General features: G+C 65.5%; 51 protein-coding genes and 1 pseudogene (2 of these 52 only partly in view). 19 read left to right on the top strand and 33 right to left on the bottom strand.

Annotated features, from left to right (window positions below; genetic code table 11):
* Positions 1–791: the 5' portion of an energy transducer TonB family protein gene (locus B5D62_RS15845; RefSeq protein ID WP_085934886.1), read on the bottom strand. It extends 127 nt beyond the left edge of the window; only the first 791 of its 918 coding nucleotides appear in the window; the start codon lies at positions 789–791; its stop codon lies beyond the left edge, outside the window.
* A gap of 136 nt (positions 792–927) precedes the next feature.
* Positions 928–1,596, bottom strand: a complete 669-nt coding sequence (locus tag B5D62_RS15840) for a glutathione S-transferase family protein (protein WP_085934885.1) — start codon at positions 1,594–1,596, stop codon at positions 928–930.
* 97 nt (positions 1,597–1,693) lie between these two features.
* On the opposite strand from B5D62_RS15840, the gene B5D62_RS15835 reads away from it, so the two are divergent.
* Together B5D62_RS15835 and B5D62_RS15830 are read left to right on the top strand one after the other, a co-directional pair.
* On the top strand, positions 1,694–3,073 hold the full coding sequence (locus B5D62_RS15835) for a leucyl aminopeptidase family protein (RefSeq protein WP_139373917.1): 1,380 nt from the start codon (positions 1,694–1,696) through the stop codon (positions 3,071–3,073).
* Between the two features lie 79 nt (positions 3,074–3,152).
* Complete coding sequence (locus B5D62_RS15830) at positions 3,153–3,671, top strand: cupin domain-containing protein (RefSeq protein ID WP_085934883.1); 519 nt, start codon at positions 3,153–3,155, stop codon at positions 3,669–3,671.
* 65 nt (positions 3,672–3,736) lie between these two features.
* Here B5D62_RS15830 and B5D62_RS15825 read toward each other — a convergent pair whose 3' ends face one another.
* Genes B5D62_RS15825 through B5D62_RS15805 form a run of 5 tightly spaced genes read right to left on the bottom strand, consistent with a single transcriptional unit; the run spans position 3,737 to position 10,320 of the window.
* On the bottom strand, positions 3,737–4,675 hold the full coding sequence (locus B5D62_RS15825; protein ID WP_085934882.1) for a 2-hydroxyacid dehydrogenase: 939 nt from the start codon (positions 4,673–4,675) through the stop codon (positions 3,737–3,739).
* 20 nt (positions 4,676–4,695) lie between these two features.
* Entirely contained in the window at positions 4,696–6,306 is a 1,611-nt protein-coding gene (locus B5D62_RS15820; protein WP_085934881.1) for an ABC transporter ATP-binding protein, read from the bottom strand.
* Positions 6,303–7,367: an ABC transporter permease gene (locus tag B5D62_RS15815; RefSeq protein WP_231714842.1), complete on the bottom strand. Its 1,065-nt coding sequence runs from the start codon at positions 7,365–7,367 to the stop codon at positions 6,303–6,305. The genes B5D62_RS15820 and B5D62_RS15815 overlap by 4 nt, the downstream gene beginning before the upstream one ends.
* Positions 7,333–8,433 carry a microcin C ABC transporter permease YejB gene (locus tag B5D62_RS15810; protein ID WP_085934879.1) on the bottom strand — a complete coding sequence of 367 codons (1,101 nt, stop codon included), beginning with the start codon at positions 8,431–8,433 and terminating at the stop codon, positions 7,333–7,335. Before B5D62_RS15810 ends, B5D62_RS15815 begins: the two co-directional genes overlap by 35 nt.
* A 39-nt stretch (positions 8,434–8,472) precedes the next feature.
* Complete coding sequence (locus B5D62_RS15805) at positions 8,473–10,320, bottom strand: extracellular solute-binding protein (RefSeq protein WP_085934878.1); 1,848 nt, start codon at positions 10,318–10,320, stop codon at positions 8,473–8,475.
* A 161-nt stretch (positions 10,321–10,481) separates the two neighbouring features.
* Between B5D62_RS15805 and B5D62_RS34000 the strand changes: the two are divergent.
* The 7 genes and pseudogenes from B5D62_RS34000 to B5D62_RS15770 all read left to right on the top strand — a co-directional run.
* Positions 10,482–11,387: pseudogene (locus B5D62_RS34000) on the top strand (glycine reductase); the annotation flags it as partial.
* 110 nt (positions 11,388–11,497) lie between these two features.
* The gene (locus B5D62_RS15795) at positions 11,498–12,691 is read left to right on the top strand and encodes a CaiB/BaiF CoA transferase family protein (RefSeq protein WP_085934877.1); all 1,194 of its coding nucleotides are present in this window, start codon (positions 11,498–11,500) and stop codon (positions 12,689–12,691) included.
* 157 nt (positions 12,692–12,848) lie between these two features.
* On the top strand, positions 12,849–13,730 hold the full coding sequence (locus tag B5D62_RS15790; protein WP_085934876.1) for a protein-L-isoaspartate O-methyltransferase family protein: 882 nt from the start codon (positions 12,849–12,851) through the stop codon (positions 13,728–13,730).
* Between the two features lie 90 nt (positions 13,731–13,820).
* Positions 13,821–16,475, top strand: coding sequence for a hypothetical protein (locus B5D62_RS15785; protein ID WP_085934875.1), 2,655 nt, complete (start codon positions 13,821–13,823; stop codon positions 16,473–16,475).
* Between the two features lie 152 nt (positions 16,476–16,627).
* A complete protein-coding gene (locus B5D62_RS15780; RefSeq protein ID WP_139373915.1) occupies positions 16,628–17,548 on the top strand; it encodes an alpha/beta hydrolase in 921 nt (306 codons plus the stop codon).
* Positions 17,545–18,096 (top strand): HD domain-containing protein, encoded by a 552-nt coding sequence (locus B5D62_RS15775; protein WP_085934873.1) that lies wholly within the window; start codon positions 17,545–17,547, stop codon positions 18,094–18,096. The genes B5D62_RS15780 and B5D62_RS15775 overlap by 4 nt, the downstream gene beginning before the upstream one ends.
* Positions 18,093–19,016 (top strand): threonine/serine dehydratase, encoded by a 924-nt coding sequence (locus B5D62_RS15770; RefSeq protein WP_085934872.1) that lies wholly within the window; start codon positions 18,093–18,095, stop codon positions 19,014–19,016. The genes B5D62_RS15775 and B5D62_RS15770 overlap by 4 nt, the downstream gene beginning before the upstream one ends.
* 10 nt (positions 19,017–19,026) lie before the next feature.
* On the opposite strand, the gene B5D62_RS15765 is transcribed toward B5D62_RS15770, so the two are convergent.
* The 10 genes from B5D62_RS15765 to B5D62_RS15720 are packed head-to-tail and all read right to left on the bottom strand — an operon-like array spanning position 19,027 to position 29,569.
* On the bottom strand, positions 19,027–20,304 hold the full coding sequence (locus tag B5D62_RS15765; protein WP_085934871.1) for a cytochrome c: 1,278 nt from the start codon (positions 20,302–20,304) through the stop codon (positions 19,027–19,029).
* 47 nt (positions 20,305–20,351) lie between these two features.
* Positions 20,352–21,296 (bottom strand): ABC transporter ATP-binding protein, encoded by a 945-nt coding sequence (locus B5D62_RS15760; RefSeq protein WP_085934870.1) that lies wholly within the window; start codon positions 21,294–21,296, stop codon positions 20,352–20,354.
* Positions 21,293–22,285, bottom strand: a complete 993-nt coding sequence (locus tag B5D62_RS15755; RefSeq protein WP_419188790.1) for an ABC transporter ATP-binding protein — start codon at positions 22,283–22,285, stop codon at positions 21,293–21,295. Before B5D62_RS15755 ends, B5D62_RS15760 begins: the two co-directional genes overlap by 4 nt.
* Positions 22,278–23,117 carry an ABC transporter permease gene (locus tag B5D62_RS15750; RefSeq protein ID WP_085934868.1) on the bottom strand — a complete coding sequence of 280 codons (840 nt, stop codon included), beginning with the start codon at positions 23,115–23,117 and terminating at the stop codon, positions 22,278–22,280. Before B5D62_RS15750 ends, B5D62_RS15755 begins: the two co-directional genes overlap by 8 nt.
* Positions 23,117–24,130: an ABC transporter permease gene (locus B5D62_RS15745; RefSeq protein WP_085934867.1), complete on the bottom strand. Its 1,014-nt coding sequence runs from the start codon at positions 24,128–24,130 to the stop codon at positions 23,117–23,119. The genes B5D62_RS15750 and B5D62_RS15745 overlap by 1 nt, the downstream gene beginning before the upstream one ends.
* Positions 24,115–25,719 carry an ABC transporter substrate-binding protein gene (locus B5D62_RS15740; RefSeq protein WP_139373913.1) on the bottom strand — a complete coding sequence of 535 codons (1,605 nt, stop codon included), beginning with the start codon at positions 25,717–25,719 and terminating at the stop codon, positions 24,115–24,117. Before B5D62_RS15740 ends, B5D62_RS15745 begins: the two co-directional genes overlap by 16 nt.
* A gap of 60 nt (positions 25,720–25,779) precedes the next feature.
* The gene (locus B5D62_RS15735; protein ID WP_085934866.1) at positions 25,780–26,208 is read right to left on the bottom strand and encodes a PaaI family thioesterase; all 429 of its coding nucleotides are present in this window, start codon (positions 26,206–26,208) and stop codon (positions 25,780–25,782) included.
* Positions 26,205–27,218, bottom strand: a complete 1,014-nt coding sequence (locus tag B5D62_RS15730) for a zinc-binding dehydrogenase (protein WP_085934865.1) — start codon at positions 27,216–27,218, stop codon at positions 26,205–26,207. The genes B5D62_RS15735 and B5D62_RS15730 overlap by 4 nt, the downstream gene beginning before the upstream one ends.
* Positions 27,215–28,714, bottom strand: coding sequence for a class I adenylate-forming enzyme family protein (locus tag B5D62_RS15725; protein WP_085934864.1), 1,500 nt, complete (start codon positions 28,712–28,714; stop codon positions 27,215–27,217). Before B5D62_RS15725 ends, B5D62_RS15730 begins: the two co-directional genes overlap by 4 nt.
* Before the next feature lie 12 nt (positions 28,715–28,726).
* On the bottom strand, positions 28,727–29,569 hold the full coding sequence (locus B5D62_RS15720; RefSeq protein WP_085934863.1) for a VOC family protein: 843 nt from the start codon (positions 29,567–29,569) through the stop codon (positions 28,727–28,729).
* A gap of 242 nt (positions 29,570–29,811) precedes the next feature.
* On the opposite strand from B5D62_RS15720, the gene B5D62_RS15715 reads away from it, so the two are divergent.
* The 8 genes from B5D62_RS15715 (at position 29,812) to B5D62_RS15680 (ending at position 40,079) form a co-directional block, all read left to right on the top strand.
* The gene (locus B5D62_RS15715) at positions 29,812–31,413 is read left to right on the top strand and encodes an ABC transporter substrate-binding protein (RefSeq protein WP_085935138.1); all 1,602 of its coding nucleotides are present in this window, start codon (positions 29,812–29,814) and stop codon (positions 31,411–31,413) included.
* 57 nt (positions 31,414–31,470) lie between these two features.
* On the top strand, positions 31,471–32,460 hold the full coding sequence (locus tag B5D62_RS15710; protein WP_085934862.1) for an ABC transporter permease: 990 nt from the start codon (positions 31,471–31,473) through the stop codon (positions 32,458–32,460).
* Positions 32,457–33,356, top strand: a complete 900-nt coding sequence (locus B5D62_RS33995) for an ABC transporter permease (RefSeq protein WP_085934861.1) — start codon at positions 32,457–32,459, stop codon at positions 33,354–33,356. The genes B5D62_RS15710 and B5D62_RS33995 overlap by 4 nt, the downstream gene beginning before the upstream one ends.
* Positions 33,353–34,378 (top strand): ABC transporter ATP-binding protein, encoded by a 1,026-nt coding sequence (locus tag B5D62_RS33990; RefSeq protein WP_085934860.1) that lies wholly within the window; start codon positions 33,353–33,355, stop codon positions 34,376–34,378. The genes B5D62_RS33995 and B5D62_RS33990 overlap by 4 nt, the downstream gene beginning before the upstream one ends.
* Positions 34,375–35,313, top strand: coding sequence for an ABC transporter ATP-binding protein (locus B5D62_RS15695; RefSeq protein WP_085934859.1), 939 nt, complete (start codon positions 34,375–34,377; stop codon positions 35,311–35,313). Before B5D62_RS33990 ends, B5D62_RS15695 begins: the two co-directional genes overlap by 4 nt.
* A complete protein-coding gene (locus B5D62_RS15690; RefSeq protein ID WP_085934858.1) occupies positions 35,291–37,447 on the top strand; it encodes a hydantoinase/oxoprolinase family protein in 2,157 nt (718 codons plus the stop codon). Before B5D62_RS15695 ends, B5D62_RS15690 begins: the two co-directional genes overlap by 23 nt.
* Positions 37,444–39,192 carry a hydantoinase B/oxoprolinase family protein gene (locus B5D62_RS15685; RefSeq protein ID WP_085934857.1) on the top strand — a complete coding sequence of 583 codons (1,749 nt, stop codon included), beginning with the start codon at positions 37,444–37,446 and terminating at the stop codon, positions 39,190–39,192. The genes B5D62_RS15690 and B5D62_RS15685 overlap by 4 nt, the downstream gene beginning before the upstream one ends.
* Before the next feature lie 236 nt (positions 39,193–39,428).
* Positions 39,429–40,079, top strand: coding sequence for a 2OG-Fe(II) oxygenase family protein (locus B5D62_RS15680; RefSeq protein ID WP_085934856.1), 651 nt, complete (start codon positions 39,429–39,431; stop codon positions 40,077–40,079).
* 2 nt (positions 40,080–40,081) lie between these two features.
* On the opposite strand, the gene B5D62_RS15675 is transcribed toward B5D62_RS15680, so the two are convergent.
* Entirely contained in the window at positions 40,082–41,107 is a 1,026-nt protein-coding gene (locus B5D62_RS15675) for a zinc-dependent alcohol dehydrogenase (RefSeq protein WP_085934855.1), read from the bottom strand.
* Positions 41,108–41,502: 395 nt separating this feature from the next.
* Between B5D62_RS15675 and B5D62_RS15670 the strand changes: the two genes are divergently transcribed.
* On the top strand, positions 41,503–42,468 hold the full coding sequence (locus tag B5D62_RS15670; RefSeq protein ID WP_170920964.1) for an OmpA family protein: 966 nt from the start codon (positions 41,503–41,505) through the stop codon (positions 42,466–42,468).
* Between the two features lie 195 nt (positions 42,469–42,663).
* Here the strand turns inward: B5D62_RS15670 and B5D62_RS15665 are convergent, their stop codons facing one another.
* The 4 genes from B5D62_RS15665 to B5D62_RS15650 all read right to left on the bottom strand — a co-directional run bounded on the left by B5D62_RS15665 (position 42,664) and on the right by B5D62_RS15650 (position 48,356).
* Positions 42,664–43,164 (bottom strand): YbhB/YbcL family Raf kinase inhibitor-like protein, encoded by a 501-nt coding sequence (locus B5D62_RS15665; RefSeq protein ID WP_085934853.1) that lies wholly within the window; start codon positions 43,162–43,164, stop codon positions 42,664–42,666.
* A 109-nt stretch (positions 43,165–43,273) separates the two neighbouring features.
* On the bottom strand, positions 43,274–44,245 hold the full coding sequence (locus tag B5D62_RS15660) for a cyclase family protein (RefSeq protein ID WP_085934852.1): 972 nt from the start codon (positions 44,243–44,245) through the stop codon (positions 43,274–43,276).
* Positions 44,246–44,516: 271 nt separating this feature from the next.
* Positions 44,517–46,379 carry an acyl-CoA synthetase gene (locus B5D62_RS15655; protein WP_170920963.1) on the bottom strand — a complete coding sequence of 621 codons (1,863 nt, stop codon included), beginning with the start codon at positions 46,377–46,379 and terminating at the stop codon, positions 44,517–44,519.
* Between the two features lie 528 nt (positions 46,380–46,907).
* Complete coding sequence (locus tag B5D62_RS15650; RefSeq protein ID WP_085934850.1) at positions 46,908–48,356, bottom strand: GH1 family beta-glucosidase; 1,449 nt, start codon at positions 48,354–48,356, stop codon at positions 46,908–46,910.
* Positions 48,357–48,454: 98 nt separating this feature from the next.
* Between B5D62_RS15650 and prpF the strand changes: the two genes are divergently transcribed.
* Positions 48,455–49,612, top strand: a complete 1,158-nt coding sequence (gene prpF / locus B5D62_RS15645) for a 2-methylaconitate cis-trans isomerase PrpF (protein WP_085934849.1) — start codon at positions 48,455–48,457, stop codon at positions 49,610–49,612.
* 11 nt (positions 49,613–49,623) lie between these two features.
* On the opposite strand, the gene B5D62_RS15640 is transcribed toward prpF, so the two are convergent.
* The 11 genes from B5D62_RS15640 to ald form a co-directional block, all read right to left on the bottom strand.
* The gene (locus tag B5D62_RS15640; protein ID WP_218191090.1) at positions 49,624–50,037 is read right to left on the bottom strand and encodes a nuclear transport factor 2 family protein; all 414 of its coding nucleotides are present in this window, start codon (positions 50,035–50,037) and stop codon (positions 49,624–49,626) included.
* 74 nt (positions 50,038–50,111) lie between these two features.
* On the bottom strand, positions 50,112–50,990 hold the full coding sequence (locus B5D62_RS15635) for a TrbL/VirB6 family protein (protein ID WP_085934848.1): 879 nt from the start codon (positions 50,988–50,990) through the stop codon (positions 50,112–50,114).
* Positions 50,987–51,382 (bottom strand): phage holin family protein, encoded by a 396-nt coding sequence (locus B5D62_RS15630; RefSeq protein WP_085934847.1) that lies wholly within the window; start codon positions 51,380–51,382, stop codon positions 50,987–50,989. The genes B5D62_RS15635 and B5D62_RS15630 overlap by 4 nt, the downstream gene beginning before the upstream one ends.
* A complete protein-coding gene (locus B5D62_RS15625; protein WP_139373912.1) occupies positions 51,379–51,819 on the bottom strand; it encodes a hypothetical protein in 441 nt (146 codons plus the stop codon). The genes B5D62_RS15630 and B5D62_RS15625 overlap by 4 nt, the downstream gene beginning before the upstream one ends.
* A 53-nt stretch (positions 51,820–51,872) precedes the next feature.
* On the bottom strand, positions 51,873–52,460 hold the full coding sequence (locus tag B5D62_RS15620) for an alpha-ketoglutarate-dependent dioxygenase AlkB (RefSeq protein WP_085935136.1): 588 nt from the start codon (positions 52,458–52,460) through the stop codon (positions 51,873–51,875).
* A gap of 30 nt (positions 52,461–52,490) precedes the next feature.
* Positions 52,491–53,051, bottom strand: a complete 561-nt coding sequence (locus B5D62_RS15615; RefSeq protein ID WP_085934845.1) for a hypothetical protein — start codon at positions 53,049–53,051, stop codon at positions 52,491–52,493.
* Positions 53,052–53,121: 70 nt separating this feature from the next.
* Positions 53,122–54,099: a Bug family tripartite tricarboxylate transporter substrate binding protein gene (locus tag B5D62_RS15610; RefSeq protein ID WP_085934844.1), complete on the bottom strand. Its 978-nt coding sequence runs from the start codon at positions 54,097–54,099 to the stop codon at positions 53,122–53,124.
* A complete protein-coding gene (locus tag B5D62_RS15605; RefSeq protein ID WP_170920962.1) occupies positions 54,096–55,019 on the bottom strand; it encodes an ABC transporter substrate-binding protein in 924 nt (307 codons plus the stop codon). The genes B5D62_RS15610 and B5D62_RS15605 overlap by 4 nt, the downstream gene beginning before the upstream one ends.
* Before the next feature lie 103 nt (positions 55,020–55,122).
* Positions 55,123–56,358, bottom strand: a complete 1,236-nt coding sequence (locus tag B5D62_RS15600; RefSeq protein ID WP_085934842.1) for an ABC transporter substrate-binding protein — start codon at positions 56,356–56,358, stop codon at positions 55,123–55,125.
* 54 nt (positions 56,359–56,412) lie between these two features.
* Complete coding sequence (locus B5D62_RS15595; protein WP_085934841.1) at positions 56,413–57,120, bottom strand: ribonuclease H-like domain-containing protein; 708 nt, start codon at positions 57,118–57,120, stop codon at positions 56,413–56,415.
* On the bottom strand, positions 57,117–57,299 hold the final stretch of the coding sequence (ald, locus tag B5D62_RS15590) for an alanine dehydrogenase (protein WP_085934840.1). It continues 930 nt past the right edge of the window; only the last 183 of its 1,113 coding nucleotides appear in the window; its start codon lies off the right edge, out of view; it ends in the stop codon at positions 57,117–57,119. The genes B5D62_RS15595 and ald overlap by 4 nt, the downstream gene beginning before the upstream one ends.

Genomic DNA, 57,299 nt, shown 5'->3' with positions numbered 1-57,299 from the left:
CCGCTCGACTGCGCGATCCGGGCGTCGAGCAACCGTCCGTCGCGCGCGATCACGATCCGGATCACCGTCATCGCCTCCGTGATGTCGGCGCGGGCGTAGTAACGATAGCCCGTCAGCTTGTTTGCGACCTGCCACAGGTAATTGTCGGAAACGCGGGCACGGTTATAGACGTCCGCTGGATTGACGAACGGCGAGCTGGTTGGTGGTTCGGCATGCGCCATGGGGGGTGCGCGTCGTTCCGGCGCCGACGTGAGCGGCGAGGGACGCCACTCGGGACGCGACGGCTGCCGCGGCGCCGGCTTCGGCGCTGGCGTCGGCGGCGGGACCGGTACCGCGTGCGCTTCCGGCTTCGGCGGCGGGACGGTCGGCGTGGGCGTTGTATAGGCGGTCACGGCCGGAGGAGTCGGAGCCGCCGGCGGAGTGGGCACGGACTGTTCAGGCTGTGGCGGAAGCACCGGTGTCGGTCGACCGGGTGTCGGATGGTTGGATGTCGGTGGGACCTGCGTCGCCTTGTCGGCTGTAATGGCCGCGGGGGGACGAAGCCCCTCCGGCGGAACTTCGGTCGGCTTCGGTGGCTTGGGAGGAGCGGGCTGGGGCTCGGGCGGTTTCGGCTTGGGCTGCTCGAGCGTGATCTCGATCGCTTCTTCTTCCGGTGGCGGAATTGGTGGGCGGTGGGCCGACATCCACCACAGTGCCAGGGCCACCACGACGTGCAACAGCGCGGCCAGCGCAAGGGCCGGAGGCGACAAGCGCTCGGAGCGATCCGCGGAAAGGCTGACGTCGTGGGTCACGGCACTGGCGTTCTAGGATGCGATGTGGCGCGTCACCAGCCTATCGGCAACCGTCGGCGGTCGCCGTACCTCCGGGCGCGGCGCCGCAGGTGGCGCGGCGCTTGCGCCATATCCGGCCGCTTGACCGAGACGCGTCCTAGGCCAGTTCGTATTTTGCGATCAGCCACGGTTCATGCTTGGCGGCATCGATCCAGGCCTTCATTGCCGGATGGGCGAGGACCGCGGTGCAATAGGCCGTGGCGTCGGAGTCAAGTTTCACACCGTAGGTGCGCAGGCGCGTTACGACCGGCGCATACATCGCGTCGGCGGCGCTGATGGTGCCGAACAGAAAGCCCTCGTCCTTCTGGGCAGCGCCGGCGAACCGCTTCCGGCAGTCACGCCACAGGCTGGCGATGCGCTCGATTTCCGTCCGTACGGCCGGCGTCATGCCGGTGCCGGGATAGGAGGCACGAATGTTCATCGGCATATTGTTGCGAAGCTCGGGAAAGCCCGCATGCATTTCCGCCGAGATCGAGCGCGCATGGGCGCGGGCAGCGACCGCAGCCGGCCAGAGCCCGGCTTCGGGCTTCAGGTCGTTGAGATATTCGGCGATCGCCAGCGAATCCCAAACCGCGAGTCCGCGGTGCAGCAGGACCGGCACGCGGCCCGCCGGCGAATACTTGCGGATCGTCGGCTGCGTTTCGGGCAGGTCGAGCGGCACCACGATCTCCTCGAAGTCGATCCCTGCGATGCGGGCCATGAGCCAGCCGCGCAGCGACCAAGACGAGTAGTTCTTGTTGCCGATCACCAATGTGAAGTCGGCCATACCCCCTCCTTACGCACGTCGTTACTCAGGTCGCTTGCCAGTCCCTGAGTTTGACCGGCAATCTTGGCCGTTACACTACAGTTTGGTGAGCATGGCTATGTCGTTGCCTTTCGTCGACCGCTCTTCTTCTTCGTTGCCCGTGCAGTTTGTGACCCCGGCGCGCTGGCTGGACTGGCTCAAGGAGCAGAACGGGTCGTGCCAGGGATGGCTCGAGTCGCTGGGCCTTGCCGGGGCGGCTGGCGATTTTGCCGTCCTGCCGGGACGGGATGGAAAAGCGGCTGGAGCCGTACTGGTGCTTTCGGCCGAGCCGACGCTGTGGGATTTCGGCGCGCTATCGACCAAGTTGCCGCCCGGAAGCTGGAAACTGACCGATACGGCACCCGTCTCGCCGACCGATGCCGCCATTGCCATCGGCCTCGGCGCCTGGCGGTTCGAGCGCTATCGCAGCAAGAAGGCCAAGCCCGGTCCCAAGATCGTCTGGCCGGAGAAGGCCGACAAGGCGCGTGCCACGGCCATCATCGACGCTATTTGCCTGGCGCGCGACCTGATCACGACTCCGTCATCCGACATGGGGCCGGCGGAGCTGGCGGCTGCCGCACAAAAGCTCGCCCAGGCCCACAAGGCGAAGGTCAAGGTCATCGTCGGCGATGATCTTCTGAAGAAGAACTATCCCATGGTGCACGCGGTCGGCCGTGCCAGCGCGCGCGCGCCGCGCCTGATCGACATGACCTGGGGACGCGACAGCGATCCGAAAGTGACGCTGGTCGGCAAAGGCGTGTGCTTCGATTCGGGCGGTCTCGACCTCAAGCCATCGACCGGAATGCTGATGATGAAGAAGGATATGGGCGGCGCGGCGACCATGCTGGCGGTGGCGTCGATGATCATGGCGCTGAAGCTGCGCGTGCGGCTGCGATTGCTGATCCCCGCGGTCGAGAACAGCGTGTCGGGCAATGCCTTCCGCCCACTCGACGTCGTCCCGACCCGCAAGGGCATCTCCGTCGAGATCGGCAATACCGACGCCGAGGGCCGGTTGATCCTGTGCGATGCCTTGTTCGAGGGCGCATCGGAGAAGCCCACGATGATGATCGATTGCGCGACCCTTACCGGAGCCGCCCGTGTCGCGCTGGGCACCGATCTGCCGGCGCTGTTCTGCAACGACGATGCTCTGGCCGATCAGCTCGTGGCGGCCGGCAAGGACGTCACCGATCCGATGTGGCGACTGCCTCTGTTCAAGGGCTATCGTCGTCTGCTCGACAGCAAGGTCGCGGACATCAACAATGCGCCCGGCGTGGCCTTTGGCGGCGCCATCACGGCGGCGCTTTATCTGCAGGAATTCGTGCCCGATGACGTCCCGTGGGCGCATTTCGACATGATGGCCTGGAACAATACTGCTCGGCCGGGCCGGCCCGAGGGCGGCGAAGCCCAGGCCGCGCGGGCGATTTTCGCTGCGATTGAGAAGCGGGTTGCCAAGAAGTGAGACCGCTCCGGCCGATGAGCGACATTGTTCGCCCGCGGCCGGGCATTCTAAGATCGATTAACAGTCACTGGAGGATCACATGACCTATACGCTGGAACAGTTGGGCAGCGACATCCGCAACGCCCTGAAGTCGGATCCCGGCCTTGGCGGCAAGCAGGCCGTGTGCAAGCTCGTCTCCAAGGCGCTGGTGGACCACGACTTCGTCGCCAAGCACCTGACAGCCGACCAGTGCAAGCCGCGCAAGGTGTTGTACGAGGATCCGGAGCTGGGCTTCTGCATCTGTGGTCATGTCTATGAGAAGCCGGCGCATGGCGAACCGCATGACCACGGCTCGAGCTGGGCGATCTATGGCCTTGCCGTTGGCGATACCGAGATGACCGACTGGCGCATCGTCAAGAAGGGCGACGGCACCAACCCGACCCTGGTCGAACCGGAGAAGAGCTATGTTCTGAGGCCGGGCGACGCTCACTTCTACGATGTCGGCGTCGTGCATTCACCGAAGCGCGACACGCTGACCAAGCTCATCCGCATCGAGGGCGCCAACCTCGATCACGTCAAGCGCTCGAACATCAAGGCCGCGTCGAAGGTCGCAGCCTGACCGTGACCGCCGGCGCGCCGCTCGCAGCGGCGCGTCCGACCGGCTTCCGGTGAAGCCGACGATTCTCAGTATCCGGTTTTTGGATCGACGCGGTTGATCAGCGGCTGCCCCGAGTGCAGCCGCTTGATGTTTTCGATCACGCCGGGTGAGGCCGTGCGGGGGTTGGTGGCGCCCGCGATATGCGGCGTCACATGGACCTTGGAATGGGTCCAGTAAGGATGATCCGCCGGCAGCGGCTCGGTATTGAACACGTCGAGCGCGGCGCCGCTGACGTGGCCGGACTCCAGCGCCGCCAGCAGGTCCGCATCCACCACGTGGCCGCCGCGCGCCATGTTGATGAAGTAGGCGCCCTTGGGCAAAGCCGCAAAAGCCGCGGCATCGAGGAGGTTTCGGGTGTCGCGCGTGAGCGGCAGCACGTCGATCAGGATATCGGTGCGGCCGAGGAAACTCCGGAAGCCATCGGCTCCGTGGAACGTCTCGATGCCGTCGATCGACTTGGCGGTGCGGCTCCAGCCGGCGGTCGGGAAGCCCAGCATCGCGAACTTCCTGGCGGTGTCCTGACCGATCGTGCCGAGGCCCATGACGCCAATGCGGCGATGGATGGTGTCGATGAAGTCTTCGGGCTTCCACACCTTGGCGCGCTGCGACGCCTCGTATTTGTCGATGTCACGATGGTGGCGCAGGGCCCAGAAGATGGCGTACTCGCTCATCTGGCCCACCAGCCCGTCATCCATGATGCGGGTGATGGGAACGCCCGCCGGCAGTTTGTCGTCGGCCAGGAGATGGTCGACGCCCATGCCGAGCGAGACGATCATCTTGAGGTTCTTGAAGGTGGCCAGCAGTCCGGGCTGCGGCTTCCAGGCCAGCGCCACTTCGATCTCGTCGATATTGCCCAGCCCACCCTTGAGCGTGCGGAAATCGAGCGGGCCCAATCCGGCCTCGAGCACCTTCTTCCACGCCACGCCGTCGGTATCGCGGCTGATATAGGCAATGGCTCCCGCCATGAAGTCCCCCTTGTGAACGCTTACGCGACTGTCTCGAGATTGAAGGCCGCCGCAATCAACGCCTTGGTATAGGGAGTCTGCGGCGTCGTGAATACCTGTTCGGCAGAACCCCGCTCGACCACTTGGCCTTGCCGCAACACCACGACTTCGTCGGCGAGTGCACGCACCACTTTCAGGTCATGGCTGATGAACAGATAGGCCAGCTTGTGGCGCGCCTGCAGGTCGCGCAGCAGGTCGACGATCTGCGCCTGCACGCTCATATCGAGCGCTGAGGTGGGCTCGTCGAGCACGATGAATCGGGGCTTGAGGACCAGAGCGCGAGCAATGGCGATGCGCTGCCTCTGGCCGCCGGAGAACTCGTGCGGATAGCGGTCGCGGACGCGAGGATCCAGCCCGACCTCGCGCAAGGCCTCGTCGATCAGGCGCACCCGCTCGGCCTCGGTGCCGATGCCGTGGACCTCCAGCCCTTCGCCCACGATCTCGGCCACCGTCATGCGGGGGCTGAGCGAGCTGAACGGATCCTGGAAGACGATCTGCATCTGCCGCCGCAGCGGCCGGATCTCGCGCTGGCTGAGCGCCTGCAGGTCCTGCCCGTCGAAGCGGATGCCGCCCTCGCTCCTCTCCAGTCGCAGGAGGGCAAGACCGATGGTCGTCTTGCCCGAGCCCGATTCGCCGACGAGCCCGATCGTATGGCCCGCCTTGAGCGTCAGGGTCACGCCGTCGACCGCCTTCACATAGCCGATCGTCCGGCGCAGCAAACCGCGCTTGATCGGGAAGTGAACCTTGAGGTCGTCGAGCTGCACGATCTCCCGGGCGGCGGGATCGACCGCCACAGGCTTGCCCTTGGGCTCGGCGGACAGGAGATGCCGGGTATAGGCATGCTGCGGCCGGTCGAAGACGTCGCCGACGGCCCCTTGCTCCACGATCTCGCCCTGCGTCATCACGCAGACGCGGTCCGCCACCTTGCGCACGATTCCGAGATCGTGGGTGATGAACAACAGGGCCATGCCGTACTTGGCCTGCAGGCTCTTCAGGAGCTTGAGGATCTGCGCCTGGATCGTGACGTCCAGCGCCGTGGTCGGCTCGTCGGCGATCAGGAGGTCGGGTTCGTTGGCGAGCGCCATGGCGATCATCACGCGCTGGCGCTGGCCGCCGGAGAGCTGGTGCGGATAGGCGTCGAGGCGTCGGGCGGCATCGGGGATGCCGACCTGCTCCAGCAGCTCGAGCGTGCGCTTGCGCGCCGCCATGCGCGATAATCCTTTATGCAGGATCAGGACTTCATTCACCTGTCGCTCGATCGTGTGCAGCGGATTGAGCGAGGTCATCGGTTCCTGGAAGATCATCGAGACCCGATTGCCGCGAACCTGCAGCAAGTCGCGTGCCGGCGCCCCGATCATCTCCTGGCCCCGGAATCGGATCGAGCCGCGTGGATGACGCGCAGTCGGATAGGGAAGGAGCTGCAGCACCGACAGGGCGGTCACCGATTTGCCCGATCCGGACTCGCCAACCAGCGCCACGGTCTCGCCGCGGCGGATGTCGAAGCTCACGCCCTTCACGGCGGCCACGGCGCCGGGACCGGAGCCGAAGATCACGGCCAGGTCGCGGACCTCGAGCAGGGCGGGTTCGCTCATGCCAGCGCCTTGCGCGGATTGAAGGCGTCGCGCACCGCTTCGCCGATGAAGACCAGAAGCGACAGCATCAGGGCGATGATCGAAAAGGCCGTGAAGGCGAGCCACGGCGCCGTCAGGTTGTTCTTGCCTTGCAGCACCAGCTCACCCAGCGACGGCGAGCCCGGCGGCAGGCCGAATCCGAGGAAGTCGAGCGAGGTCAGTGTGGTCACGGAGCCGGCCAGGATGAAGGGCAGGTAGGTGAGGCTCGCGGTCATGGCGTTGGGCAGGATGTGCCGGATCATGATGCGCAGGTCCAGCATTCCGAGCGCCCGGGCGGCGCGCACATAGTCGAAATTGCGGCCGCGCAGGAACTCCGCCCGCACATAGCCCACCAGCGCCATCCAGCTGAACAGCAGCATGATGCCGAGCAGGATCCAGAAGCCCGGCTGGACCAGGCTGGCCAGGATGATCAGCAGATAGAGCGTCGGCATGCTCGACCAGATCTCGAGGAATCTCTGGAAAGACAGATCGACCCAACCGCCGAAATAGCCCTGCACCGCGCCAGCCGCGATCCCCACGATCGAGCTCAGGATCGTGAGGGCTAGGCCGAACAGCACGGAGATGCGGAAGCCATAGATCACCCGGGCCAGCACATCCCGTGCCTGATCGTCGGTGCCGAGGGGATGCGCCAGCGACGGCGGCAGCAGCGAGCCGCGGGCTTCGCCGGTCACGGTGGTGTCGTAGCGGTAGGGGATCAGCGGCCACAGCATCCAGCCCTTGGCCTCGATCAGATGCTGCAGCTCGGTATCGGTGTAGACGGCGTTGGTCGGCAGGTCGCCGCCGAAGGTCGTCTCGGGGTAGTCGTGGAACACCGGCGAATAGAAGTGGCCGTCATAGCGGATGAGGATCGGTCGGTCGTTGGCCAGGAACTCGGCGAACAGCGACAGGAAGAACATCGTGGCGAACACGGCCAGCGAGATCATGCCGCGGCGGTTGCCGCGGAACTGGGCCAGGCGTCGACGATTGGCGGGTCTCACCGGCGGATCCTCAGGCAGCCCGCGCCGCGAAGTCGATTCGCGGATCGACGACCGTATAGATGAGGTCGCCGACGATGTTCATGACCAGCCCGAGCAGGCCGAAGAAATAGAGCGTTCCGAAGATCACCGGATAGTCGCGATTGATCGCCGCCTCGAAGCCCAGCAGTCCGAGGCCGTCGAGCGAGAAGATCACTTCTGTCAGCAGCGCGCCGGTGAACAAGGCGCCGACGAAGGCCGCCGGGAAACCCGCGATCACGATCAGCATGGCGTTGCGGAAGACATGGCCGTAGAGCACCCGGCTCTCGACCAGGCCCTTGGCACGCGCGGTCATCACATATTGCTTGCCGATCTCCTCGACGAACGAATTCTTGGTCAGGAATGTCAGTCCGGCGAAACCGCCGACGACCATCGACGCGATGGGCAGCACCATGTGCCAGAGATAGTCGGTCATCTTCCCCAGCAGGCCGAGGCTGTGCCAGTCGTCCGAAACCAGCCCGCGCAAGGGAAACCATTGGAAATAGCGGCCGCCGGCGAACAGCACGACCAACAGTATCGCGAACAGGAAGCCGGGGATGGCATTGAGGGCGATCAGCGCGGTCGAGCTCGAAATGTCGAACCGGCTGCCATCGCGCACCGCCTTGGCGATGCCGAGCGGGATCGAGACCAGATAAACCAGCAGCGTGGTCCACAGGCCGAGCGACAGCGAGACCGGCATCTTGTCGAGCACCAGGTCGACGACGCGCTGGTTGCGGAAGAAGCTGTCGCCGAAATCGAAGACGGCGTAGTTCTTCATCATCAGCCAGAAGCGCTCGTAGATCGGCTTGTCGAAGCCGTACATCTTCTCGATGCGCTTGATCAGTTCGGGCGGCAGGCCGCGGGCGCCGCGATAGGTGCTGTTGCCGGCATCGGTTTGACCGCGCTGCATCAGCTCGCCGCCGGACGTACTGCCGGAAAAGCGCTCTGTCGCGCCGACGGCGGTGCCCTGGATCTGGGCGATCATCTGCTCCACCGGTCCGCCCGGCGCCGTCTGGATGATGAAGAAATTGAGCACCATGATGCCGAACAGGGTCGGCACGATCAGGATCAGGCGCCGCAGGATGTAGCCGAGCATCAGGAGCGGGTCTTCTTCATTGGACCCCGGGCCGTGCGATCACTTCTTCTCTCCGCGCGTCAGCGCCCGATCCTTGGCTTCGTCGACCCACCAGGTATCGAAGGCCAGCGGTTCGTACTTGGCCGTCTTCGACGGCCGGCCGAAGCGGTTCCAGTACGCCACCAGCGCCTTGCCCGAATAGAATTGCGGGATGGCGAACATGTGCCAGGACAGGACACGGTCGAGCGCGCGTGTGCGCGTGACTAGGCTCTCGCGGTCCGGCGCGGCAATGATGAGCTCGACCAGTTGGTCGATCGCCGGATCCTTGATGCCGATGGTGTTGCGCCCGCCCGGAATATCGGCGGCCTTGGATCCCCAGAAGTCGCGCTGCTCGTTGCCGGGCGACAGCGATTCGGCCCACAGGTCGATCACCATGTCGAAATCGTAGTTGTCGGTACGCCGCTGATATTGCGAGGTGTCGACGGTCCGGATCGTCATGTCGATGCCCAGCCGCTCGAGGTTCTGCTTCACCGGCAAGGCCATCTTCTCGAACGCCGCGTCGTTCAGCAGGATCTCGAAGGCCAGCTTGCGACCGTTCTTGTCGGTCATCTTGCCGTCCTTGATCTCCCAGCCGGCTTCCTTCAGCAGCGGGATGGCCTTGCGCACCTGCTCGCGGATATTGCCTGAGCCGTCGGTCTTGGGTGGATTGTATTCGGCAGTGAAGACCTCGTCGGGAATCTTGCCGCGCAGGGGCTCCAGGATCTTGAGTTCTTCCGGCGAGGGCAGGCCCTTGGCCTCGAGCTCGCAATTGCCGAAGTAGGAACGCGTGCGCTGATAGAAGCCGTAGCTCAGATTCTTGTTCTGCCATTCGAAGTCGTACATCAGGCCAATGGCCTCGCGTACATTCCGATGCTTGAAGATGTCACGGCGCGTATTGAAGACGAAGCCCTGCATCGGCGCCGGATTCTCATGCGCAATCTCGGCCCGCTGGATGCGGCCATCGGCGATGGCCGGCAGATCCTTGTAGCCGATCATCCAGTTGCGGCCCGAATTCTCGCGCCGGATATCGGTGTCTCCGCCCTTGAAGGCTTCGAAGATGATGGTGTTGTCGCGATAGTAGTCGTAGCGGATGGTCTCGAAGTTGTTCCGTCCGCGGTTGAACCACAGGTCCCTGGCCCACCAGGTGGGGACGCGGCGATAGGTGATCGAGCGTCCCACATCGACCGAATCGACCTTGTACGGTCCGCTGCCGAGCGCCGGCTCCAGCGACACTTTCTCGAAATCCTTCCCCTTCCACCACGTCGAGGGCAGGATCGGCAGCTGCCCGAGGATCAGCGGCAGCTCGCGGTTCTTGTCGTTGCGGAACGTGAACAGCACCTTGGCATCACCGGTCTTCTCGGCCTTGATGACATCGGCGTAATAGGCGGCGTAGGTCGGCCGGCCCTTGCTCTTCAGGATGTCGAAGCTGAACACGACATCCTCCGGCGTGATGGCCGTGCCATCGTGCCACTTGGCCTGGGCGCGCAAGGTGAAGGCGACCCAGGACCGGTCCTCGGGCCACTCGATGGTTTCGGCAATCAAGCCGTAGGCGGTAAAGGCCTCCTCCGGACTGTGCCAGCACAGCGTCTCCCACAGCGAGCCCAGTCCGGCTGCCGGGACGCCCTTGAGTGTGAACGGATGCAGGGAGTCGTAGGTGCCCAGCGTGCCGAACTTGACCGCGCCCGTCTTCGGCGCAGCGGGATTGAGGAAGTCCAGTGGCCCGGGATCGGCGCCATATTTGGGTTCGCCGTGCATGGCGATGCCATGGCCGACGTGAATCTTGGACGACGTCTGGGCCCGCAGGATCGCCGGTGCCCCCACCCAGAGAGCCGCGCCCCCCGCCAGTACCTTGCGCCGTCCGATGGCCATGCCCTGCACTCCAGTTCGTGCGTTTCGCAACCTATATAACGCGGCCGAGTTGGGCCGCACTATGGCTGCCAGATTAAGCATGGTTCAGGTCGGTCGGGTTGCGGGACCTCTCTGCGGAAGGCGCGTTTGACTTCGGAAAGCGGTCGCCGCAGGCTGGAGAAATGGTCGATACGATTGATTTTGCGCCGGAATTCGATGCGCCGATCGAGTATATGCGGCGCACGCGCGAGTACTATCTCGCGCTGGGCTACGACAATCCCTATCGCTGGGCGCACTATGTCGATGCGCCGTTCCAGCCGCTCAGGAAGCCGCTGAAGGACAGCGTCCTCGCGCTCATCAGTACAGCCGCACCCTATCAGCCCGACAAGGGCGACCAGGGACCAGGAGCCGCCTACAACGCGGCGGCGAAGTTCTACACCGTCTATTCCGGTGACACGGCGGTCGATCACGACACGCGCATCAGCCATATCGGCTACGATCGCAAGCACACCACGGCGACGGACAGCAATACCTGGTTTCCTCTGTCGCTGATGCGCGAGTTTGCGCAGCAGGGCCGGTTCAAGCTGGCGCCGCGGTTCCATGGCGCACCCACCAATCGTAGCCATCGGGTGACGCTCGAGACCGATGCACCGGAGATCCTGGCGCGCTGCCGTCAGGATCAGGTCGATGCCGCCCTGCTCGTGCCTACGTGACCCGTCTGCCATCAGACCGTGAGTCTGACCGCTCGATATCTGGAACGAAACGGCATCCCCACCGTGATCATGGGGGCGGCGAAGGACATCGTCGAATGGGCCGGCGTGCCGCGCTTCCTGTTCAGCGATTTCCCGCTTGGCAATTCCTGTGGCAAGCCGCACGAGCCCGACACCCAGCGCTTCACCCTCGATCTGGCGTTGAAGGTCCTGGAGAGTGCCGTCGGCCCGCGTACGACGGTGCAGTCGCCACTGCGCTGGAACGACGACGGCGATTGGAAGCAGGACTACAACAACATAGAGCGCATGCCGGCCGAAGAGGTCGCGAGGCGTCGCGCCGAGTTCGACAAGGTGAAGCAGGTGGCGCTCGCCCAGCGCAAGCAGGCAGGGGGGGGTGATGTCCTTGCTGGGAGCGCGCCACTCCAGGGACGCGTCTCTCCTCTGTTTCAACAATCCATGAGCGCATCTGGAGTCGCGCCCTCCGAGCCATGAGCAAACCTTTTACCGGCATCAAGGTCCTCGATTTCACCCGCGTCCTGGCGGGCCCGTACGGTTCCTATCAGCTCGCGCTGCTGGGGGCCGACGTCGTCAAGGTGGAGTCGCGCGAGGGCGACGACATGCGCTACGGCACCCGCGCCAACGAGTGGGAGAAGCGCGGCCTTGCGGCGCCCTGGATCGCGGTCAACGCCGGCAAGCGGTCGATCACGCTCGATCTCAAGAAGCCCAAGGCGATCGAGATCGTGAAGCGCCTGGCCGCCCAGGCCGATGTGGTGATGGAAAATTTCCGGCCCGGCGTCATGGACAAGCTCGGCATCGGCTACGAGACGCTGAAGGCGATCAATCCCCGCCTCATCTATTGCGCCGTCTCAGGCTTCGGCCAGGTCGGGCCGGCGGCCAAGACCGCGGCCTTCGACGGCATGATCCAGGCCATGTCGGGCCTGATGTCGATCACGGGATTCCCCCAAAACGGCCCGACCCGTGTCGGCTTCGCCGGCGCCGATGTCATGTCGGGAGCGACGGCCGCCCTGGGCGTCGCCTCGGCCCTCTATCAACGTACCCATACCGGCAAGGGCCAGCTCGTCGACGTGGCCATGATCGATGCCGTGATGGCGTATCTGGCCCAGCAATTTACCGAGCACATGATCACCGGCCGGGTGCACGAGCAGAGTGCCAACCTGTCGGTGACCCGCAAGCCTACCGGCAACCTGTTCAAGACCCGGGACGGCTGGATCGTGCTGGCCGTGATGACCGACCCGCAGTTCCAGCGCCTGATGAAGGTGCTGGGACGCGACGACGCGCTGGCTGACCCGCGCTTCGTCGACTGGCCGACCCGGATCCAGAACAACAAGGCGCTGCACGAGATCGTCGAGGAGGCCCTGAAGAAGGAGACCTCGGCCGTCTGGTCCGAGCGGTTCGAGAAGGCCGACGTCCCCGCCGGCCGGGTTCTCAGTATTCCCGAGACCGCCCAGCTCGACCTGTTTCAGCACCGGACGGTGCTCCAGACGGTCGAAACCGAGCATGGTCCCATCAAGGTGGTCGGGTCGGGCTTCCGGCTGGAGCATGGTGGCGGGTCGGTCGAGCGTCCGCCGGCAACGCTGGGCCAGCATACCGATGAGGTCCTGGGCGAGGCCGGGTACTCACCGGCGGAGATCGCGGCCATCCGGCAGGCGCAGGTCGTCTGACGCTCCCGATCGGGCCGCCGCAGTCTCATCGAGCGACTATCGCGGGACAGTCTGACGCGTAGGAACCGCACTGGCAAATCTGCCACAATTCCCGTATCTAGTCGCCGTGCGGCTGCCCCTTTCCCCTCGTCGCGGGGCCCGCGCCAAGGAGGACATCTTGAAGAGACGCGACTTCGTCTCCGGTACGGCGGCCCTGGCCGCTTCCAGCGTCGCAGCGGGCTGGGTTTCGCCAGCGTCGGCTGCCACCATCAAACCCTACAGCTGGGATCTCAATCCCCCGACCGATACCCGCGAGCATTTCATCGAATGGGGCAAGGCTCGCGGCGAGGATCCGTTCTTCCTCGGCCAGCGCTGGGACCGCTTCCAGGCGCTGCTCAAGAACAAAGACATCTGGAGTGCGGCGACGATCCGCGCCTTCCTGCTGACCCCGCGCGAGGAATTCGCCTCGGTCAATCCGGCGATCCACAAGCGCGCCTACGAGCACAACTTCCTCGATATCGGGTATGGCGTGACCATGTCCGGCCCGCATCTGCAAGGCCGCATGACCAACGTCCTCGAGATCCAGCGTACGGACAAGGTGCTGGAGATCGGCACCGGCTCGGGCGTGCAATCGGCCTATGTCGCCAACCTGACCGAGAACGCCTACACGATCGAGATCATCAAGCCGCTCGCCGAGCGCACCCGCGCGCTCTACGACAAGCTGATCGACAAGGGCTACACCGAGTACCAGCACATCAAGAGCAAGAACGCCGACGGCTACTATGGCTGGGAAGAGGCGGCGCCCTTCGACAAGATCATCGTGACCTGCGGTATCGATCACGTGCCGCCGCCGCTCCTGCAGCAGCTGAAGTCCGGCGGTCTCATGGTCATCCCGGTTGGCCCCCCGGGCGCCCAGCGGGTGCTCAAGGTGGCCAAGATCCAGGGCGCCGACGGGTCGATCACGACGACGCGTGAGGACATCTACGGCGGCAAGATCGTGCCGTTCGTGCCCTTCACCAAGCTCGAAGGCGACAAGATCGTCGGCACGCACAACCGCTAAACCCATTGCTGGGGGCGCGCGACCTCGGTCGCGCGTCTTTTTCATCGTCATCGCGCATCGCCGTAGCGCGCCCCAGCAGGAGCCCAGGACTTGACCGTCTCCGTCGATCTCGACAATCGGCCGCCTCTCTCTTTCTATCTCTCCGTCGGACTGGTGGCCGGCAGCATCATCGCGCTGCAAATCGGCATCATGCGCGTCTTCTCGGTCGGCAGCTGGGCCCATTTCGGCTCGCTGGTCGTGAGCCTGGCCATGTTCGGCTTCGGCCTGACCTCGGCCGTGATGTGCGTGGGCAAGGGCTGGTTCGAGCGGCGCTGGCTGGGCGCGGTCAAGGTCGCGCTGCTGGCGTTCGGTCCGTTGATGGTGGCCTGCAACCTCGCTGCCCAGCAGGTGCCGTTCAACGCCATCTTCCTGTTGTCCGATCCGATGCAGAAGTGGCGTCTGCTGGCCAACTTCGTTCTCTACTTCCTGCCGTTCCTGGCCGGCGCGCTCTATCTCGGTGTCGTCTTCCTGAAGGCGAAGAAGACGTTCAATCGCGTCTACTTCGCCGACATGGCGGGCTCGGGCCTGTGCGGTCTATCCGTGCTGCTGGCCATGTACGTCTTCAATCCCGAGAACCTGATCATGGCGCCGCTGCTGCTGTGGCTGGCCGGCGGCCTGCTGTGGTTCGTGTCGATGCGCGATCGTGGCGGCCTCGTCGCCATCGTGGTCGTGGCCGTGCTGTCGGCCGGCGCTCACTATCTGCTGCCGGATGCGCTTGGCATCCCCAAGCTCGCCGTGTCGGACTACAAGGGCGTCGCCTATGCCCGCAAGTTCCCGGACAACCAGCGGACCTACGAGCGCGCCTCGCCGTTCGGCTACATGGAGGTCTATTCGAGCTCGTACCTGCATTTCGCGCCGGGTCTCTCTGACAACGCCGCCTTCAACCTGAAGACGATGCCGGAGAACGCCTATCTCGGTCTGTATATCGATTCGGACGGACCGTCGGGCATTATCAAGGACCTGACGCAGGACGAGGTCGCCTATTTCCGCTACCTGCCGATGTACTATCCCTATGTGCTGAAGCAGAAGCCCGACACGTTCGTGGTCCAGTTCGGCGGCGGCATCTCGACGGCGGTGGCGCTGAAGGAAGGGTCCGAGCACGTGACGGTGGCTGAGGGTAATCCGGCCATCCTGACGGCATTCCGCGAGGACAAGGGACTGCGCGCCTTCACCGGCGATATCCTCAACAATCCGAAAGTGACGGTCGTCGATTACGACGGCCGCCTCTACCTCGCGCACACCAAGAACCACTACGACGTCATCGACCTCTCGCTGGCCGATTCGGCGGGCTTGTCGAGCCCGGGCGGCTTCGCGATCGTGGAGAAGTACTCCTACACCCGCGAGGCGATGGCCGCCTATATGCGGGCCTTGAAGCCCGGCGGCATCCTGTCGGTCACGCTCTGGAACAAGGAAGAACCGCCCAAGTCGGTGCTCAAGCTCTACGCGACCATGGTAGCGGCGGCGCGTGAGATCGAAGGCCAGGACGTCGCCAAGAACTTCTACGTCGCGGCCGCCTATCTCTCGACCTCGACGGTGCTCTACAAGCGCGGCGGGTTCACGCCGGAGGATATCGCCAAGCTCAACGAGCACACCAAGGCGATGTCGTTCGACGAGATCTACTATCCGGGTATCCAGATCGATACGGCCGGGCTTTCCCAGATCCTGCAGGATTACCGCGACCAGTTCTTCTATGCCGGACCGCCGGCCGATCCGACGGCGCCGTCGGACAAGGCGGCCAGCGACGAGCCGCACGACAAGCCGCCGCCGGAACTCGCCAACGCGTCCGGTGCCAAGGATGACGGCGCGCCGCCGCCGCCTCTGGTTCCGGCCACCACGATGGGCCGTCTCGCCTGGTACTTCCTGGTGAATGGCGGCTGGGACAAGGTGGCGGACCAGTATGTGTTCGACACGCGCATCCTCACCAATCACCAGCCGTACTTCGCCGCCTATATCAAGGTGAAGGATCTGCTGAATTTCCTCGACCGCCTGGAGCTGGTGCAGGACGAGTGGGGTTATCTGCTGCTGTGGGCGACGCTTGGCATTGCCGCAATCTTCGCCTTCACCCTCGTGCTCTTTCCCGTGATCTTCGGCTGGCGCACGATCTTCAGCCGTTATCCCGGCAAGTTCGGCACCATGGTGTATTTCCTCTGCCTGGGGCTAGGCTACATCACCGTCGAAGTGGGCATGATCTCCCATTTCGTGCTGGCTCTCTCCAACGCCACCGTTTCCGCCTCGGTGCTGATCACCGGCATGCTGGTGTTCTCCGGCCTCGGCAGCTTCGCCTCGGAGCGCTTCTTCGAGCGGGCGCGCAGCTTCATGCCGCGCGTGTTCCTGGCGATCTTCGCGATCCTGGCGCTCTACGCCTTTGCCATCGACTACGCGCTCGACTGGGTCGGCACGCTGCCCTATCTGCTGCGCATCGCGCTTTGCCTGCTGTTGCTTCTGCCGCCGGCCTTCCTGATGGGTTTCCCCATGCCCACGGCGATGACCGCGCTGGGGCGCCTGGGCAAGGATCATATGTTCCTGTGGGCCTGGGGCGTGAACGGCTGCTTCTCCGTCATCGGCGCGGCCCTCGTGCCGATCGTGGCGACGAGTTTCGGTCTGCCGGCCGTGGTGCTGGTGGGGGCGATTGCCTATCTCGTCGCCTTGCCCGCGTTCTTCTCCGTGCTGAAGCCGCTCAGTGAGAAGCGGCTTGCGGTCGCGTGAAGCGCCGGGCGCTGCTGCTAGGGTTTCTGCTCTTGCCCACGGCAGCGCGCGCGCGAACGACCAAGCAAGCCTCCAAGAAGCAATCGGCGCGTCCGGCACCTAAGCCGGCGCCCCCGGCGCCCGCCGTTCGGTCGAGCGCCGGGCTGCAGCCCTTGAAAGAGGCGAAGACCCAGCTGGTCGATTTCAATGCCTCGCCGTTTCCCTATCGCGGCTTCATCCCGGGCACCAACAAGCCGTTCCTCGATGTGCGCGACGGCAAGCGCCGCGGCCACACAACCCTGCGCGGCGATATCTGCTGGGAAGACACGACCTACTCGGATCGTCGCTCGCTGCTGTATCTTCCGGCCGGCTTCAACCCGGAACTGCCGTCGCTGATCGTGATGTTCCTGCATGGCCAGGGGGCCACGCTCGAGCGCGATGTGATGCAGCGCCAGGGAGTGCCGCGCCAGGTTTCGGAATCCGGAAAGAACGTGGCGCTGGTGGCGCCTCAGCTCGCGGTCGACGCTGCCGATTCGAGCGCCGGCAATTTCTGGCGGCCTGGCCATTTTGCCGCCTACATCGACGAAGCGGCCGAGCGACTGATGCGGCTCTACGGCGACAAGCGGGCCGGCCCCCGGTTCAACGCGGCGCCGGTCGTGATCATCTCCTATAGTGGCGGCTATCTGTCGACAGCCTACGCGCTTGAGCGCGGAGGCGCGGTCTACCGCGTGAAGGGCGTGATCCTGATGGACTCGCTTTACGGCGACGAGGACAAGTTCGCAGGCTGGGCCGCAGCGCGGCGCCAGCTCGGCTTCTTGTTGAGTGCCTACACCGACTCGACGCGCGACGACAATGCAGCGCTGCAGAATATGCTCGCCAAGCGCCGTATTCGGTATGTCAGCGCACTGCCGCCCAGCCTGGCGCCCGGCACGATGGCGTTCGTCTCTTGCGGCGGCGCCGATCTTCATGGCGATTTTGTTACACGCGCCTGGACGGCTGATCCTGTGAAGCAGGCGCTGTCGATGATTCCGGGCTACGAGCAGACCATTCCATCGAAGCCCGAGCCGCCGGCTCGTGCTAAGAAGAGGGTATGAGCGATACTCTGCGCCAGGAGCTCCTGGAGATTTTCGTCGGCCGTGCGACACGGCGTTACGGCCTGAGCGACGTCAATCAACTACAGCACGCGCTGCAGGCGGCCGCGCTGGCCGAAGCCGATGGCGCTTCGCCGGCGACCGTGCTGGCTTCGCTGCTGCACGATGTCGGCCACATGATCCATCAGCTGGGAGAGGATCCCGCCGCGCGCGGCGTCGATGACGTGCACGAGGAACTGGGGGCCAAGTGGCTGGCCCAGCGCTTCGGCCCAGAGGTGAGTGAGCCCGTCCGCCTGCATGTCGCGGCGAAGCGGTACCTTTGCACCGTCGAGGCGGATTACTTTTCCAAGCTCGCCCCTGATTCGGTGCGCAGTCTGGAGCTGCAGGGCGGGTTGATGTCACCAGACGAGGTCGATGATTTCCGGGCTCTTCCGCATCATGCCGAAGCAGTCCGGCTGCGCCGTTACGACGAGGGCGCCAAGGATCCGCAAGCTTCGACCGCGGATTTCGATCACTTCCTGCGTCATGTCGAGGCCTGCCGCCTGCAATGATCTCTCGCCGCGATATCGAGGCGGCCTGGGTCCGCATCCGGCCCCATGTGCGCCGTACGCCAGCGCTCGAACTGACCGCAGGCACCTTCGGCCTCGCCGAGCCGCTGGCTCTGAAGCTGGAATCGCTACAGGTGAGCGGGTCCTTCAAGGGACGCGGCGCCTTTCACAAACTTCTGGTCTCGAAGGTGCCGGAGGCCGGCGTGATCGCGGCGTCGGGTGGCAACCATGGCGCCGCCGTTGCCTACGCTGCACGAGCGCTTGGCCATCGCGCTGAAATCTTCGTGCCGACGATCTCGGCACCAACCAAGGTGGCGCGGCTGAAGAGCTATGGCGCGGTCGTGCATCAGGTGGGCGCGGTCTATGCGGAAGCGCGTGCCGCGTCGGAGAAGCGCGCCGCCGAAACGGGTGCTTTGGCCGTCCACGCCTACGAGGATCCGGAGGTTTTCGCCGGCGCTGGCAGCGTGGCGCTCGAATTTGCCGAGCAGGCGCCGTTCGACACTCTGCTCGTGGCGGTTGGAGGCGGCGGGTTGATTGCGGGCTGTGCCGCTGCCGTCGGCGATAAGGTGAAGGTCGTCGCGGTGGAGACCGAAGGCACGCCGACAATGTACGAGGCGCGGCGCGCCGGTCAGCCGGTCGAGGTGAAGATCTCCGGGATCGCGGCCGATGCGCTCGGAGCGAGCCGCATCGGCGCACCCAATTTCGAGATCGCGCAGAAACTCGTCGCCGATTCGATCCTGGTCACGGACGATGCAGTTCGCGCCGCCCAACGCGCGCTGTGGGACGAGCTGCGGATCATTGCGGAGCCAGCGGGTGCGACCGGCCTCGCAGCTCTCCTGTCCGGTGCCTACCGGCCCGTGGCCGGCGAACGGCTGGCGACGCTCGTTTGTGGCGCGAACACGGAGCCCGGCTCGGTACTCTAGCCGGTGCCCGCTAGGGCATCGGCACGTCGCGCATCTTCGGCACCATCACCTGCATCTCACCCCACGGCTCGAGGGTCGTGCGCGTCTTGCGCAGGTACTGGGCAATCGTGCCGATCTCGACATCGTTGAGCGTGTCGCGGAAGCCCGGCATCGTCGGGCCGGGAACGCCTTCTGCGCGATGGATGCCGTCCAGGATGATATGTAGGAGGTTGTTCGGTACTGGCATCCACAGCGCCGAGCTGAGCCCGATGGGCGAGCGCGCTGCCTCCGGTGTGGCGCCAGGTTGCTCGTGGCACCGGCCACAGGCCGCGATATACGCCCTCGACCCGATGCGCTCGGCCTCGTCGCGCGGCTCGGGCGAGGCGAGCGCCTTGACAATGCCCCGCTCATGGTTGGGCCGAGTCGTCATCAGCTCACTCATGTAGAGGGCGATGGCATCGATATCGGAGTCGGGCAGGGCGCGCAGGCTGCGGACGACCTTCTGCATCGCCATGAGCGCTGTGCCATGCGTCTCGCTCTGGCCATCCCGCAGGTAATGGGCGAGTTCCGATCGGCGCCACGGCGCGGGCGACGGCGTGATGTCGAGCGGCGTTGCCCACAACATCCCGAAGAGAGCACCGGCGTAAGGGTGGCCGCGCTCCTCGGCGCCGAGCAAGTTGCGCGGTGTATGGCAGTCGGCGCAATGCGTGAGGCCTTCGACCAGATAGGCGCCGCGATTCCATTCGGCGTCGTGTGTCGGGTCAGGTCTGTAGGGGCCGGGCTCGAGATAGATCGCTTTCCAGGCCGCCTGCAGGGCGCGAACATCCAATGGGAACGGGATGGTGTTCGGACGCGCTGGCGCCTTCACGGGCGGCAGAGTCATCAGATAGGCATAGAGCGCGCCGACATCCGCGTCGCTGAGCTTGGTTAAGTGGACGAACGGGAAGACCGGGAACAGGTGCTTGCCATCGCGGGCCACGCCGTCGCGGAGGGCGCGCGCGAAGGCAGCCAGCGACCAGCGCCCGATGCCAGCCTCAGGATCCGGCGTGATATTCGTCGAGAAAATGGTGCCGAACTTGCGCTGGAAGGGAACGCCGCCCGCGCCGACCGGGCCGTTGCCAATGGTATGACAGTCGATGCATCCACCGGCACTCGCCAGTGCCTGTCCTCTTGCTACCAGCTCGGTGGGGAAAGACGAAGCGACGGGAGGGTCGATCGGCGCGATGGCCGGGCGCCAGGCCACGGCCAGATAGGCCAGGACAGCGACGCCGCCGACGCCAACAAGGGCGAGAAACCACCGCCTGACCAACTGCCACTCCCCGATTCAAGCGGCGGCACCCTAGCGGAGACGGGGACCTAGATGAAGTGACAGGCCGCCTGCGTGCCGACGCCGATGGCGCGCAATGAGGGAGGTTCGACCTTGCATCGTGCCTGCGCCATGGGGCAGCGCGAATGGAACGGGCAGCCAGTCGGCGGATCGAGTGGGCTTGGCAATTCACCTTGCAGGATCGTGCGCCGCCGTGCCCGCGCCAGTTTCGGGTTGGCGATGGGGGCCGCCGCCAGGAGGGCCCTGGTGTACGGATGTTGGGGCTCGCGCCAGATCCGGTCGCGACTGCCGATCTCGACGATGGTGCCGAGATACATGACGGCGACACGGTCTGCGATGTGCTCCACGACCGAAAGATCGTGGCTGATGAAAAGATAGGACATGCCGACCTTCGCCTTGAGGTCCTCGAGCAGGTTGATGACCTGCGCGCGCACCGACACATCGAGAGCGGAGACGGGCTCGTCGCAGATGATCAGCTTGGGGTTGAGGGCGAGGGCCCGGGCAATGCCGATTCGTTGCCTCTGGCCGCCCGAAAATTCGTGCGGGTAGCGTTGCCGGGCTTCGGGCGGCAGCCCGACCCAGCTCAGTAGCATATCGACGCGTTCGGCAATGGCGTCGCGCTTCCAGCCGGCCAGGACCAGCGGCTGGGCCACGCTGCGGCCCACCGTCGAGCGCGGATTGAGCGAACCGTAGGGATCCTGGAAGATCATCTGGACCTTGCGCCGCAGCTCGGTCAGCGCGGCACCATCGAGGGGGGCGATATCGGCACCGTCGATCCTGATCTCGCCGGCCGACGTCGGCACGAGCCGCAGGATCGCCTTGCCGAGCGTGGACTTGCCGCAGCCCGACTCGCCCACGAGCCCCAGTGTCTCGCCGACGGCGAGATCGAGGCTGACGCCGTTGACGGCCTGCACCTGCCCGGCCGCAGTATTGAAGCGCACATGCACGTCGTCCAGGACGAGAAGGGCGCTCATGCGGCTTCGCCGGCGACCGCGAAGCAGGCGACCAGCCGGCCGGCCACTGGTACCGTCAGACTCGGCTTCTCCCGACGACACCGCTCCATCGCCCTGGAACAGCGCGGCGCGAAGGCGCATCCCCCGGGGAGCGCATTGAGCGCCGGCACCATGCCGGGAATATCGGCCAGGCGGTCGCCCCGTGTCGCTCCCGGCACCGGCGTCGCGCCGATCAGGCCGGCGGTATAGGGATGAAGCGGTTCCTCGAACAGGTCATCGACGGCGGCCTCCTCGACCTTGCGGCCGGCATACATCACGACGACGCGATCCGCGGTTTCGGCCACCACTCCCAGGTCGTGGGTGATGAAGATCATGGCCATGCCCGCTTCCGCCTGCAGCCGCTTGAGCAGCGCCAGCACCTGGGCCTGCACCGTCACATCGAGCGCCGTGGTGGGCTCGTCGGCGATGAGCACGGACGGGCGGCAGGCGATCGCCATCGCAATCACCACGCGCTGGCACATGCCGCCGGAAAGCTGATGCGGATAGGCATCGAGGCGGCGCCCCGCGTCGGGCATGCCGACCTGTTCCAGCAATTCGTGAGCACGGGCCCGTGCCTGGAAGCGGCCGAGGCCGCTATGAGCCATGACCACTTCGGCGATCTGCTTCTCGATCGTGACCACGGGATTGAGGGCGCTCATCGGGTCCTGGAAGATCATGCCGATTTCCTTGCCACGGATGTCGAGCATTGCCTCCTCGTCGAGCGGCACGATGTCCTGGCCGTTCAGCTTCACTTCGCCGCCCACGATGCGCGCCGGCGGGTCGGGCAACAGCCGCATGATCGAGAGGGCGGAAAGGGATTTCCCGCAGCCGGATTCGCCAACCAGGGCGACTGTCTCGCCGGCGCCGACGGAAAGGCTCAGTCCATCGACGGCCTTCATCTCACCGCGTCGCGTGAACAGGGTCGTGCGGAGATCGCGAACCTCGAGCGGAATAGCCGTCATGTCAGCGATCGCGAAGCTTGGGATTGAGGGCATCGTTCAGCCCGTCGCCGATCAGGTTGAGGCAGAGGACCGTCACCATGATTGCGATCCCTGGGATCGCGCAGATGTACCAGGAGCTGCGGATGAGCTGACGTCCGTCGCCGACCAGCCGGCCCCAGCTTGCGACATTCGGATCGCCCAATCCCAGGAAAGACACCGCCGACTCGAACAGGATGGCGCTGGCCACGACCAGCGACGACAGGACGATTACCGGCGGCAGGGCGTTGGGCAGGATCTCACGAACGATGATGCCGGGGGCGTGCATGCCCATGCTGCGGCAGGCCTGGACGAACTCGCGGTCGCGCAACGCCAGAAACTCCGCTCGTGTCATGCGCGCGATCGGCGTCCAGCTGACGATGCCGATGGCGATGACGATGTTGTGCAGGGTCGAGCCCAGGATCACCACGATGGTGAGCACGAAGATCAGATTGGGAATGGTCTGGAACAGTTCCACCGCGCGCATCGCCGCCTCGTCGATCCAGCCGCCGAAATAGCCCGCGATGGCGCCGACACTGACGCCGATCAGCGTCGCCATGGCCGAGGCGAACAGGCCGATCAGCAGGGTGGCGCGGGCGCCATGCACCAGCATGGCCAGCATGTCGCGGCCAAGCGAATCGGTGCCAAGAGGAAAGGCCGGATCCTCGCCCGGCCAGAGCTCCGGCGGACCGACCATGCGCAGCGGGTCGGTCGGAAAGAGAAGTGGTGCCGCCAGCGCGGTGACTGTCACCAGCAGGATCAGAAGTGCGCCGATCAAGGCGCCTCGATTTCGGGTGAACCGGCGCAGGAAGGCGAAGCGTTCCATCACCGGATCTCGATGCGCGGATCGAGCCACATATAGACGAGGTCGACGGCGATGTTGGCCGCGATCACCACCAGCGAGCCCAGCACCATGATGCCCAGCACGACCGGGTAATTCCGCGAGCTGACGCTGTCGAACAGCAGCGAGCCGATGCCGGGCCAGCTGAACACGCTCTCGATGACGACGCTGCCGGCGAGGATCGTGCCCATCTGCACGCCGAGGATGGTCACGACCGGCAGCAGGGCGTTGCGCAAGACATGGGACAGGGTAACGCGAGTGCGCGACAGGCCCTTGGCACGTGCCGTGCGGACGAAGTCGAGCTGCGCCACTTCCAGCATCGAGGCCCGCATCACGCGGGCATAGATGGCGGCGTAGAACAGGCCCAGCGCCAGGGTCGGCAGGATCAGGTGATGCAGGATGTCGAGAAGGCCGCCGCCACCGCCGATCGTCGCCATGCCACCCACCGGCAGCCAGCCGAGCTTCACCGCGAACAGCACGATCATCATGATGCCGAGCCAGAAGGAGGGCGCGGCGAAGAAGAACATGGCGGCCACCGACACCACCGTGTCCCAGAGGGTGCGTACCTTGGTCGAGGCGACGACTCCCGCCGAAACGCCGACCGCGAAGGCGAGCGTGATGCTCGACAGCATGAGCAGAAGAGTGGCCGGCAGGCCCACCCAGATCGCCTGCAGCACCGGCATGTTCTGGCGATAGGAGAAGCCGAAATCGAGATGCAGCAGCGCCCAGACATACTTCACGAGCTGCAGCCATGTCGGATCGTCGAGCCCGTAAGTGCGGCGCAGGAGTTCGACCGTGGCGGGATCGCTGACCTGGTTCTCGGCCGTCATCACGTCGAGGAAATTGCCGGGCGCCAGATGGATCAGCACGAAGTTGATCACGACCACGCCCAGCATCAGCGGCACGGCCTGGATCAGCCGGCGCCTCAGGAGGCGCAGCGTGGCCGCGCGGCGCGAAGAACTCCTTGTCGAGACAGCGCCGCTCAGCTGGCCAGCCATATGTCGTGCCAGCTTGCCGCCAGATAGTTGGGGTCGTTGGAGTGGTCCTGCACCTTGGTGCTGGCGATCGTGATGGATTCGAGCTCCAGCAACGGCAACAGTGGCGCTTCTCTCGTAATGATCTTCTGGAACTCGACCACCATGTCCTTGCGCTTGGCGGGATCGGTCTCGACCTTGATCCTGTCCACCAGGGCATCGACCTCGTCGGTGTGGAAGCCCGAGGCATTGCGGAAGGGAATGCCCTTCTTGATGCCGTCGCTGGTGTAGTACTGGGTGGTCGCCGGCACCGGCTCCGATGGGTTCGACTGGTTGGAGATCGCCAGATCGAAGTCGTAATCGGTATAGATGCGCTTGAACGAGGTCGGGCGGTCGGGCACCGACAGATTGATGCCGACGCCGATATCCTCCAGCGCCTGCTTCACGTAGGAACCGATCTTGCCGTTCTCGGCAAACCAGCCGGCCGCCAGCAGATTGAGCGTGAATCGCTTGCCGTCCGGTTTCTTCGCGAAGCCGGCGCCGTCGAGCAGCGCCGCCGCCTTCTTCGGATCGAACTCGGTCTTGTACGTGTCCGGGGTGAAGAAGGCGGTGTTCGGCGAATAGATCGGACCGGTACCCGGTCGCGCATAGCCGTAATAGACGGTCTTGCCGATCAGGTTGCGGTCGATGGCATGGAACATGGCCTGCCGCACCTCGCGTTTGGCGAAGATCGGATTGCGCATGTTGCATTCGAGCGTCGTCGACCAGACGCTTTCCTCGTAGCCCTTCGAAGTGGCGACGAATTTCCCGGTCGCTGTCAGCCGCTTGATATCCGGCGGAGCGACGGGATTGAACACACCGATATGGATCTCTCCGGCCTCTATGGCGGCGGCGCGGCCGGCCGGATCGCGGACGTAGCGGATGATCAGGCGATCCATGTAGGGAAAGCCCGGCCGCCAATAGGACTCGTTCTTCACGTATTCGAAATGGCTGCCCCGCACCCATTCCTTGAATTTCCACGGGCCCGTGCCGATCGGCGCGTTGTTGGCGGGATTGGTCACGGGGTCGCTGCCCTCGTAGACGTGCTTGGGCACGATGTAGTTCACGCCGCCGCACAGCAGGGAGGCGAAGAAGAATTCCGGCGTCGGGTTGTTGAACGTCATCACGACGGTATCCGGGGCGGACGCCGCGATCCCGGCGAAGTCACTGAGCGCCGGCGCCGCGGCGTACTTCTTCCAGATCTCGTTGACCGAGTAGATGACGTCGTCGACCGTCATCGGCTTGCCGTCGTGGAAGGTCACGCCCTGGCGGATCTTGACCGTGTAGGACTTGAAGTCGGGTGCGGGCTTCCACGATTCGGCCAGTTCGCCCACGAACTCGCCGCTCATCTGGCGATTAGCAAGCCGCTCGAAGAGCTTGGACGAGGAGAAGGTGGGGCTCGAGCCGCCGCCGGCCGGCACGTAGCAGGCTTGCGGTTCGCCGCCACCCCACGTGGCGACCAGCGTGCCGCCACGGCGGGGTTCCCCTTGCGCCCATGAACGTTGAGCCATGGTGCCGGTCAGGCCGGTTGCGAGGATGCCGCTCCCAAATACGCGACGCGAGATCTGGCTCATCACACCCTCCTTGAACCCCATGACCAAGATGAGCGACGCAAACGCTGCCTGCGGCGAAGCCTAGGCGGAAAGCGTCGAGTAAGTGGCGCGCCCCACCGCGACCAGCGCCTTCTGTTCGTTGAACACATCGACATCCACCAGGCCGACGCTCTTGCCGGCTCGCCGGACCCTGGCGGTCGTGATCAGCCGGGTCTTGATGGCGGGCCGCAGATAATCGACGCGGAAGTTGACGGTCGGCAGGGGCCGCCGCAGCGCCATCACCAGCGCGTAATCGCCGACCGTGTCGATGATCGCCGCGATCGGACCGCCATGCCATTGACCGGAGCCGGCGCCGCGCTCGAATTCCGGCTTCATCTCGCAGGTCATGGTGACCAACTCCCCTTCGGGATCGGCCTCCGTGACCTTGAGGCCGAGAAAGGCGATGAAGGGAGACCGGTCGAGCTGCGCCTGCATCTCCGCCGCCGACATCGGCTTGATTGCCTCGCTCATGGTGCCACCACGACCTTGCCGAACACCTCGCGGTCCTCGATCACGCGCAGCGCCTCGCGGGCGTCCTCGAGCTTGTAGACCTTGTCGATCAGCACCTTGAGCTTGCCCTCCTGTACCAGCTTCAGGAGCGTCTCGATGTCCGAGCGCATCCAGCCGTTGGAGCCCAGGACCTTGAGCTCGAAGGTCCAGATGAAGCGGATGTCCTCCTTGGGATCGAAGCCCGCGGTCGCGCCGCAGGTCAGCAGGCGGCCGCCGACCTTCAGCACCTTGAGCGACTTCACCCAGGTATCGCCGCCGGTGTAGTTCACGACCACATCCACGCCGCGGTCGGTGCCGCCGCCGCGCCGGGTCGGCTTGCCGTAGAGCTTGTAGACCTCGTCCTGGAAATCGTGAGTGACGTAGTTGATCGTCTTGTCGGCGCCGAGCTCCGCCAGGCGCTTGGCCTTGGCGTCGGTGCCGGCACAGGCGATGACCTCGGCACCGGCGAGCTTGGCGAGCTGCAGGCAGCACACGCCGACGCCGCCCGAGGCGCCCAGGATCAGTACCTTCTCCCCCTTCGCCACGTGACCGTTGGTCATCATCATGCGCAGCGCCGTGCCATAGGCACAGGGTAGGGCGGCGGCGTCGGTGTAGCTGACGCCGTCGGGAATGCGCACGAGCTGATGCGCGCGGGCCCGGCAGAGTCCAGCAAGGCCGCCATGCACCGTCTCGCCCATCAGGCCGCCTTCGACCCGGTTGATGGGATCGACCAGCACGCGATCGCCCTTCTTCCAGCCGGTGACGCCTGGCCCGACCTCGGCGATCTCGCCAGCGATGTCGAGGCCCATGATAGCCGGCATCGGCACCTTGATGCCCGGCATGCCACGCCGGGTGAAGACATCGTGATAATTGAGCGACGAGGCCTTCACGGCCACGATCACGTCACCCTCGCCAGGCGTCGGATCGGGAAAGTTGGGCTCGAAATTCAGGTGATCGGGCCCGCCATGCTCGCGGACGACAGCTGCTTTCATTTTTGAAGGTCTCCTCCGGTTGGGATTTGTTTGGCCAGCGCGCGTTTGTCGATCTTGTTGGTGCCGGCGAGCGGCATCTCGTCGACGAAGAACACCTGCCTGGGATGCTGGTAGGCCGGGGCATTGGCCAGGGCGTAGGCTTTCACTGCCTGCTCGTCGAGAACAGTGCCGTTGGCCCGCACGATGAAGGCGACCGGCTTCTGTCCCTTGAGGTCGTCGGGGACGGGCAACACGGCGGCCTGATGGATGTCGGGATGACGCTCCAGCATCTTCTCGACTTCACCCGGATAGATGTTCTCGCCGCCGCAGACGAACATGTCGTCGGCGCGACCGACAAAGAAGAAGAAGCCGTTCTCGTCGCGGCGGAACACGTCGCCGGTGCGGTAGAATCCGTCCGGCGTCATCGCCTTGGCGGTGGCCTCGGGCAGATTGTGATAGTGCGTCATCAGGGCGCCGCACTTCATCTCCAGCACGCCCTCGTCCTGGACCTCGCGTCCCTCGCGCACGAGGCGGAGTTGAACGGCGGGATGCGGATAGCCGGTCGAAAGCTCGGGCTGCGGCAGGCCATCGGGATGCGGGCCGAACACCACGGGGCCTGCTTCCGTTGTGCCATAGCCGTTGCTGATCTGCGCCTTCGGAAACACGGCCCGCACCTGGTCGATCAGAGACTGGGTGATGGGCGCCGATCCCATGCGTACTGCCTCGACGGCGGAGAGATCGTTCCGGGCCAGCAGCTCCTTCTCGCGCAGCATCATGGCGATCATGGTCGGCACCGACGTCAGGAACGCGACACGATGCCGGGCGGCAGCCTCGATGTAGCCCTTGGTGGTAAATTGCGGCAGCAGCACCACAGTGTCGCCGTGGCTGAAGGTGGTCTGACACATGGCCAGGCCGTTCATGTGATAGAGCGGTGCCGCCACCAGCGAGCGCGCGCCATAGGGCCCAGGCCGCCGCGGCCGTTGGCTCATCGCCCAGATGTGGGAATAGTGCGACAGCACCACGCCCTTGGGCCGCCCAGTCGAGCCCGATGTATAGAGGAACATCGCCGGCTCGTCGGGCTTCATCTCGATCGGCGTGAACGGCCCCTCGTCGAGGAAGGCGGAGAAATCCGCATCGAAGGAGATCTTGGGAACGGTGTCCGGCGCGAGCGGCAGGCGGGCATCGTCTCCAATCACGAGCTTGGCGTCGCAATCACCGACGATATAGGCGACCGTCTCCGCCGGCAGTTTCCAGTTCACGGGGACGGAGACGAGACCGGCCTGCATGGTGCCGAGGAAGGTGAACAGGAATTCGGCCCGGTTGGCGGACAGGATGGCGATCCGATCGCCGCGCTTCAGCCCGCGCTTCAGCAGTCCGCGCGCCACGGCGCCACTTTGCCGGATCAGATCGGCATAGCTGTAGGTTCGCTCGCTGCCGTCCCCGCCGACATCGATCAGCGCCAGACTGTCATCCGGCACCTCACGGGCGATCGCATTACCCTGATTGCTCCATTTCATCGCGTCGCTGCCCTATTCGATGAATTCCAGAACGGCATTCATGGCCTCCCTGGCCGGAACGACGACGCGATCCTTGCTTCGCATCACGCCGGCGATCTGGCCGTCCTGCAAGGCGCGGGCCGCTTTGCCGAGTGATGTGGTGCGAAAGCTCAGGCCTGCCATGTAAGCCGGCCGGCCTTCGGGGTCGGGCACAGCATTGCCGAACTGTTCCTCGAGCGCGGCTGCGGTGATGACGTCGAAACGGGAATTGCCGACTACGAGGCTCTTGCCGCCGGCGATGTCGCGCACCGCCTCGGTGCCGAACATATCCTCATAAAGTTTAATGCCTTTGACGGGGTCGGGATCGACGATAAGGGCGCGCGCGATGGCGACGACGCCGTTCCCGTGGTGACGCCACTCGTCTCGCCAGACCAGCTCGCGCGTGAAGTGATGGCAATAATAGACGCGGCCGTAGGGAACGATGCCGGCCTTCATGCGCACGGTTCGGAAGCGGGCATCGCCCTGGCCGCCCGCGAATTTCACGGGGCGAGTGAACTCGACCGGCGGCTCGACCGGAACACCGGCTTTGCTCAGCGCGGCATAGGTGACAGCGGAATCCTCGGTGCCGAACACCAGTCCGTTGAGTCCAAAGGAAAAGTTCAAGAGGTCGAGACGACCCGACGTTGCACCCTTGGGCACGGCGATCAACTCGAGATAGTCGGTCCCGAACATCGCGAGGTGATTCATCGACCCGAGCGAATGGTAGCCACGCTCCGTTAGCGTGAAGCCCAGGCGTCGATAGATATCGGCGGCACGGTCCATGTCGTCACGCGCATTGATCACGACGTGATCAAGCGTTGGCACTGGCAGTGTCATTGTCGAAACCCCTTTCGCGCCCGAGACCGGCATCGTTGCATCCTGAGGCGCGTCCCGTTTTTTCTATATTCCGTTGCTGAGGCTTGGTGAGCGGAAATCATTTCCAAGATTTCCTCGTTCCGAAGAATGATCCCGCTATCTTTGTCGAGCAAAGAAGATTCTTGCTTCGTGGCCTGCATTTTGCTGCGCTTGCGGTGGGTCTGAAGCTAGGTTCGCCGCGTTTCGTCTTGGGGTGCACGATCATGACTGTGAGATTCCATCCAACGCGTCGCGCGACGCTCGCCGGACTTTCGATGCTGGCGCTGAGCGGTGGCAGCGCGCTCGCGCAGACTGCGACACCGAAGAAGGGAGGGACGCTTACCTTTCTGCAAACGAGTGAGCCCAACACGCTGGTTTCGCTGACGACCACGGCGACATCAGCGCTCACGAACAGTGCCAAGGTCACCGAAGGGTTGCTGGAGTACGATTTCGACATCAAGCCACGACCGGCGCTGGCGACGGAGTGGTCGATCAGCCCGGACGGCAAGACCTATACCTTCAAGCTGCGGCCGAACGTGAAGTTTCACGACGGCAAGCCGTTCACGTCGGCCGACGTTGCCTACTCGATCCAGCTCCTGAAGACGGTTCATCCGCGCGGACGCAACACCTTCGCCAACGTCACCGAGGTTCAGACGCCGGATCCGCTTACCGCGGTGATCGTGCTCAGCAAGCCTGCACCCTATCTCATCAAGGCGCTGACGGCGGCGGAATCGCCGATCGTGCCCAAGCACCTCTACGAGGGGACCGATCCGGTCACCAACAAGAACGGCAATGCGCCGATCGGCACCGGCCCCTATCTCTTCAAGGAATGGGTGCGCGGCAGCCATGTCATCTACGAGCGCAATCCCAACTACTGGAATGCCGACCTGCCGCGCATCGACCGGATGGTATGCAAGTTCGTGACGGATCCAGGCGCGCGTTCGATCGCGTTCGAGAACGGCTCCGGCGACATAGGCTACCGCACGCCGGTCGCGCTGGCGGATCTCGACCGACTCAAGAAGCTGCCCAACCTCGTGTTCGAGACCGACGGCACGAGCTACTCCTATAATGTGCAGCTGCTGCAGTTCAATCTCGACAGCCAGTACTTCAAAGACATCAAGGTACGCCAGGCGATCGCGCACTGCATCGATCGTGCGGCGCTGCTCAAGGTCGTGGCCTATGGCTACGGCGTCGTCAGCTACTCGCCGATCGCGCCGGGTCTCAAGGAATTCCACGATCCGACGCCGAGTCCGTATGCCTACGACCTGAAGAAGGCCGAGCAGCTTCTCGATGAGGCCGGCTTCAAGCGCGGTCCGGACAAGATCCGGTTCAAGGTACCGATGGACTTCAATCCCGTCGGCGACGACGGCCGGCGGACCTGCGAGTTCCTGCGCGCCGTCCTGTCGCGGGTTGGCATTGCCGTCGAGATTCGGGCAGCCGATCTGCCGACGTTCGCCAAGCGCATCTACACCGACCGCGACTTCGACTTCACCTACAACGGCCATTCGAACCTGTTCGATCCAACCGTCGGCGTGCAGCGGATCTACTGGTCCAAGAACTTCAAGAAAGGTGTGCCGTTCTCGAACGGGTCCCATTACGACAATCCAAATGTCGATGCGCTGCTGGAGGGGGCCGCCGTCGAGAACGATCCGGTCAAGCGCAAGGCGATGTTCGTCGAGTTCCAGAAGATCATCGCCGAGGAGGTACCCGACATCAGCCTCTTCCAGCCGCTTTATCTCACCATCAAGAACAAGCGGGTGCACGACGACTCGATTACCGCTGATGGCGTTGAGGCCAATATGGCGCAGGTCTGGCTCGATGCCTGATCCGGCAACTTCCGGCCTGGCGGCCTTGTTCAATGGCGAAGCGGCAGGTGGCCTGACATGAGGATGGGCCGCCGCATCGCTTCGACGCTCAAGCGGACGGCGATCCATGCCCTGCCGACGGTGCTTGGCATCATCGTGCTCGATTTCCTGTTCCTCCAGCTCATGCCGGGGGATGCGGCAGACGTGATGGCCACGGAAGCGGGCTCGGCGACCGCCGAGACCGTGGCGGCGCTGCGCCATCAGTTCGGAATCGATCAGCCTGTGCTGACGCAGCTAGCGAATTTTCTCAGCCATCTCGCGCGCCTAGACCTCGGCTATTCGCCGCGATTCAATGCTTCGGTCGGCAACCTGATCATGGCGCGCCTGCCCAATACCCTGCTGCTCATGGTATCGGCGCTGACGCTTGCATTGGTGTTGGGAATCGTCGTCGGCTCCGTGATGGCGGCCTGGCAAGGCAAGTGGCCGGACCGCGCGCTTTCCGTGGTCGTCCTACTTTTTTATTCCATGCCCGGTTTCTGGGTCGGGTTGATGGCGGTGGTCCTGTTCTCGGTGAAACTCGGGTGGCTGCCGAGCGACGGCAATGAGACGATCGGCGCCAACCTGTCCGGCTTTGCCCTCGTGAGCGATCGTCTCACGCATCTCATCCTGCCGGCGCTCGCACTCGCCTCTTTCTTCATCGCGGTCTATGCCCGCCTCACCCGCGCCGCGATGCTCGAGGTGCAGCGCCAGGATTTCATGCGCACGGCGCGCGCGAAGGGGCTGCATCCGCTCCTGATCCAGCTGCGGCATGCCTTGCGCAATGCCTTGGTCCCGGTGACCACGGTCGCCGGGATGAACCTCGGCAACCTGCTTGGAGGTGCCGTCGTCGTCGAGACGCTGTTCGGATGGCCCGGCATGGGCCGGCTGACGCTCGATGCGGTGCTGGGGCGCGATTATTCCGTGCTGCTGGGCGTACTGCTGCTCTCCTCCTTCGTCGTCATCGTGGTCAATGTGCTGATCGACCTGCTTCATGCCTGGCTCGATCCGCGCATCGGAGCCACCGAATGAGCGTACAGGCCGAACAACCCATCGTCGTCACGGGGGCCGCCGCCCCGGGACGCGCAATCCCCCGCCGCCGGCGGCGCCTGCGGGCCTTCTTGCGCAACCCCACTTTCGTTGCTGGCGCCCTGATCCTCACGGCCCTCGTGCTGCTCGCATTGACGGCCGGCCTGCTTTTTCCCGCCGATCCGCAGGACATGGTCGGCACGCCCTTGTTGTGGCCCGGACAGGACGCCGAGTTCCCGCTCGGTACCGATTCGCTCGGCCGCGATGTGCTCGCGCGACTCGTCTATGGCACGCGCGCCTCCTTGCTGGTGGGCGTCGCGGCGGCTGCGATCGGGCTTGCCATCGGCATGGTGGTGGGGGCTTTCGCCGGCTTCCTCGGGGGCCGGGTCGATGCCGCGCTGATGCGCCTGGTCGAACTGTTCCAGACCACGCCGACCTTCATTCTGGTGATCGTGATCGTATCGATCACCGAGCCGACCATTCCGACCATTGCGATGGCGATCGGACTGGCCTCCTGGCCGACCGTGGCACGATTGGTCCGCGCCCAGTTTCGCTCGTTACGCGAGACGGATTTCGTCATGGCTGCGCGCAGCCTGGGCTATTCGCCGTTGCGTATCATCGTGCAGGAGATCCTGCCGAATGCCCTGCCACCGGTGATCGTGGCGGCGTCGGTGATGATCGCCAACGCCATTCTCACGGAGGCCGGCCTGTCGTTCCTCAACATGCGCGATCCCAACGTCATCAGCTGGGGCGGCATGATCGGCGACGGGCGCGATCAGCTCCGCACGGCCTGGTTCCTGACCGCGCTGCCGGGCGCCGCCATCGCGATGGCGGTGCTCTCCCTCAATCTCGTCGGAGACGGGTTGAACGAGATCCTCAATCCAAGGACCGAGCCGTGACGGCGGGCGCTGCGCTGCTTTCCGTCGACAAGTTGTCGGTGGCCTTTCCGGGCCATACGGCGGTGCACGAGGCTAGCTTTTCCATCTCTCCTGGCGAGACCTTGGCGCTGGTGGGGGAGTCGGGCTGCGGCAAGTCGGTGACGGCCTTTTCGGTGATGCGGCTCCTGCCTCCCAATGCCCGTGTGGCGTCGGGGCGGATCAGCCTCGAAGGCACAGATCTGCTGGCGCTGTCCGAAGCCGAAATGCGCGAGGTGCGTGGCGCCCGCGTTTCGCTGATCCAGCAGGAGCCGATGACCTCGCTCAATCCGGTCCTGTCGATTGGGTTGCAGATTTCCGAGGTGATCCGCCGCCATGAGAAGGTGTCGCGCAAGGCGGCGCGGGAACGAGCGGTGGAGTTGCTGGATCTTGTCAGCATCCCCAATGCCCGCAACCGCATCGACGATTATCCGCACAACCTGTCAGGCGGCATGCGCCAACGCGTGATGATCGCCATGGCGGTTGCCTGCCAGCCCAAGCTGCTGATCGCGGACGAGCCGACCACGGCCCTCGATGTCACGACGCAGGCGCAGGTCCTCGATCTTCTCGACGATCTGCGCCATCGGCTTGGCATGGCGGTGCTGCTGATCACCCACGATCTTGGCGTGGTGGCGCAATGGGCCGACCGCATTGCCGTCATGTACGCCGGCCGGATCGTCGAGCAGGCGGGAATCGAGCCGTTCTTCGCCAGTCCCATGCATCCCTATTCGCGCGGCCTGCTCGGGGCGCGCGTCGATGTCGACGCTGACGAGCATTACGGCAGCCACCGGCTCACCGAGATTCCGGGCAGCATTGCCTCGGCGGCAGGGCAGACGGGCTGTTCCTTCGCGCCGCGATGCCCTGTTGTGCAGGCAGCCTGCCGTCAGGCCGTGCCGCCGCTGACGCCGCTGGGTGAGGGACGGGCGGTTGCCTGTCCGGTAACCACGTCGGTGCCTCTTGCCAATCGGCCTTCCTTTCCCCTGTCGGGGGCGGGTGCCCGCCAATGACGCCTCTCCTTTCTGTCCGCGACCTCCATACGCGCTACGCCGTCGGTCGGCAGGTGCTGCGCGCAGTCGATGGGGTCAGCTTCGAGGTCGGGCGTGGCGAGACGGTTGGACTGGTCGGCGAATCGGGCTGCGGCAAGTCCACGCTCGGCAAGACCATCCTGCGGCTTGTGCCCTCGGCGGAAGGATCGATCACACTCGACGGCGCCGACATCACGCATCTTGGCGACAGTGCCATGGCGCCGCATCGCCGGCGCATGCAGATGATCTTCCAGGATCCGTTCGGTTCGCTCAATCCGCGTCATACGATCCGCACGGTGCTGGACACGGCGCTGAAGGTGCATCGCCTGGGCGACGCCGCCGAACGCGAGCGGCGGCTGGTCGAGATCATTGCCCGTGTCGGGTTGCCGCCCGATTCGCTCGATCGCTACCCGCACGAATTTTCCGGCGGTCAGCGCCAGCGCATCGGCATCGCGCGGGCCCTGATCCTGCAGCCGGCCCTGATCGTCTGCGACGAGCCGGTTTCGGCGCTGGATGTCTCGATCCAGGCCCAGATCCTGAACCTGCTGGTGGATCTCAAGCGCGAATTCGGGCTGGCCTATCTCTTCATCAGCCACGATCTCAGCGTCGTGCGCTATTTCGCCGACCGCGTCCTCGTTATGTATTTCGGCCGCATCGTGGAAAGCGCCTCGCACACCACCTTGTGGCGCGACCCGCGTCACCCCTACACCAAGGCTCTGTTCGCCGCCCTGCCATCAGCCGACCCGACGCACAAGCGCGGCGAACCGCCGATCAAGGGCGAACTCGTGACCACCGAGCACGTGACGGGTTGCCGCTTCCATTCACGCTGTCCGGCCGCGACCGATCGCTGCCGGACCGAGGAGCCCGTGCTCCGCCCCCTGGGAGAAGGACATCATGCCGCCTGTCACTACGCCTGAGTCGATCCGTCTTGCCGTCGATATCGGCGGCACTTTCACCGACGTGGTGCTGGAGACGGGAGAGGCGCGTTTTTCCGCCAAGGTGCTGACGACCAAGGCCGCCCCTGAGGATGGCGTGCTGGAGGGCATGCTGCGCGCCCTCAAGCTGGCGGCGATCGAGCCGGGCCAGGTGGGGCTGATCGTGCACGGCACCACGCTGGCGACCAATGCGATCATCGAGCGCAAGGGTGCGCGAACGGCGCTGGTGACGACGCAGGGCTTCCGCGATTCGATCGAGATGGCGCAGGAGAACCGCTTCGAACAGTACGACATCTTCATCGAGAAGCCGGAGCCGCTGGTGCCGCGCACGCTGCGCTTTACGGTGCCCGAGCGCATGGACGCCAAGGGTGGCGTCCGCCTGCCGCTCGATGAGAAGGCTGTGGAGGCGCTGGCCGACACGCTGAAGGCGAAGGGCATCGAGGCCGTTGCCGTCGGCTTCCTGCATTCCTACGCCAATGACGCGCACGAGAAGCGGGCCGGCGAAATCCTGGCGCGCAGGCTGCCACATGTTCGCCTCTCGCTGTCGTCCGAAGTCTGCCCCGAGGTGCGCGAGTACGAGCGCTTCTCGACCACCTGCGCCAATGCGTATGTGCAGCCGCTGATGGCCGACTATCTCGAGCGCCTGCGCAGCCGCATGGAGCAGGCGGGCTTCCGCTGCCCGGTGCTGCTGATGACCTCGGGTGGCGGCCTCACCACGCTGGAGACGGCGATCCGCTTTCCCATTCGCCTCGTCGAGTCCGGGCCCGCCGGCGGCGTCATCCTGTCGACCTGGATTGCCGAGCGCTTCGGCATCGATCGCATCCTGTCCTTCGACATGGGCGGCACGACGGCCAAGATCTGCATCATCGACGACGGCAAGCCGATGGCCTCGCGCAGCTTCGAGGTCGATCGTCGCTACCGTTTCATGAAGGGCAGCGGCCTGCCGGTTCGCATCCCCGTGATCGAGATGGTCGAGATCGGCGCTGGCGGCGGCTCGCTGGCGGGCGTCGATGCCATGAAGCGCATCACCGTCGGCCCCGAGAGTGCGGGCTCCGAGCCGGGCCCGGCCTGCTACAAGCTGGGCGGCACGCGACCGGCCGTGACCGATGCCAATGTCGTTCTGGGCCGCATAGACCCCGATCGCTTCGCCGGCGGGACGATCGCGCTGGATGCCGGACTGAGCCGGGCCGCCATCGACAGTCATGTCGGCCAGCCGCTCGAGCTCGACACGACTCTCGCCGCCTTCGGCATCTCCGAGGTTGTCGAGGAGAACATGGCCAATGCCGCCCGTGTCCACGCGGTCGAGCGCGGCGCCGAACTCGAGGGACGCACGCTGATCGCCTTTGGCGGTGGCGCGCCGCTGCATGCCGCGCGCCTGGCCGAGAAGCTCGGCATATCGGATGTGCTGATTCCGGCCAGCGCCGGCGTCGGCTCGGCGGTCGGCTTCCTGCGCGCTCCGATCGCCTTTGAAGTCGTGCGCAGCCGCTTCGTGCGACTCTCGGCGTTCGATGCAGGCGAGGTGAACGCCATGTTCGCCGCGATGGAGAAGGAGGCGACCGACGTCGTGAAGCTGGGGTCGGGCGATGCGCCGATCACCATCACCCGCAGCGCCGACATGCGCTATGCCGGCCAAGGTCACGAGATCCTCGTCCCGTTGCCGGACGGTCCCTTCACCTCGGAATCCGTTGCGGAATTGAAGCGTCGTTTCGAAGCTGGCTATCGCGCCCTGTTCAGCCGCGTCGTGCCGGCCCTCGATGTCGAAGTGGTGGGCTGGATCCTGCGGGCCGAGGCGCCGGCGCCGGGACGAGCCGCGGATCAGGCCACCGCCGGTCCGCAAGCCTCCGGCGCGGAAGTCGGGTCGAGCGCAGCGCCGCGCGCCGACGAGGTCCGCGACCTGTTCAATCCGCTGCTGCGCGAGTTCGCATCCGTGCCGGTCCACCGCCGTTCGAAGCTCCGGCCGGGCGATTCCATTGCCGGGCCCGCCGTCATCGCCGAGGACGAGACCACCACCATCGTCACGGCGGGCTTCACCGCCGCGCTCGATCCGTCGGGCGCGATTCGTCTTACCGCCAAGGCCGCGCCCAAATCCGCCACGCTCCAGGAGGCCGCGCAATGAGCAGCAGGTCCAATCATCCGCTGAGCCGCATCGAATACCAGGTGATGTGGAACCGCCTGATCTCCGTTGTCGAGGAGCAGGCGCAGACACTGGTGCGTACCGCCTTCGGCACCGCCACGCGCGAGGCGGGCGATCTCTCGGCCGGTGTCTACGACACGAAGGGCCGCATGCTGGCCCAGGCCGTCACCGGCACGCCGGGCCACGTCAACTCGATGGCCATGAGCACGGGTTACGTGCTCGACAAGATTCCGCTCGCGAAGATGAACGAGGGCGATGCCTTCATCGTCAACGATCCGTGGCAGGGCACCGGCCATCTCAACGATATCGTGATCGTCACGCCGACCTTCCGGCGTGGCAAGCCGGTCGGACTGTTCGCCTGCACGCTGCATGTCGTCGATATCGGTGGTCGCGGCATCATGGGCGCTGCCAACCAGGTCTATGAGGAAGGGCTCTATATCCCCATCACCAAGATCGTCGACCGCGGCGAGATCAACGAGTGGCTGATCGATATCATCAAAGCCAATGTGCGCGAGCCGGTGCAGGTGATCGGCGACATCTATTCCGAGATCGCCAGCAACGAGGTCGGCGGCAAGCGTCTGGTCGCGATGATGGACGAGTTCGGGCTCGAGCATCTCGATGATCTCGCCGAGCACATCCTCGATCATTCGCGCGAGGCAAGCTTGGCCGCCATCAACAAGCTGCCGCACGGCACCTATCACAACACGATGTGGGTCGACGGCATCAACGGCAAGACGATGGAGCTCAAGGCCAAGCTCACCATCGGGCCCGATGGCATCGACGTCGATTTCGCCGGGTCGCCCGGCATGGTGCAGCTCGGCATCAACGTGCCGCTCTGCTACACCGAGGCCTACACCTCCTTCGGCGTGAAGTGCATCGTGGCGCCGCACGTGCCGAACAATGCGGCCTCGCTCGCCACCATTCGCGTCACCGCGCCCGAAGGCAGCATCCTGAATGCCAAGCATCCGGCGCCGGTGGCGGCGCGCAGCATCATCGGCCAGATGCTGCCTGACGTCGTGTTCGGCTGCCTGGCGCAGGCGCTGCCCAATGGCGTGCCGGCAGAGGGCACGTCGTGCCTGTGGAACGTGCGGCTGATGGGCGGCATGGGCCGCGTCGATGCCGATCCGGAGGTGCTGAAGGACGCGACGTCGTTCAACGTCACCGGCTTTCATTCCGGCGGCACCGGCGCGCGACCCAAGCTCGATGGCCTGTCGGCCACGGCTTTCCCCAGCGGCGTGCGCAACGTGCCGGTCGAGATCACCGAGACCAATGCGCCGGTGCTGATCTGGAGCAAGGAGTATCGCACCGACTCGGGCGGCGCCGGCGAATATCGCGGCGGCCTGGGGCAGGTGATGGAGATCGAGACAGCGGAGAACAAGCCGTTCGCGATCTCGACCTCGTTCGACCGCGTTGTCTTCCCGCCGCGCGGACGGCACGGCGGCCGGGATGGCACGACCGGTCGGGTCGAGCTGGTATCGGGCAAGGAACTCTCGCCCAAGGCGCATTCCTCCATACCGGTCGGCGAGCGGCTGCGCGTGTCGATGCCGGGTGGCGGTGGCTATGGTGACCCGATGAAGCGGCCCGTCGACAAGGTCGTGCAGGATGTCGAGAAGGGACTCGTCTCGCGCGACAGGGCGCGCGACCTGTACGGTGTGGTCATAACGGCGGACTTCGAGGTCGATGTCGATGAGACAGCGAAGCTGCGCACCAGGATAGCGGCGGAGTAATGTGAGGACGACACGGTATCGACGACACGAGTAAGTAACGTCGATACATACTTGGTCTCTTCACGACAGGGTGATGCTGCAGCGCGCTTGCGCATGACCGATCTGCAGCGTATCTGCGCGACTCACAAGAGCGTGAAAGTTCGCGTTGAGAAAGCATGGCTGCTTTGATGTTGCGTCCAGCATCTCGGAAACGCAGCCCATTGTAAAATAACAGGCAATCCTCACGTGAGTTGCCTATGAGTGCTGCGCCTGCTCCTCAGATCGTCCCGCTATTCTCCACGCCTATCGTGATGTTCGAGGTCCCGGATGCGCCCAAGCTCAATGCCGAGCTGCGTCAGGTGATCGAGCAGCGCTCGCGCACGCATCCTACGACACAGAAAACCAACATAGGCGGCTGGCAGTCGAGCTGGGACATGGATCGCTGGGGCGGACCGGCCGCGATCCAGCTTCTTGCCTTTGCCCGCAACGTCGCCAATCGCATGACGACGGACATCAACGGAACGAGCGGTCAGGGCCCCTATCCCGGCCATTTTGCCGTGACATGGCTCGGCAACATGTGGGCCAACATCAATCGCAGCGGCGATGCCAACGACCTCCATTCCCATCCGGGCGCCTACTGGTCCGGCGTCTATTATGTCGACGATGGCGGTATCGCCGCCGATCCCTCGTTGGGCGGTGAGCTCGAATTCATCGATCCGCGCGGCCCCCTGCCAGTGATGAACGCGCCGCATTTGCGCATGTCGGGCAGCCTCACTGCCGGCACCACCGAGCGGATCCAACCCAAGCCAGGCCGTATGGTGATCTTTCCCGCCTGGCTTCTGCATCAGGTCAGGCCCTATCGCGGCCGCACCGAGCGCATCTCGATCGCCTTCAATCTCGCCGTGTAGGTCTAATCCATCTGCAGGACGATGCGGCCGTCGATGCCGCCCTGTTCCATGCGCGCGAAAATGGCATTGATGTTTTCGAGCCGGTCCCAGGAGAAGTGGGCGGCGACCGCGCCGTCGCCTGCGAACTCCAGCGCCTCCTCGAGATCCTGGCGCGTGCCGACGATCGAGCCGCGCACCGTGATCCGCTTCAGCACCGTGTCGAAGATCGGCATGGCGAAGGAACCCGGCGGCAGGCCGACCAGCGCCATGGTGCCGTGCGGCCGCAGCGCACCGAACGCCTGCTCGAACGCCTTGGGCGATACCGCCGTGACCAGCACGCCGTGCACGCCGCCGAGCTGGGCCTGCAGCGCCTGCGCCGGATCAGCCGCGCGCGCATCGATCGCGATGTCGGCGCCGAGCTGTCTGGCCAGGGCGAGCTTGTCGGCGTGCACATCGATGGCCGCGACATGCATGCCCATCGCCTTGGCATACTGGACGGCCATGTGGCCGAGGCCGCCGATGCCCGAGATCGCCACCCATTCGCCGGGCTTCACCTCGGTTTCCTTCAGCCCCTTGTAGACGGTGACGCCGGCGCACAGGACCGGCGCCGCCGGCCCCCAGTCCAGCGTGTCGGGCAGGCGGCCGACATAATCGGGGTCGGCAAGCGTGTAGCCGGCGAAGGTGCCGTTGATGGAGTAGCCGGTGTTCTTCTGCGCGCCGCACAGCGTCTCCCAGCCGGTGCGGCAGTGCGGGCAGTAGCCGCAGGCCGTGTGAAGCCAGGGAACGCCGACCCGGTCGCCTTCCTTGACCCGCCTGACCTCGCGCCCGGCCTTGGCGACCATGCCGACGCCCTCGTGGCCGGGGATGAATGGCACCGACGGCTTCACCGGCCAGTCGCCCTTCACCGCGTGCAGATCGGTGTGGCAGACGCCGGTGGCGGCAATCTTGACCAGGATCTGGTGCGGGCCGGGCTCCGGCACCGGGACGTCCTCGATGACAAGCGGGGCGCCGAGCGTGTGGACGACGGCGGCTTTCATGGTGCCGGGCATGCTACTCTCCCTGGGCGGTGAACGAACGCGGTGCGCACAAAGCCTCGAGTGCGTGAGGCAGGCTTTGGCTGCCCAATCGATCGCAGGATGGGCGGGGCGCGACCTTGATGCGGATCAAGACGAACGCCTGTTGCCGTCGACGCCAGGCTGGCCGTTAAATTACAATTCAATATTGGAAATTGGGCGCGTTTGCGCATTGCTGGCGGGAAATCCCGCTCGGCTCCGGCGCCTGGCCGTTCCTGGCGGGCATTGGGAGCTGCATTTGCGGCGGTTTGCGCCGCCTAACCGGTGTGTTGCCCAAATGCCTCAGGCCTCGGGGGATCGTCCGGCGGTGCATTGTCCCGACAAATCACCGAGCGTATACGGGGGGCGTCATTTTTGAGGGAGATATGGTCGTGAAGAAGAGACTTGTCATTGCAGCCGCCGCCCTCGCTGCATTTCCCGTCGTTGCCCAGGCTCAAACCCCGTCTTCCGGCTTCTATATCGGTGCCGAAGGTGGTCTGAACTGGATGCTGAACACCACCGTGACCGCGCCGAGCCTGCCGGGCTCTCCGTCGTTCGGCCTGACGCCGACCACCGGCTGGGCCGCGGGCGGCGTCGTCGGTTATGACTTCGTCGGTCCGCGCGTCGAGTTGGAAGGCGTGTTCCGCCAGAACCCGACCAATGCCAACGTCCCGGGCACTGCCCTGAACAACAAGGTCAACCAGCTCGGCATCCTTGCCAACCTGCTGTATGACTTCGCGCCGGGCGCGACCATCACCCCGTATATCGGCGCCGGTGCCGGTGTCGGCTTCGTCGACAGCCAGTCCGCTCTGGGCAGCACGGTGTTCGCCTATCAGGGCATCATCGGTCTCGGCTGGAACATCGACACCAACTTCCGTGTCAACCTCGACGGCCGCTACTACGGCACGACCAACCCGACGGTCTATTCGACCAACTGGTCGAACAACAACTTCAGCGTGATGCTGGGCCTGCAGGTCAAGTTCGGCGCCCCGGCTGAAGCTGCTCCGCCGCCGCCGCCGCCGGTCCAGGCGCCGTCTTACATGGTGTTCTTCGATTGGGACCGCGCGAACCTGTCGCCGCAGGCCCTGGCCACCATCCAGCAGGCGGCTGACGCCTACAAGACCAAGGGCAACGCTCGCATCACGGCGACCGGCCATACCGACCGGTCGGGCCCGGAGAGCTACAACATGGCGCTGTCGCTGCGTCGTGCGAACGCGGTCAAGGACGCTCTGGTGCGCGACGGCGTGCCGGCCACGGCGATCTCGGTCGTCGGCAAGGGCGAGGCCGATCCGCTGGTTCCGACCGCCGACGGCGTCCGCGAGCCGCAGAACCGCCGCGTCGTGATCGTTCTCCAGTAAGCGATCCGCAAGACTTACCGCCCCACCCTCAAGGGGCAGACCGGACGGGCGATCTCGCAAGAGATCGCCCGTTTCGTTTGCGCGGTGCGCCACCGAGCGGCAGGGTCGCTCCGCATCGAGCTTCTTACCCACGGTCGCCGCCGTCGGCGCGGGCCAGGTCGATTGACCGACCTGGCCTGACCATGTGCGGACGATCTAACGCTGGAACATGCCGGTCAGCGTCGCCTTCTCGAGCGTGTTGAAGTTCAGGAAGAAGCCGACGACCGCGCCCGATGTGTCGGCCGTCACGGGCAGGCTTTCCTCTTTCACAGCGAAGACGGTGAAGACATAGCGATGCGGACCGTGGCCCGGCGGCGGGGCGGGGCCGATATAGCCGGTCTGGCCGAGATCGGTCCGTGTCTGGATCGCCCCCTTGGGCAGCAGGCCGGCCTTGGGATTGCCGGCATCGAACTGGAGTTCGGTCGTGCTGGCCGGAATGTTCACCACACCCCAGTGCCAGAAGCCCGAACCCGTCGGTGCATCCGGATCGAAGCAGGTGACCGCAAAGCTCTTGGTGCCCGCCGGTGCGCCTGACCAGGCGAGATGCGGCGACTTGTTGCCCCCATCGGTGCCGAACCCGAAGTTGGCCGACAGGACATGCTCCATCGCGAGGGTCTCGCCCTCCTTGAAGCTGTTGCTGGTGAGAACGAGCGCCATCTTTTCCTCCAAGCCTGTGGCACCGGAGGATAGCGAGGCCGGACGTCCTGCGCCAAGCCCGCTGGCATCGCCGCACGAAAGGGGCGGCGATGAAGGTCGCCCGTCCGGCTCAGTCCGCGAGCGGCATGGCCACCGGCCGCATCGGTGACCCGGTCGCGCCCCTGAGCTTGATGCAGGCGCCGAAGAAGGCGAACTCGTGGATGCCTTCCCCGACCAGCTCGTCGAGATAGGCCATCTCCAGGATCGGCACGCCGGCCTCGGCCAGCAGGTAGGTATGGACGGGAAAGAAGTTCAGCGGCTCGACCGTCGGCGTCTGCTCCAGCGTCAGGTTGTCGGCGCCGATCATGATGGCGCCGTTCTTGGCCAGGAACTCCGCGCCCTGCCGGTTGAGGCCGGGCGTGTTCTTCACGAACGCCATGTCGGGCCACAGCTTCATCTGCCCGGTATGGATCAGCACCACGTCGCCCGGCTTGAGCGCGATCTCCTGCCGCTTCAGGCAGGCGGTGAGGTCGGCCTCACCGATGGCGTGGCTGGGCGGCAGCGTCGGCACGCCGTGCAGGCCGGCGACGTCGAGCAGCACGCCGCGGGCGAAGATGGGCGGGAAGGTCTCCGCCCCGCACTTGCGCCAGGTGCGGCTGCCGAGATGCTCCGACGTGTTGAACTCGTTGAAGATCAGGTCGCCGTAGCCGAAGTGGTTGAAGGTATCGATGTGCGTGCCGCAATGCGTGTACATCGAGATGGCATCGCCCGAGTAGCCGACCAGCCGGTTGGCCTCCAGGCTGACGCCCATGCTGTTGTCGACGATCTCGCCGCCCGGCGTATGCGTCATCCAGATCTGATAGGTCGGATCGCCGGCGCCGAACCAGCCCGGCATGCCCATGAAATGATCGACCGACAGGTCGAACACCTTCGATGCATCGGCCCGACTCAGGATCGCCGAGCGCGACTGCGCATCGATCAGGTTCAGCATGCCGATCTGGTCGTCGCTGCCGAACGGACTCTTCGAGACCTTATGGAATTCGGCGTTGTAGGCGATGATCTTCGCCTTCATCGCCTCGTCGACGTAGCACAGTGCGCACATGGCTTCCTCCTGGCCGGTTCAAGATCGATCCAAGCGGCCGCCGTGTGCGCTTCTTCCCGGCGAGGTTCCTTATCCCTTCGACGACGTTACGCCGAACGAAGCAAGGCGTGTGCCGGAGGCGGGATCTTCCTCCTCATGTCAGGCATAGGATTTCGGTGTCATCCCGAGCGAAGCGAGGGATCTTTGTCAGTTTCGAGGAAAGGTCCCTCGCTTCGCTCGGGATGACACCTCGACCGGTGGTGTGGACTTCACTCCTCCGGATATGCTCGGGCTATCCGAATTCCACCGCGTGCCTGATCTGGAATGCGCCCAGCAGCTCGGCGCAGCGCTTCACGATCGCCTCGCTCGAGAGCGTGCCGGCATCCTCGATGCGGACCTCGGCCAGCGTGCCGTGCGTCGTGTCGTTGCGCACCACCACCTGCGCCTTCACGCCCTCCGCTCGCAGCGGTGCCAGCGCCGCATCGAACGCACGCTGGGCCGCTTCCAGCCGTAGCGCCGGCTTGAAGATCTTGCCGACGCCGGTCACGGGCATGACGGGGATCGGCACCACCTGCACCGGGACGGCGGCGCGCTCGGGGATTTCCTGGCGGCAGAATTCGCGCAGCTCGTCGGGCGTCGCCACCTTGTCGGGCTTGAGCTGCACGAAGGCCATCGGCAGCTCGCCGGCATAGGAGTCGGGCAGGCCGACCGCGGCGGCGGTCTCGACGGCGGGATGGCGCGTCAGCGCCTCCTCGATCACCAGCGGGTCGATGTTGTGACCGCCGCGGATGATCAGGTCCTTGGAGCGGCCGGTGAGCCAGACGTAACCGTCGGCGTCGAGCCGGCCGAGATCGCCCGAATCGAGCCAGCCGTCGGCCAGCATCGCGCCCTTGTTGTGGCCGGGATTGAGATAGCCCGGCGTCACCTGCGGTCCGCGCATCAGCACATGGCCGATCTCGTCGATGTCGCAATCGCGGCGGATGGTGCCGTCGGGCGCCACGTCGGCGATGCGCACTTCGGTGTAGGGCAGGCGCAATCCGACCGAGCCCGGCCGGCGCTCGCCATGCAGCGGGTTCATCGTCGAATAGCAATGTACCTCGGTCATGCCGTAGCCCTCGACCACCGGCACACCGATCTCGCTCTCGATGCGGCGGATCAGCTCCACCGGCACGGTCGAGCCGCCGCTGACGAAGGTCTTGAGCGAGGAGAGGTCGTGGCCGTTGCGCGGCACGTTCATGATTGCCGCCAGCGAGGTTGGCACCGCGCCGCCCACCGTCACCTTGTGACGCTCGACCAGCCGCCACCAGTCGCGCACCACGTTGGGATTGCGGGCGCCGAGCGGCGTCGGGATCAGGATCGTCCAGCCATTGGCGATCGGCGACAGCGCGCCCACGATCGAGCCGCCGACATGGAACTGCGGCAGCGGGTTGATCATCACTGTGCCCGGCCCGAGATCGAACACCAGCACGTTGGTCCACGCCGCCAGCGCCAGCGCGCCGTGCGTGTGCTGGGCGAGCTTGGGCAGGCCGGTCGTGCCGCCGGTATGGAACAGCGCTGCCACCGTGTCGCGCTCGAGGGTCTTGGGCGCCACCAGCGCGTCGCCGGGCTGCCGTGCCGCCGCCCCCTCGAACTCGATCACGCCCGGCAGCGGCGCGCTGTCCGCGCCGCCGACACGGAACACCTTCAGCCCGGGCAGCGCCGCCTGGATCTTCTCCACCTTGGGCCAGATGTCGGGGAAGATCGAGGGATCGGCGGCGATCAGCGCCTTGGCGCCAGCCTCCTTCATGATGCCGGCGATCTGCGAGGCATCGAGGAAGTAGTTCACCGGATTGGCGACGGCCGCGATCTCCGCCCCCCACAGGGCGAAGAAGGTCTCGGGCAGGCCGGGCATCAGCAGCGTCACCGTATCGTCGGGGACGATGCCCTCGGCGCGCAGCAGGTTCGCGGCCTGGATCGTGTGACGCAGCATCGCCTCGTAGCTGACATCACGCACGGTATCGCTGTCGCCCGTGCCGGCGAGATAGCGGATGGCGACGCGCCCGGCATTGGCGGCGGCAGTCTCCTTCAGGAGTTCGAACACATTGCCCGCGCTTATGCGCTCGGTGACCGGCACCTGTTCGAGCGCCACAATGTCTGCGTGTGTACGGATCTGCATCTCTCGCTTCCTGCCCTGATCGATTTGTTGGGCGGGATATGAGCAGAGCGCGGCGACGCTGTCAGCCATCTCCTTTGGTCGTCTGGAAGAAAGCCCGAGTTCCCCCGGGATGAGGTGGTAGGTGGTTCGGCCAACTCGTCGGGCGCCGCTTGGCGCCTCAGGGAAGCGCGCAACTCCAGTTGCGCATTCACACAGATGAGCGCCACTGGAGTGGCGCGCTCCTATGAGGCTTTATCCGGGCGTGGACAGAAATATCTCACTCTGAAGAGGCCGCGCCAGCGGGCGTCTCGAAGGGTGGAGCAGGCTCGGTCGCTTAAACGACCATAATCGTCGATTGGACGGTATCGGGCTTATGCTTGCGCGCCGAGAAGGAGTCCTCTCATGCGCACGCGTCCATTATTTTTCCATTTATTTAATGGCATCGGCCCCTCGCGAGGCTCGCGAGCCTCGCGAGGAATCGTCTCCGATGCGGCCGGGCCAGCGTTGCAGGCGATTCCTCGCGAGGAAATTTTTATGAGACAGCGGCCGTCACGCCACCGCGTTGCGCGCGATCACTTCGCGGTAGAAGGCGGCGCTGAGCTTGGGCGTGCGCTTCTGCGTGGTGTAGTCGACATGGACGAGTCCGAAGCGGGTGGCGTAGCCGTCGGCCCATTCGAAGTTGTCGAGCAGGCTCCACAGGAAGTAGCCGCGCACCGGGACGCCCTCGGCCGTGGCGCGCTGGAGCTGCGTGAGATAGTTGCGCAGGTACATGATGCGGTCGGTGTCGTAGATCTGGCCGTCCTCGGCGAGCTGGTCGGCGCTCGAGGTGCCGTTTTCGGTGATGTAGATCTCCTTGGCATTCCACAGCGTCGCGGCATGGCGCGGCGCCCAGTAGAGCGCCTCCGGGCCGATGGTCAGCCAGGGCGAAGCCATGTGGGGATAGGAACTCGGCAGCGGCAGCGCGCGGTAATGCGGCGCGGCATCGGTCGCGACCACGAAGAAGCTCGGCGTGTAAACATTGAGGCCGACGAAATCGACCGGGCTGGCGATGATCTTGAGGTCCTCGGCCGTGAACTTCGGCGCATCGGCACCGGTGGCGGCGAGATAGGCGTCGGTGTAGCGGCCTTCCAGCATCACGGTGAGGTAGGGCGCGTTGAACTCGCGGGTGGCGATCTCGGCGGCGCGGATGTTCTCCGGCGTCTCGACCGCCGGGATGCCGATGGTGATGTTCTCGGCCGGTCCGATCCTGATCGGACGCCGGGCGCTGGCGCGCATCGCCTGGACGCCGAGGCCGTGCGCCAGCACCGCATGGTGGCGCACCTGGTTCACGCCCTGCGGCGGCAGGGTGAGGCCGGGCGCGAACACGCCGGCGGCGTGGCCGTGCTCGACGAAGGTCAGCATCTCGTTCAGCGTGAAGAAGTTCTCGACCCGGTCGCCGAGCTTGTTGGCGACATAGCCGGCATAGGCGCCGAAGGCCTGGGCCGTGTCGCGCGACTGCCAGCCGCCGCGATCCTGCAGCGCCTGCGGCAGGTCCCAGTGATAGAGCGTGGCGAACGGCTTGATGCCGGCCTTGAGCAGTTCGTCGACCAGCCGGTCGTAGAAATCGAGCCCCTTGGGATTGGGTGTGCCGGTGCCGTCGGGAAAGACGCGCGGCCAGGCGATGGAGAAGCGATAGCTGGTGGCGCCCAGCGCCTTCATCAGCGCCACGTCTTCCTTGTAGCGATGATAGTGATCGACGCTGACATCGCCGGTCGAGCCGTCGCGGATCTTGCCCGGCAGGTGGGAGAAGGTGTCCCAGATCGACGGGCCGCGCCCGTCCTCGTGCACGGCCCCTTCGACCTGATAGGCCGCCGTGGCCGTGCCCCAGAGGAAACCGTCGGGAAAGCCCGACTGGCTCTTGGGTGCTGCATCGGCCTCGGTCGCGGCGATCGTGGCGCCGAGTGCCGCGGTCAGGACGGCCGCGCCGGCGAGATCGCGGCGGGACAGGCGGGCAGGCATTGGCGCGGGGGAAGGCGATGCGGTCATGCTCGCGGTCTAGCAATCGCCGCCGCCTCGGCCAAGGTGAGAACGCCGTCGGAAAGGACTAGGCTACCGCAATGACACAACTCCGCATTCCCGCTGTCTATATGCGCGGCGGCACCAGCAAGGGCGTGTTCTTCCTGGCCGACGACCTGCCGTCCGATCGGGCCGAGCGCGAGCGGGTGCTGCTGCGCGTGATCGGCAGCCCCGATCGCTACGGCAAGCAGATCGACGGCATGGGCGGCGCGACCTCGAGCACCAGCAAGATCGTCATCCTGTCGAAATCGACGCGGCCCGATTGCGACGTCGACTATCTGTTCGGCCAGGTCGCGATCGACAAGCCGATGATCGACTGGTCGGGCAATTGCGGCAATCTCACCACGGCCGTCGGTCCCTTCGCCCTCGAGACGGGGCTGGTGCAAGGTCCCAAGGACGGCACGGCGACGGTCCGCATCTGGCAGGCCAACATCGCCAAGAAGATCGTCAGCCATGTATCGATGCAGGATGGCGAGGTGGTGGAACTGGGGGCCTTCGAGCTCGACGGCGTGACCTTTCCCGCCGCCGAGGTGAAGCTCGAGTTCCTCGATCCCGCGGCGGAGGACGACGAAGGCGGTGGCGGGGCGATGTTCCCGACCGGTCGCCGCGTCGATACGCTCGATGTCCCGGGCATCGGGGTGATCGAGGCGACGCTGATCACCGCCGGCAATCCCACCATCTTCATCGACGCTGCCTGCCTCGGGCTGAAGGGCACCGAGCTGCAGGGCGACATCAACGGCAAGGCCGAGCTGCTGGCGCGGGCAGAGACGATACGAGCGCAGGGCGCGCTGGCGATGGGGCTGATCAAGAGTCTCGACGAGGCGGCAAAGCGGCAGCACACGCCCAAGCTCGCCTTCGTCGCTCGGCCCGCGCCCTATACCGCCTCCGACGGTCGCAGCGTCGAAGCCGGATCGATCGACCTGCTGGCGCGCATCTTCTCGATGGGGGTGCTGCACCACGCCATGACCGGTACCGGGGCGGTGGCGATCGCGGCCGCGGCGGCCATTCCTGGCACAGTGGTCAGCCGCATCGCGCCGGTGGGCGCCGACGGCCGGGTGCGCTTCGGTCATCCGTCCGGAGTACTGAGCGTCGGCGCCGAGGCGTCGGAACAGAACGGCGAATGGACCGTGAAGAAAGTCCTGCTGAGTCGCACCGCGCGGCGGCTGATGGAAGGATGGGTGCGTGTGCCGCCTCGATGAAACGAGGGTCTCTATGCCGCGCGCCGATATTGATCGCGCTGCAGGACGCGGACGCCGTACCAGCCCCAGTAGACGCAGTGGCGCTGGATCAGGCCCTCCTCGTTGAGCTCCATCACTTCGGTGAAGTCCATCTGCTCGCCGTGCGGTGCCTGGCGTGGATACTCGAAGATCAGGCGCTTGCCGTCGGTGAGATAACCGGACCGGTAGTACTGGCGGACCGGTGGCTTGCGTTCGGCGAGCAGGTCGAACAGCCGCTTCAGCTCCCGGCGGCCGCGCAGCGTGCCGTTGTCGCCACCCAGCAGGTGCGGCACCAACGGGCTCTCGAAGTGCGCATCCTCGGCATAGAGCTTCAGCAAGCCTTCGGCATCGTTGCGCGACAGCGCATCGTTCCAGGCGAAATACATGTGTTCGACGGGCGTGGTCATCGTCCTCTCCTCCAGTGACGACCGGAATCGGCGGGTGGAGCGGTTCGGCGGTATCGTCGGCGGCGATGGACTCGTCAGTCGCTCTGCTCCTGCTGGGACCTGCCGTTGGGCCCGGCACCATCTCCGAGCACGTCCGATGCCAGCGTATCGGCGGCAGCGGCGGCCGCTTCCTGCGCCTTGCCGGCCGCGGCGTCCGCGACATGACCGGCCACCGCGCGGCCCTTCTCGGCGACGCGTGCGCCCGACGGACCGAGATAGCGCCGCTCGGCGTCCGTCATGGGCAAGGCCGCGCCCAGCGCGGCGCCGGCTGCAATGGCCAGCGCCGCCACGAGGACGGGCTGTTCCTGCGCGAACTGGCTCAGGCGTGTGCCAAGCGCGTCGGCATTGTCCTCGACGTCGTGAACCGTCTGCGCCAGACGGTCACGGCCCTGCGCCAACGCATCGGCTGCCTTGTCCAGTTTCGCCTGGGCCGCGGCGGTCACGGTGGCGGCGGTGCTGCTGACCCCGGCGACGGCATCGCCGGTCTTGGTGGCCGTCCAGTCCGCGGCGGCTGCTACGCTTTGGCTGGCGGTGCCGGCCGCGCTGGTACGAGCATTGGAGACGGTGTTGCCGACGGTATCCGCGGCATCGGCCGTGGCACCGGTGACCTTGGAGACCGCGCCCTTCACCGCCTTCGTGGCCCGCGTCACGATCTGTCCGGCGCCGGCGCTGCCGTTGGGCTTGCCCGTGAGCAGCATCAGCATCCCGGCGCCGATCAGCAGGGCGGCGAAGGGATTGTCGCTGGCCCGCCGTACCGCGGCGCGCGCAACGGTAGCGCCGCCTTCCTTGGCAAGAGCCGTCGCGCCGCTGGTCAACGCGGTGCGGGTCATGCTGCCGCGCAGCGCCTCCAGGGTCACAGACAGGTCGGACCGCACGGTCTCGGCCTGGCGCTCCAGGGACTCGGTCATGCTCATGTGAGTTTCTCCTTCACCAGGATCCGGTCGCGCGAGAGCTGGTCGATGGTGCGCTCGGGTTTGAGCGCTTGCGCACCCAGCCGGCTACGGCCGATGCCCATGAGGATGGCGGCCACGATCAGGCTGGCGATGGCGACGATCAGTGTCGCGGCCGAGGGTTTCAGGCCGCGCTCGACCAGGGCGACCACAGCCGCCTGCAGCAGCAGGAAGAGAGCCGCCGTCGCGAAGATGGCGCCGACCAGGACCAGGGCGAGGCCGGCTCGCCATGCTTCCAGCTTCTCGGCGATCTCGGCGCGGGCGAGTCGGAATTCGAGTTGCACCAGGTCGGCTGCCTTGCCCATGGCGTCCGATGCAAGATCGACCACATTGCGGATGGGATTGGCGGCGTTCATGACACGTCCCCTTGGCGGTCCCCTTGGCCGTCGTCCTGACCCGGCAGGCCGCTCTTCACCACCCGCGCCAGGGCGAAGCCCAGCACCGCGGCGCCGGCCAGGGCCATCAGCGGCTGCTGGCGGCCCCAGGCGATGGCATCGGACAGCAGGTCGCTCGCCTTGCGGTCGCGCAGATCGTCGGCGAGCTTGTGGGTATAGCTGGCGGCGTTGCGGACATAGCTCGCCAGTTCGGGCGCCGCTTGTTCGAGCTCATGAGCGGCGCTTTCGGCCGCCTTGCCGACCGCCTCGGCCGTATCGACGCCGACCTCCTTCGAGCGATCGGCGAGCCGGGCCGCCTGTTCGCGCAAGACCGGTCCAAGGCCTGGAGCGTGTCCGTTGCCGGTTGTCGTTCCGCTCGCGGTGTCAGCCATTTGGTCGGGGGCCGTTTGGTCGGGCATGTCGCTCTCCACGGTCGTTGTACGGTCAACGTCCCGTGGCGGCGCCAAGTTGCTCAGAGGGCGATCGGGCCCGGTCGGTCGCGCACCGTGCGGAAGGTCACGGAATAGCGCAGCGCCTCCAGGGCCGGAATGCTGTGCTCCCATTCATGCCGAGCGACACCGCGCAGAAGATAAAGGGAGCGGGGCTGCACCTCGATTGCCCATCGCTCCCAACCCTGGGCCTTGCGACGTCGCAAGCGCAGACGGCAGGGCGAGAGGAAGGAAAGCGCGATCACGTCCTGGAACATCGGCTTGTCGCGATGCCAGCCAATGGCGGCCCCGGGCGCATATTCGGTGATCAGGGCCTGCTGCAGCGAGTCGAGAGGAAGGCTGACTGTCTGCGCGGCGCGCCGGCGCAGCGGCAGCAGGAAATCCGGGATCGGATCGGTCGGCCGCGCCTTCTCGGCCGCGTAATCGTACCGCCAGCCGTAGGAGACGATGCGGCGCTTGCCGAGGAAGCCGTGGAACTCGAACGGCGCGAAGGGCAGGGCGGCGAAGCGTTTGACGAGGCTCGCCTCTTCGCTCGGCGAGAGAACGTCCGGCCGGTAGCGGAAGCCCTCCGGCCCGGCAGCGTTGCCACCGCCAAAAAGATCCACCTGCATCATCACGCCGGCACCGTCATGCTTGCACCGTTACGAGACAGCGCTCGCGGACCGTCGCGTCGCGCGCAGGGTGCGGAACAGTTCTTCGAGATAAGGGATGACGCCGAACACGATCGCTCCACCCAGCACGACCGCCACGACCCGGATGGGCATCGGTTCCGCCTTGAGACGATAATCGAACCAGCCCGTCCCGTGGACCATCTGCACCACCGACGGCCAGTGCAGCAATGCGATCAGCAGCAGGCCGGCGAAGGGCAGGTTCTCGAGCAGCCCATGCACATGCTGCTCGACGGGCAGGACCGTCCGGGTGGCATTGGCGTAGCGCACGTCCCAGATCGCCGTCGCCTCGTGCACGGCGACGCAGGCGATCGTGACCAGGAGCGCCGCAGCATTGATCTCGAGGAACAGCACCACCAGGAGGGCGAATCCCACTTCGGAGAATTGCAGCAGATGCATCAGCGACTCGCGCGGTCCGCTGGTCCGCTCGATGGCGCTGGCGCGATGACAGAGATAATCGGCGAAGCCCGTCGCCAGCCACAGCGGCAGGATCGCATAGAGCAGAATCTGGCCGATCAGCTGTCCCGGGATCATCGTGCCTCGCCGCAGCTCAGGCGAGCCGAACGTCCCGCAGCCCAGGCTGTTCCGCTCCTGCCCGCGGTCGCTATTCTGGCTTGATGCCCTTGTCGCGGATGATCTTGCCCCAGCGATCCGATTCGGCCTTGACGAAGGCGGCGAAGTGCTCGGGGCTGTCGCCGCCGGGATCGGCGCCGAGCTTGGCCATCTGCTGCTTGATTTCCGGCCCCGCCAGCACCGTTCTCAATTCGCTGCCGATCCGGGCCAGGATCTCCGCTGGCGTCGCCTTCGGCGCGAACAGGCCGTTCCAGCCGATCATCTCGTAGTTCTTCACGCCAGCTTCCTGCATGGTCGGCAGGTCCGGCACCAGCGCCGAGCGGGTGGTGCTGGTGATGGCGAGCGCGCGCAGCTTGCCGTCCTTCACGAACGGCAGGGTGCCCGGTACGTTCTCGATCATGAACTGGACCTGGCCCGCCATCAGGTCGGCGAGCGCCGGTGCGCCGCCCTTGTAGGGCACATGCACGGCGTCGAAGCCGGCCTGCGCCTTCAGGAGCTCGACCGCCAGGAACGGCGTCGAGCCGATGCCACCCGAGCCGTAGTAGAGCTTGCCAGGATTGGCCTTGGCATAGGCAATGAACTCCGTGACTGAATGAACCGGCAGCGACGGATGCACCAGCAGCATCAAGGGAGCGGCATTCAGCATCGAGATCGGGGCGAAGTCGGTCAGCGGATCGAAGCCGGGATGGGCATAGAGGAACGGGCTCACCACCATCGCCGTGTTCGCCACCAGCAGCGTATAGCCGTCGGGTGCAGCCTGCGCGGCGGCGGCGGCGCCGACATTGCCGCCCGCGCCCGGCTTGTTGTCGACCACGATCTGCTGACCCAGCCGTTCTCCCAGCGGAGCGCTGACCAGGCGGGCCATGATGTCGAGGACACCGGCGCCGGCCGCGAACGGCACGATCACGCGCAGCGGATGGCTTGGCCAGCTGTCGGCGCGGGCGGTTGCGGCGGTAACAGGAAGAGCAAGGGCGCCCAGCAGGGCGCGGCGGCGGGTGAGAGCGGTCATGACCTTTCGTGTTGCATATTCCGGACCGTGGCTTCCGCCACGCTCGTATCCACGACCGCCTCGAACGGAATATCCCGCGTCAGCGCGCCGGCGGAACGCATCGCCGTATGCAGCCGGTCGTACCCCTCGCGCCGCACCACGGGATCGGTGGCCCACAGTTTGAGGTCGCGATAGCGCTCGATGCATTGGGCGAAGAGCGGTACGGCGAGCTCGGGGAAGTAGCGCGACAGCGTCCGCGCGATCTCGAGGGCCGGCGCGCCGGCGAACCAGCCCAGGGTACGATGGAAGGCCTGCACCATGCGGGCAATCTCGTCGGCCCGATCCTCCAGCACGCCGCGCCGCGTGACCAGGGTCGTATAGGCGGTCCGTCCACGATTGGCCGCGGCATACCAGACATGGCCGGCGCCGGAGCGGATCAGCCGTTCGGCATAGGGCTGGAAGAGCTGAACCGCCTCGATCGTCCCGGCGGCGAGAGCGGCCTCGTTCTCGGCCATGCTGCGATCGGTGACGCGCTCCAGCGTGTCGGGATCGAGGCCGGCACGGCGGATATCCTGCTGCAGGCAGATCCACGGCGTCGGCACTTCGGACACGGTCGCGAACCGGATCGTGGCGAGATCGGTCAGGGAAAAGTCGGGTCGCGGACGGTTGCCGATCACGAAGAAGGGATCGCGCGCCACGACATCGCAGAAGCAGACGAGGTCGCAGGCCGGATCGGCCTGATGGGAGAGCATGACGCGCAGCGGGCCGCCCCACATGACATCGACTTCGCCCGACTTCAGCGCCGCCACGGCGGCGCCCGGCTCAGGCGAGGGCTTCAGCACCACCTCGACGCCGGCGGCCTTGAAGGCCCCGGTCGCTTCGGCGGCATAGAACGGCGCATAGAAGAGCGCCCGGAAGTTCTCGGACAGGATGATCGCCACGGCGGCGATGATAGAGGCGCGATGGCGTGACTGCGAGCGTCTTCCTCGAGCCCGTCGGTCATCGCCGCAGGCGCCTGCCTGCAGCGATGTCCGCGAAAAGGCCTCAGGTGCTTTCGTTCGACAGAACGTCGCCGAACAGTTTCCACTTCTCGCCGTCGAAAGAGGCCAGCCGCACGGACTGGATGGGATAGAAGTCCGTCGGGCTGGTGTTGATCTTGATGCCCGGCAGCAGCAGCGGCACTTCGAGATTATGCATGCTCGCGGCCATCTTCATCAGGTTGGCGCGGGTGAGAGTGTCGCCGCACCGCTTCAGGCAATCGTGCATGGTCGCCGACACGGCATAGGCATAGGTGTTGCCCGAGTCGGCCGGGTTGGCGTCCGGCAGGTATTTCTTCATCCAGGCCTGCCATTCCTTGAAGTCCGCGTCATTGGCCCATTGCGGGTCGGTCGCGTCTTTCAGGTAGGCCGCCGTCATGACTCCGGTGCTGTTGTCGAAGCCGGCCGGCTTCAGCACCGCGGCCACCGAGGCCGAGACATTGGCCAGGTACTGCTCCGGCTTCCAGCCGAGATCGGCCACCTTGCGGATCGCCTGCGCGGCCGCCTTCGGCGCGCCGTCGTTGAAGAAGACGTTGGCACCCGAGTTCTTGATCTGGATGATCTGGCTGTCGACGGTGGGATCGGTGACCTCGTAGCTCACCTTGGCCGAGACCAGATCCTGGTGCTCCTTGCCGAGGCCAGCGAGGAAGCCGCCACTGTAGTCCTTACCCGAGTCATCGTTCTGGTACAGGATGCCGATGCGCACATCCTTGAGATTGTCCTTGTGCGTAGAGAGAACGTGCTTGGCGTAGATCGCCCCTTCGGTGAAGTAGTCGGGCTGCCAGCCCATGGTCCACGGGAATTCCTTGGGCATGCCCCACTTGGAGGCACCGGTGGCGACGAAGAGCTGAGGCACCTTCTTCTGGTTCAGGTACTTCTGCACCACCGTATTGGTGGGCGTGCCCAGCAACTGGAAGATGGCGAAGACCTGATCGTCCTCGACCAGCTTGCGCACCATCTCCACGGTCTTCGAGGGCACGAAGCCGTCATCGTAGGTGATGAAGGTGACCTTGCGGCCGTTGATGCCGCCATTGTCGTTGACCATCTGCCAGTAAGCGCCGATCGCCTTGCCGATCGTGCCGTAGGCCGAAAGCGGGCCCGAATAGGGATTGGTGTGGCCGAGCTTGATTTCCTTGTCGGTGACGCCGTGATCGTACTTCTTGGCGTCGGCACGCACGATGTAGGGTGCAAGAGTGAAAGCGGCGGCCGAGGCGACGAGCGCCCGGCGACGGATCTTCGACATGTGTTTCCTCCGGTGAACGCCTCGTTGACCGAGGTCGTTACGGAGAATTGTCGCTCAGGATTGCGGCGCGAGGAAGTCCGCGAGTGCCTTTTCGCTCGTCTCGAAGCTTTTCCGCTCCAGCCTTCCGCAGAACAGTTCGTAGCGCAGCCAGGCGCGATAGGTGTTCACGACATCGCTGCGGCAATAGCTGGCCACTTCCGCAACGCGGCCTTCCTGCATCATGGTCTCGACATGGGCACCATCGATGCCCGGCGGCTTGCCCGGCAGGTCGAGCACGCGCGCCAGCTCCTGAAGACTGACGCGCGCATGTCGTTCCTGTGCCGACAGGAGATCGCACAGATCGACCATGTCGCTGCCGCTGCGGTCGAAGTAGGCGCGGGCGGCCAGTCCCGGGGCGCTGATCCGATGCATCATGGCGCGATAGCGCAGCACCGGCAGGTCGAAGGTATGGCCGTTGAAGCTGACCAGCAGGGGCCTGTGCTGGGCAAGCTGATCCACGAACTGCTGGATCAGCTGCGGCTCGGGCATCTGGCCGAGAGAGGGCGAGTCGATTGCCTGCGGTCTCCACACGCCGGCCTGGTCGCGCCCGGCCCGGAGCGAGCCGATGCAGACGATCCGCTGGAACACCTGCCGCGCGACCTTCTCGCCCATCTGCCGCCGCACCGACCACACCGGATGGTTCTCCAGCCCCTCGGCGGCGGCGAAGGCTTCGACATCGGGCACCGTCTCGAGATCGAAGACCAGGACGATGTCGTCGCTCATGCCGCGAGCTGGTCCGGCGCGGTGTAGGGAAGGTTCTGGGCTTCGGCCACCGGCCGGCAGGTCAGCCGGCCGTCATGGACATTGAGGCCGTTGCGCAGATGCGGATCCTCTGCAATGGCGCGGCGCCAGCCCTTGTCGGCCAGCGCCAGCACGAACGGCAGCGTGGCGTTGTTGAGCGC

Source organism: Enhydrobacter aerosaccus (assembly GCF_900167455.1).
Taxonomy (GTDB): Bacteria; Pseudomonadota; Alphaproteobacteria; order Reyranellales; family Reyranellaceae; genus Reyranella; species Reyranella aerosaccus.
The sequence above is the reverse complement of the archived record's forward strand: the minus strand, read 5'-3'. Positions and strand labels throughout refer to the sequence as shown.

Coding starts and splice junctions, on each gene's coding strand:
- B5D62_RS15660 (WP_085934852.1), bottom strand. CDS start 44,245: ATGTGCGCACTGTGCTACGTCGACGAGGCGATGAAGGCGAAGATCATC.
- B5D62_RS15685 (WP_085934857.1), top strand. CDS start 37,444: ATGAGCAGCAGGTCCAATCATCCGCTGAGCCGCATCGAATACCAGGTG.
- B5D62_RS15720 (WP_085934863.1), bottom strand. CDS start 29,569: ATGACACTGCCAGTGCCAACGCTTGATCACGTCGTGATCAATGCGCGT.
- B5D62_RS15650 (WP_085934850.1), bottom strand. CDS start 48,356: ATGCCTGCCCGCCTGTCCCGCCGCGATCTCGCCGGCGCGGCCGTCCTG.
- B5D62_RS15675 (WP_085934855.1), bottom strand. CDS start 41,107: ATGCCCGGCACCATGAAAGCCGCCGTCGTCCACACGCTCGGCGCCCCG.
- B5D62_RS15820 (WP_085934881.1), bottom strand. CDS start 6,306: ATGAGCGAACCCGCCCTGCTCGAGGTCCGCGACCTGGCCGTGATCTTC.
- B5D62_RS15625 (WP_139373912.1), bottom strand. CDS start 51,819: ATGCCCGACCAAACGGCCCCCGACCAAATGGCTGACACCGCGAGCGGA.
- B5D62_RS15810 (WP_085934879.1), bottom strand. CDS start 8,433: ATGCTCGGCTACATCCTGCGGCGCCTGATCCTGATCGTGCCGACCCTG.
- B5D62_RS15840 (WP_085934885.1), bottom strand. CDS start 1,596: ATGGCCGACTTCACATTGGTGATCGGCAACAAGAACTACTCGTCTTGG.
- B5D62_RS15750 (WP_085934868.1), bottom strand. CDS start 23,117: ATGGAACGCTTCGCCTTCCTGCGCCGGTTCACCCGAAATCGAGGCGCC.
- B5D62_RS15745 (WP_085934867.1), bottom strand. CDS start 24,130: ATGGCTGGCCAGCTGAGCGGCGCTGTCTCGACAAGGAGTTCTTCGCGC.
- B5D62_RS15725 (WP_085934864.1), bottom strand. CDS start 28,714: ATGAAATGGAGCAATCAGGGTAATGCGATCGCCCGTGAGGTGCCGGAT.
- B5D62_RS15630 (WP_085934847.1), bottom strand. CDS start 51,382: ATGAACGCCGCCAATCCCATCCGCAATGTGGTCGATCTTGCATCGGAC.
- B5D62_RS15635 (WP_085934848.1), bottom strand. CDS start 50,990: ATGAGCATGACCGAGTCCCTGGAGCGCCAGGCCGAGACCGTGCGGTCC.
- B5D62_RS15740 (WP_139373913.1), bottom strand. CDS start 25,719: ATGAGCCAGATCTCGCGTCGCGTATTTGGGAGCGGCATCCTCGCAACC.
- B5D62_RS15770 (WP_085934872.1), top strand. CDS start 18,093: ATGATCTCTCGCCGCGATATCGAGGCGGCCTGGGTCCGCATCCGGCCC.
- B5D62_RS33995 (WP_085934861.1), top strand. CDS start 32,457: ATGAGCGTACAGGCCGAACAACCCATCGTCGTCACGGGGGCCGCCGCC.
- B5D62_RS15730 (WP_085934865.1), bottom strand. CDS start 27,218: ATGAAAGCAGCTGTCGTCCGCGAGCATGGCGGGCCCGATCACCTGAAT.
- B5D62_RS15610 (WP_085934844.1), bottom strand. CDS start 54,099: ATGACCGCTCTCACCCGCCGCCGCGCCCTGCTGGGCGCCCTTGCTCTT.
- prpF (WP_085934849.1), top strand. CDS start 48,455: ATGACACAACTCCGCATTCCCGCTGTCTATATGCGCGGCGGCACCAGC.
- B5D62_RS15795 (WP_085934877.1), top strand. CDS start 11,498: ATGAGCAAACCTTTTACCGGCATCAAGGTCCTCGATTTCACCCGCGTC.
- B5D62_RS15640 (WP_218191090.1), bottom strand. CDS start 50,037: ATGACCACGCCCGTCGAACACATGTATTTCGCCTGGAACGATGCGCTG.
- B5D62_RS15665 (WP_085934853.1), bottom strand. CDS start 43,164: ATGGCGCTCGTTCTCACCAGCAACAGCTTCAAGGAGGGCGAGACCCTC.
- B5D62_RS15600 (WP_085934842.1), bottom strand. CDS start 56,358: ATGTCGAAGATCCGTCGCCGGGCGCTCGTCGCCTCGGCCGCCGCTTTC.
- B5D62_RS15695 (WP_085934859.1), top strand. CDS start 34,375: ATGACGCCTCTCCTTTCTGTCCGCGACCTCCATACGCGCTACGCCGTC.
- B5D62_RS15620 (WP_085935136.1), bottom strand. CDS start 52,460: ATGCAGGTGGATCTTTTTGGCGGTGGCAACGCTGCCGGGCCGGAGGGC.
- B5D62_RS15615 (WP_085934845.1), bottom strand. CDS start 53,051: ATGATCCCGGGACAGCTGATCGGCCAGATTCTGCTCTATGCGATCCTG.
- B5D62_RS15830 (WP_085934883.1), top strand. CDS start 3,153: ATGACCTATACGCTGGAACAGTTGGGCAGCGACATCCGCAACGCCCTG.
- B5D62_RS15835 (WP_139373917.1), top strand. CDS start 1,694: ATGTCGTTGCCTTTCGTCGACCGCTCTTCTTCTTCGTTGCCCGTGCAG.
- B5D62_RS15735 (WP_085934866.1), bottom strand. CDS start 26,208: ATGAGCGAGGCAATCAAGCCGATGTCGGCGGCGGAGATGCAGGCGCAG.
- B5D62_RS15680 (WP_085934856.1), top strand. CDS start 39,429: ATGAGTGCTGCGCCTGCTCCTCAGATCGTCCCGCTATTCTCCACGCCT.
- B5D62_RS15825 (WP_085934882.1), bottom strand. CDS start 4,675: ATGGCGGGAGCCATTGCCTATATCAGCCGCGATACCGACGGCGTGGCG.
- B5D62_RS15690 (WP_085934858.1), top strand. CDS start 35,291: ATGCCGCCTGTCACTACGCCTGAGTCGATCCGTCTTGCCGTCGATATC.
- B5D62_RS15775 (WP_085934873.1), top strand. CDS start 17,545: ATGAGCGATACTCTGCGCCAGGAGCTCCTGGAGATTTTCGTCGGCCGT.
- B5D62_RS15805 (WP_085934878.1), bottom strand. CDS start 10,320: ATGGCCATCGGACGGCGCAAGGTACTGGCGGGGGGCGCGGCTCTCTGG.
- B5D62_RS15715 (WP_085935138.1), top strand. CDS start 29,812: ATGACTGTGAGATTCCATCCAACGCGTCGCGCGACGCTCGCCGGACTT.
- B5D62_RS15595 (WP_085934841.1), bottom strand. CDS start 57,120: ATGAGCGACGACATCGTCCTGGTCTTCGATCTCGAGACGGTGCCCGAT.
- B5D62_RS15710 (WP_085934862.1), top strand. CDS start 31,471: ATGAGGATGGGCCGCCGCATCGCTTCGACGCTCAAGCGGACGGCGATC.
- B5D62_RS15655 (WP_170920963.1), bottom strand. CDS start 46,379: ATGCAGATCCGTACACACGCAGACATTGTGGCGCTCGAACAGGTGCCG.
- B5D62_RS15760 (WP_085934870.1), bottom strand. CDS start 21,296: ATGAGCGCCCTTCTCGTCCTGGACGACGTGCATGTGCGCTTCAATACT.